We start from the raw sequence: 57,671 nt of genomic DNA on the forward strand, positions 1-57,671 counted from the left end.
CTTATTTCCTTTATGGGCTGGATAGTTCCAATTTCATTATTGGCATGCATTATACTTATGAGAATGGTATCTTCTCTTATGGAATCCTCAAGCAACTGCATATTCAGTATGCCTTCATTATCCACTGGCACATATGTAACTTCGAAACCCTCTCTTTCAAGCTGCTCGCAGGTGCGTAATACTGCCGGATGTTCTATAATGGAAGTGATGATATGCCTGCCCCGGGAAGAACACATGTATGCAGCACCTTTTATTGCCATGTTATCAGATTCAGTGCCACCTGATGTAAAAATAATCTCCTGCGGCTCAGCACCCAGTGCTGCAGCTATCTGTTCCCGGGATGAGGAAAGTGCTTCTGCAGCTTCCAGGCCAAAAGAGTGCAAACTGGAAGCATTACCGAACTTTTCACTAAAATAAGGGAGCATGACATCGAGAACCCTGGCATCCACATGCGTGGTTGCACTGTGATCCAGATATATACGTTTCATACTGCACCTTATGAATAATTGATGGATCTACTCATTCCCACTAAATATAAGATTTACAGTTGATTGAGAGTGTTTAATCTTTTATCTGCTCTGGAGAAAAACCCCTTTCAATAAGAACGTCTTTCATGCGAGACAGGTGGTTGCCCTGCAACTCAACAGCATTATCCCTTACAGTTCCACCACAAGCAAACTTGGATTTAAGATAGGTAGATAGTTCATGAAGATCTATCTCGTGTGCATCAAAGCCTTCTACAACAGTTACTTCTTTACCATATCTTCTTCTGTTGACCTTCACGGTAATTCTTTGCTGCTCTTTTGCTACTTCTTCGCAGATGCACAATTCCATTGGCAATCCACACACAGGGCACATCTCTGAACTCATCTAGTGACATTTCCTCCAAGATCATTAAACATGTTGACCATAAACTATACTTAAACAGTCGTATAAACTAAACAGCAATGATATTAAAACCTAGTGGTAAATTAATCGCATCTGACATTGAATTTGCAGAAGGTTTAATAAGCCAGTCAAAGGGGCTCATGTTCCGAAAAGGCATTGCAGAAAGATATGCACTTGTTTTCATACTGTCCGCACCACGATCTGTTTCTGTACACATGCTTTTTGTTTTTTTTCCAATTGACATAATATTTCTGGACTCTGATAAGAAAATACTTGCATTAAAGACATTGAAACCTTGGATAGGACTGACAAGATCTCCCCAAAGAACAAAATATATTATCGAAATGCATTCTGGTTCTATAGAACGCCATAAGCTTTGTCCCGGAGACAGCATCAAGATCGATCGTTCCTGAACAGACAAATGGGACGTATTTATGTCAATTTTTGAAGGAATCTTTTTTAAACTTGAGTGCTTTTAAGCCTACAGAAATACAGAAATGAATAGGATTCTGAGGCACATAATGTTACCAGAGAACGATTTCAAGCTTATAACCGAAGAAATGGGAAGAGAACCCAATATTGTGGAACAGGGATGTTTCCTCAATTTGTGGAGCGAGCATTGTTCATATCGCTCCAGCGGACCTTTACTTAAGACTTTTACCACAACCGGAGAGAAAGTGATCATCGGACCGGGGGATGATGCAGCCATTGTGGACTTTGAAGACGGCTGGGTGCTTGCAATTGGCATGGAAAGTCATAACCACCCATCATATGTGGACCCGCATAACGGCGCTGCAACCGGAGTGGGAGGCATTGTAAGGGACATTATATCCATGGGTGCGAGACCCATAGCCCTTATGGACCCCCTATATTTCGGACCTCTGAACACTCCCAAAAACCTATACCTTTTTGAACATATTATAGAAGGTATCGCAAGCTATGGCAACTGCATAGGTGTGCCCGTAGTAAGAGGAGAAGCATTTTTTGATGAAACCTACAGTGGCAACCCCCTTGTCAACGTTGCATGCATTGGGCTTGCAAGGAAAGACAGCATAGTGACGGCAAAGGCCCAACAGGCTGGAAATAAGATGATCCTCATGGGATCCACCACTGGAAGGGACGGGCTGGGAGGTGCATCCTTCGCCTCCAGGGACCTATCCGAGAGTTCCGAAGCAGAGGACAGGCCCAGTATCCAGATAGGTGATCCATTCACAGAGAAACTGCTCATAGAAGCTACACTGGAAGTAGTCGGAGCAGGTTATGCTAAAGCTTGCAGAGACCTGGGAGCAGCAGGCCTTGCAGGAGCCAGTTCCGAGATGGCATCGAAAGGGGATCTGGGAATGCATATAATCGCTGATAATGTAATACTCAGAGAAAAAGGCATGATCCCTTACGAGATCCTCATTGCAGAATCCCAGGAGCGTATGCTCTTTGAGGTAGAACCGCAGAACGTGGAAGCTGTATTGGCCATAGCTAAGAAATATGACCTCAATGCCAGCATGATAGGAGAGCTTACTGAGAGACCATATTACACAGTGGATTTCAAGGGAGAGACTGTTGTCGACATTCCGATCAAACTGCTTGCTGAAGGTGCACCTACCTGTGAAATGCCTGCCAGTTCACCAGCCGAGAAAATATCATGGGAAAAACCAGAGATGCCAGCTGATCTGAAACGGTCCCTTGTGGAAGTGCTTTCCTCCCACAACGTTGCATCAAAGGAATGGATATACAGGCAATATGATCATGAAGTGCAGATAAGGACCACAGTAAAACCCGGTGATGATGCTTCCGTATTACGCATAGAAGGAGACAGAGGAATAATACTCTCCTGCGGCTGCAATCCCAGACATACCATGATAGATCCATATCAGGGAGGGAAAGGTACTGTTTATGAAAATGCCATGAACATTGCAGTCAAGGGTGGAAAAGGATTGGCTCTCGTGGACTGTCTGAATTTCGGGAACCCGGAAAGGCCCGAAATCTACTGGTACTTCAAACAAGCCATCCTCGGATTGGGTGATGGTTCAAGGGAACTTGGAATACCCGTTGTGGGGGGGAATGTATCCCTGTACAACGAAAGTGATGAGTTTGATACCGCGATCCTCCCCACTCCATCCATAGGGGTCGTGGGAACAACAAATAATGTTGCAGGTACCCCTCTATCCTTATTCGCCAATGAGGGCGATACAATAATACTTGTGGGAGAAACACAGGATGAGTTGGGTGGCTCTGAATATTACAGCCTGATGGGTAAGAAGATGGATGGCATTGCTCCAAAAGTGCCTGAGAATGGTACGAAGATAGTGGATTCCGTGATCAAAGCAGTGAGTACAGGAAAGGTAACATCCTCCCATGATGTTTCACTAGGCGGATTAGGAATTGCACTCTGTGAGATGTGCACATGCATGGGAGCAAATGTGGACCTTAGTAAGGTCTGCGAGGGACTAAGGGCAGATGATGCTCTGTTCTCAGAGTCTTATGTTAGGGCCATCCTGGCGACCTCTGAACCAAAAGCAATAGAAGAGGCACTGAGGGGAGTAACCTATACAATTATAGGTACTGTGGGCGGCGATAGTTTGAAGATTGGACTTGACGAGATCTCCATTGAACTCTCAGTTTCCGAGATAAATATTGCAAGAAGCAGTCTCACAAGACAGATGATGGAATAAAAAAGATATAAAATAATAAATGGTCAGGTCTTTGAAAGACTGACCATATTTATTTCTTGGTTGCATAATAGATTATATACAATGCGGACAGACCTACAAGGATGTAAACGATCCTTGCTATGATGCTGTAGCCGAATATAAGTGCCACCAGATTTAGATCCTGGGATATCCCGAAGAGCCCCCAATTCAGGCCTCCGATTACAACCAAGACTAATGCTATCCAGTCTAACGTACTTTTCTCTGCCAAAAACTCACCCCCATGGTTTTGGTTAATAGAAGTATGTATAGCGCCCAATATAAAAGATTTGACCACATCTGCCAGAGAGATTTTTGGCTGAGAGATAAATTAGTAAGATGCTTACAAATTACAGGTTCTACAGAAATACTCATGAATATACCAGCATCAACAATAACCACAGAGAACACGGAGTTCACAGAAAAACTACAGCAATTTTCCCCTATACTATCGAAAATTAAAAAAATATTTCTTGCTTTCAAGCAAGACCCCTTTTTCTGGGAATTATATGCGTATCTACGTTTTTGCCATAAGGACAAGCAAGATTACATATTGTACACTCCATAAATCCACGTTCTGTTATTCTGCGGATATGCTTCTCCCATTTATGATCTATATCCTTTTCAAGTTCATGTGCTACCACACATTTATCATATATCACTTTTTCACCTGGTGGAACTCCCTGGGACGGACCGGGAATAATTGCACCATAGGGACATGCTTTTACGCATAATGATTCCTTCTGACACAGTGGTTGTTCTGCACATAGGTTCCGAGAGAAGGGCTGGTTGGGAATTAGTTCAGCGGTAGTGAGCAAAGCTATCCAGCGTACCCTTGGACCATATTCTGGGGTTATCACCTGGGTATTATGGCCTATGAAACCAAGGCCTGCAAGATAAGCTGCCACTTTCACATGAACTGAATGGGTGGGAGCTGCCTTTATACTTTTATCATCCCATAGCCATTGAGCCAGTCTCCATGCACGTGTTTCCACTGTCTCGTAATATAGATTATAATACTCTGCTTCGCCCCCGCTAAAATCACCGGTCCCTGGAGTGCTTATTGCAGCATTCATGCCTTCGTCCCAGATCACCATACCCAGAACGATAAGTGATTTGGCATCCGGCATAAATTCAGAAGGCTTTACAAGCCCACGTCCGGGTGGAAACTCGACATCCTCCATTCTGTTTATGTCTGAAACACCGAAAAGCTGGAATCCCTTTTCCATAGCTTTACTTCGTATTTCCTCTTTCAGATCCAATGTTTGTCTCCTGCAGAAAATTGCGCCTGCATAGTAAACAGCAATATGGGAGTATATAAAAAAAAGCAAGTGTAATTTTCAATACCCATGATAATCTTCAAGAGGCATGATAATATTAAGATAATATATCTGGGCTATGGATCGCTTTCCTTTACAACTTCTACATACAGTTCTTTCAGGTTGGTAGAGATAGGGTTTGATCTCAACAATTGTGCGAAGTAGGTTAGATTGTATACCATATACCTGACCGTTCTGATAGTATACAGATGCCTATCACCACCTGCTGCAATGTAGCTCGGCCCCGGTCATGCCGGCCCCACCCAGTAGCTGTCCACATTTGGGGTACCGTGCAGCCCAGATGTGTAAGGTTGAGCAGAGTATTGGCAGCTACATCATGTGCTCCATCCTAATTGCCGGTAATAAGCACACCTGCAACCTTTCCGTAGAGAGGAAACTGACCAGTCTGCGGATCTGACTCCTAATAGGTCCCTTCCAGCCTCTCGATCACCATCTGTACCACAGAGGACCTGACACCGAACCAAATGGGAGAACACATCACAAGGATATCGCATGCCTTTATCTTTGCAAGTATCAGCGGCCATTAATCGCCTTGACCTTCATCTGAAGAAACACCAAATAGATTTTTATAGTCCACGATCCGTGTCACTCACTTTCCACCCCCATATCTGAAAAAAGCCCGACAGCCTTGTCTATCAATGTTTGTGTGTTAGAGATCTATGGTTATCTCTTCAAAGTACAGTTCAGAAATAAAACCTTTAACCCCATAACAATATAAGTAATAGAATCTGTTAAAAAGATTTACCCCTTACCTATCATATATTAGCAAGTGACCACAACATGCATTTTTATGCATTAGATAAAAATAAATACCTATAATCGGACTATATATGAGATTCAATTATAGGATGACATCATGGACGAAGTACAGATCAAGGTTGAAAAAGCACACCCGAACGATTTCGGACGCGGCATCATTCGTCTGGACCCAAGCACTCTTCTGAGCCTGCAGCTCTCCCCGGGAGACATAGTAGAAATAACCGGTAAGAGAAAAACATGCGCTAAAGTTTGGAGAGCAGACCGGCAGGATTGGGGACAGGGTATTATCAGGATAGATGGATTCATCCGTCAAAACGCAGGAGTTAGTATAGGAGAAAGAGTTACCGTCAAAAAAGCGGAATTTGAGACTGCCGCACACCTAATACTTGCTCCCCCGGAAGGCGTGGTGATGGAGTATGGAGACCATATTAGAGAGATCATAAAAAGAAACATACTTAAGAGGCCTTTTGTTGTGGGTGACGTGATACCCATCATAAGTTCCATGACGCAGCCAATGGCAAGCCAGCCCACTGGAGGACAGGCAATACCCCTTATAGCTGTTGAGGCCGAACCGCATGATTCAGTGCTTATCGTCACTGAGATCACAGATATAGAACTGCGCCAGAAGCCTGTCAGAGGCTATGAAAGCGCAGCCAGAGGCATCACCTACGATGATATAGGGGGACTCGGAGATGAGATACAGAGAGTAAGGGAAATGATAGAACTGCCCCTTAAACATCCTGAACTCTTCCAGCGTTTGAACATCGAGCCTCCGAAGGGAATCATATTATACGGCCCTCCCGGAACGGGAAAGACCCTTATAGCCAAGGCAGTGGCAAATGAATCCAAAGCAAATTTCCTCTACATCGCAGGTCCTGAGATCATGGGAAAGTACTATGGTGAAAGCGAAGAGCGTATCCGTAAAATCTTTGAAGAGGCTGAAGAAGATGCACCATCCATAGTATTCATTGATGAGATAGACTCCATTGCTCCAAAAAGGCAGAACGTCACCGGAGAAGTAGAACGCCGTGTGGTGGCCCAGTTACTTACGATGATGGATGGACTGGAAGAGCGTGGACAAGTAGTGGTGATCGGAGCCACGAACCGGCTGGATGCTATTGATCCTGCACTGCGCAGGCCGGGAAGGTTCGACAGAGAGATAGAGATCGGCGTCCCAGATGCCGAAGGACGGCTTGAAATCCTCCAGATCCATACAAGGGGCGTACCCTTGGGAAGCGATGCTGATGAGAAGTACCTTGAGGATATAGCAAAGAACACGCAGGCATTCGTAGGTGCCGATCTGCTGGCCCTTGTACAGGAAGCTGCTATGCGGGCATTAAGGAGAGTATTGCCTGACCTCAACCTTGAAGATGACCTGATCCCCCAGGAAAAACTGGAACAGATAATGCTGACCCGATCAGACTTTGAGAATGCTCTAAGAGAGATCGGACCTTCTGCAATGCGTGAAGTGTTGGTGGAGATACCATCTGTGAAATGGGCTGATGTGGGAGGACTGGACATTGTCAAACAAGAGATCATAGAAGCTGTGGAATGGCCCATCACAAAGCCCGAGAAGTTCGTAGAGATGGGTATAAAGCCTCCGAAAGGGATACTGCTGTTCGGACCACCAGGCACAGGTAAAACCCTTGTAGCCCAGGCCGTGGCCAATGAATCCAATGCCAATTTTATCAGTATCAAAGGACCTGAGATGCTGTCAAAATGGGTGGGAGAGTCTGAACGTGCTATCAGAGAGATCTTCAAGAAGGCAAGGCAGGTAGCTCCATGCGTGGTATTCTTCGATGAGATAGATTCCATTGCATCTGCAAGAAGTTCCATGTCCGAGGATGGAAAGGTCTCTGAAAGGGTCGTGAACCAGTTACTTACTGAACTTGACGGCCTCGAAGCTTTGAAGGAGATAGTGGTCATTGCTGCAACCAACAGGCCAGACATGATAGATCCTGCCTTGTTGCGCGCAGGAAGGTTTGACAGGCTTGTGCTTGTGGGGCAGTCCACAAGAGAAGGAAGGAGAAGCATCTTCCAGATACACACAAGAAACATACCTCTTGCAAGCAACGTATCTATTGATGAACTAGCGAACATCACGGAAGGATACGTGGGCGCAGATATTGAAGCTGTATGCAGGGAGGCTGTTATGCTGGCCCTGAGAGAGGACTTCGATATAGAGAACATAGACATGAAGTATTTCATGGAAGCACTGAATAAGGTAAGACCCACTCTTTCTGAGAACCTCATGGGCTACTACAAGAAGATACATGAGTTTTTCAAGGGCGGGATGCCGAAAGAAGAAACAAGTTCTTATATAGGATACAGATAAAGATATGAAAAGTTTAGAGTTATCGGGTGAACTACATGACGAAGGTATTTGCTAAGAACCTCTCCAGCAAACAAGTAATGGCTACGGATGGCACTGAACTGGGTGTGCTCTTCAATATAGTCATGGATGGAAAAACAGGAGACCTCATTGACCTTATAGTCAAGCCAGATATGAGCCTTGACACATCAAAATACAGGACAGATGATCAATATCTTCTCCTTCCATTTACTTCTGTAAGAGCAATTAAAGACTACATAGTAGTAGATAAAAATGCTGTATTAGGCAAATCTGTTGAATGAACAGCTTTTGCCTTTATGTTTTTTAGATGAGGCTGCGCCCGCGAAGATAGGCAATACCTTCGGCGGCTCCGGCCCCATAAGGCAATGTAGCAGTGTAATCGGCAACTGACCGTAATTCCGGATCCCTGTTGCCTACAGCTATGCCGAAACCTGCCACTTCAAGCATTTCCACATCATTCACAGAATCACCTATGGCGACAAAATCCTTCGGCTTAAGACCCATCAGCTCTGCAACTTTAATGAGGCCAGTACCTTTGTTCACTTCCCTGCTCTTGATATGAATGGCAAAATGTGTGTCAATGATCTCTACGTTAAAGCCATGATCATACAATATCTGCCTGGCAAGTTCCAGATCGAAGTTTCTCCTGAGCACTATCTCTGTCTTGCGATGTTCAGGGTCCAGTTTAGTTAGCTCAAACTTACCAGAGAGCAGATCAAAAGCCTGTTGACATTCTATCATATATTCGGATACTATTGGTACCGTATCAAAACCAGGAGAAACTATCCCTCCATTTTCGGCTATAACTATTCCACCCACCCCTATGAGCCTTGCAGCCGCATGTGCATAACAAAGAATATTGCCTGTGGAAAGCACCACAGGTACATCATGGGAGCGTAAACTATCAATTGCCACCAAATCAAGGCTTCTGTCCCTGAAAGTGATGGTACCGTCAATATCAACTGCAATGGCCTTGAATTTCATGACAGATTAATTAGAAAAAAAGTTTAAAAACCTGCTGTTCAGGGATCACGCAGGCCAGCGGTGGTAACCGAAATAACTGCTTCAGCATCCGGAAGGTTCGGAGCATCGACAAGCTTGACTATCCTTTTGTCGCCCTTGGATTTGCGCATATAGAGCCTGAATGTGGAAGTATGGCCGAGTATGTGCCCCCCTATGGGTTTTGTAGGATCGCCAAAGAAAGCATCCGGTTTTGACATGACCTGATTTGTCACCAGTACTACAGCATTGTTGAGATCACCGAATCGCTGGATGTCGTGGAGATGTTTATTGAGCTTTTGCTGCCTGTCGGCAAGGGTTCCCCTGCCGATATACTCTGCTCTGAAATGTGCGGTCAAGGAGTCAACTATGAGCAGTCTTACCGGTTTGTCAGAATCCTTGAGCTGGTTTGCAAGCTCAGATGCTGCATCCACGAGCAGGATCTGATGGTTCGAGTTGTACGCCCTTGCCACATGTATATGTTTGAGGAACTCCTCATAATCATAGTCCTCACCGTATAGCTCTGAAAGGCCATCTACCATCTGCTTGATCCTTTCTGGTCTGAAGGTGTTCTCAGTATCGATCATTATCACAGAGCCATTCAATCCGCCTTTTTCCTGCGGCAACTGCACATTGACGGCTAACTGATGACCAAGCTGGGTCTTGCCTGAACCGAACTCACCATAGACTTCAGTTATGGCCTGAGAATCTATCCCGCCTCCCATGATATCATTGAACTCCTTGCAGCCCGTAGAGAGCTTACCTACCAGTTTCCTGCGTTCCATTACCACATCACCTGTTTCAAAACCACCAATGTCAGCAGCTTTACGGGCTGCCAGGATGATCTTGGCTGCTGTAGACTCACCTATATCAGCTGCTGTTGCGAGTTCTGCAGGAGAAGATACAGCAATGGCTTCTACTGTTGAAAAACCTGCGTCTATGAGTTTTTGGGCTGTTGCGGGACCTACATGGTCCAGATCCTCAAGTAGTGTTTCTGACATTTTAATGACTCCTTTATGGTGCACATGTTAACTTCCGGTGCACAATTCGATGACTTATTGGTCTTTGGAATATATATACATGAAGAGAGCGGAGTGAAAGTAATAATGTCAATAATATATTGATCAATGTTACACTTGGAACAAACTGACATTTTCGGGCAAACATTTATTTTATAAAATATCCTTTGTACCACCAATGCCCAGGGTAGTAGTTGGTGGAACTTTCGAATGTCTTCATGATGGACATAGGGAGCTTCTAAAGAAAGCCTTTGAACTTGCAGGCAATGAAGAAGTCCATATCGGACTCACATCCAATGAAATGGCGAACATGCGCCCACGCAAGATACCTGATTACAGTATACGGAAAGAAAAGATCATCCGGTACATACACCAAATTACGGTGTGTCAGAAATACACGATCATAGAGCTGAATGATCCTTACGGAAAAACCCTTGAAGAAGATTATGACTACATTGTGGTCTCCCCGGAAACATATCCTGTTGCCCTTAAGATCAATAAGCTCAGGGCTGAGAAGAACCTGAAGGATATCAATATCGTGAAAATTGATTACGTTCTCGCCGATGACCAGATACGCATCTCCTCCACAAGGATAGTGCTCGGAGAAATAGACATCCACGGGCGTCTGAAATCTTGAGCTGGCACATAATTTTATAAACTACTTTTTACAACTAAAACCCATGAGCAGAGTATTCAGCGACATGGACAAACAGATATTTGACAAACTTGCACCTGAACTTGGCGGAAATACGACATCAGCAGGAGGACACAACTATCCTTTCATTTTAAGGCCTCTGTCCCATAAGATAGCACAATCTGCAGAGGATTTCAGGGAGAGAATAGAGCGCTTGAGCGTGGAAGAGCTGGATTATCTGGTGAAACTTGCACTGGAAAACAAAGAAGACATACGTTCCCTTGAATCTGAAGATATTGACACCATCATAGAACTGGTAGAGCAGAAGATCTCTCTGGAGCGCATGAAAGAACTCAAACAGCATCTGGGCATAGTCTGATGAAACATAAGGAATTGCTTTTTGGAACAGCCGGTGCCCCTTATTCTTCAGCTAAAGGCACCACTGTGAAAGGTATCCGTAGAGTAAAGGAACTGGGTCTTGGCTGCATGGAAATAGAGTTCGTGCGGGGAGTGAAGATGGGGGCGAATTCTGCAATGGATGTGCAGAGAACAGCCACATCTCAGAATGTAGCCCTTAGCGTGCATGCACCTTATTATATCAATCTGAATTCATCAGAACCCGAAAAGATAGATGCAAGTATCAAGAGGATATATGACTCTGCGTTCATTGGCTCCATTTGCGGAGCTCGCTCCATAGTATTTCATCCTGCCTACTACCAGAAAGATAAGCCTGAAGACGTTTTTTCAAGAGTTTTGGGAAAACTGCAGGAACTCACAACCAGAATAGCTGAAGAGAGTATTGATACGGTACTCAGGCCCGAGACCACAGGCAAGCCCACACAGTTCGGCAGCCTTGATGAAACCCTCAGCATGTGCAGCCAGCTGGAAAAAGTGCTTCCATGCATCGATTTTGCGCATCTGCACGCAAGAAGTAACGGGAAAGAGAATTCATACGAAGAATTCACTAATGTACTTGAAAAGGTCGAAAACATGCTTGGAAGGGAAGCTCTCGAAAACATGCATGTACATATTTCAGGCATTGAATATGGACCAAAGGGAGAAAAGAACCATCTGAAACTGGATGAATCAGATCTCAGGTACATGGAACTGCTGCAGGCTTTCAAGGACTTCCGGGCAAAGGGTCTTGTAATATCCGAAAGCCCGGATAATGAAGGAGATGCTCTACTCCTCAAAAGAACTTATGAGGGTATTTAGTGACCCTTCATACCCGGTGTTCTTCCGTAGATCGAGAGCATGATACCTGCCCGGTGCAGGCCGTTGCAAGAGAGGAGATATCCCCATTCTCATTTATGATATCAACATGTATGTTGATACCACTTTCTTCAATATAATGACTGATACGCTCAAAAGCATGGTAGATCATTCCGCCATGCGTGATTATAAGACACCTCTGTCCGCACAGGGCATTGAGTATAGAGCGGTCTATAACTCCGGAGGTAATGTCGAGGCGTATGTTGTCCCTCTCGGCTATGAGTTTGCTCCTTTTGCCCATGGCTCCGACTGTATCCACATCACCGTTGGCAATGAACAACTGCAGGAAATCAGTATCGTGATGATCGGTATCATAGATCATGATGGAGCCTGCGCGCACATAACGTCTGCTGAGTTCCACTATTGCCATGCAGTCCTCGTGTATATGCAGCACTTTCCCGTTGACTGCCTCCATAGGATAGTTCAATGCGAACTCACCGTGAAGCAGACCCAGATTAATATAATCTCCTGCTTTGACATCTGGAGACACTTTAACCCACATGAGTTCAGGCTCTTTCAGTATCCTTACCAGGCCGGGTATATCCTTGGGACAGCCATTAGTCTTGACGAGACTGCGCCTGCGCAGCTCCTCATACACCTCAAGTATCTGGGGCTTTCTCAGATATGCCCTCTGGAGCAGCTCCTCATTTCTGAAAATGTCCTCAGGTATCCCTTCACCGATCATCTGCTGATTGGTCATGATGAACACATAATCCGCCCACCTGTAAGCCAGGTCCACATCATGAGTAGAGATGATTATTGTTTTGCCGAAGTAGTTAAGTTCATTCAGTAGGTCCATTACCTCATCCGCACCCACCGGATCAAGATTTGACAGCGGCTCATCAAGGATGATAACCTCCGGTTCCATGGCAACGATACCTGCAATGGCAACTCTCTTCTTCTGGCCGCCGCTTAAGTGATGCGGAGGTTTTTTCTTGAGCGGGTTAAGTCCCACATAATCAAGAGTGCTCTGCACCACAGAGGTTACTTTTTCCTTTGAATAACCCAGGTTCGTTGGACCAAAGGCCACGTCCTGGTAAATGCTGGGTGCAAAAAGCTGATCATCCGAATTCTGGAATACAATGCCTACGTTCTTGCGCAGTTCGCGCAGGGACTTTGCATCATACTTCACAGGTTCACCATGGAAGAGCACATCCCCTGTCTTCGGGACCAGGGTGCCGTTAAGGGTCAGGAACAGCGTGGATTTCCCGGAACCATTGCGGCCTACAAAAGCTATTTTTTTACCCATATCTATCCTGACGCTTACATTATCAAGGGCAATTGTGCCGTCCGGATAACTGTATACAAGATCTCTGGTTTCCAGGATTGTCATGATCTACCTCAGATAAGAAGGATGTTCCTCGTGGAATAGAAAACTACGAGGACTAAGATAAAATATGCGGAGGTAAGTGCAACTTCGGACCTCTTTATCGGACGGTGCTCCTCCAGCAGCATGAACTTGCCATCATAACACCTTGAGTTCATGGAAACATAAAGCTTTTCTCCCTGTTCCCATGCCCTTATGAAAAGAGATGTAGCCAGCATTCCTATAGACCTGAGAGAAGTCCTGAAATCCTTGTAGCCCAACCTGACAGTTTGGGCATACTTTATGCCCATGGCCACCTCCATGAAGACAAAGATATAGCGATACATCATCATGGCTATCTCTATGAAGGAATCCGGGAAACGGGTTGCCTTCAGCACAGAGAAGAGCTCTATCATAGGAGTTGAAAGCGAAAGGAAAAAAAGACAGGACATACCGCTGATAGTACGTGCAAGCACCACTAAAGCCATGTTCAGACCCCCGGTACTGACCCCAAGCCTATGACCCCACAGATCAAAACCAAAGACCTCACTACCATTACCTGAAAAGAAAGCAATGATGACTACGCTGATCAGCACGAATCCTGCGGGCGCAGCCAGGATCTTTAAGTAGAAACTTGTAGGCACCTTACTGAAACGGATGGTTGCAATACCCATACATAGAGCTATTACAAAAGGTGTGACAGGAGAATTGGAAGAAACACCCATAACTATGCCGAAAGCCGTTATGGCTATCTTGAGCCAGTTGTTTTTTTCACGCAGGGGGCTGTTAAGGGCGTAATCGTCCAAGATAGATGTCATAATGTGTCCTGTATACCTTATTAAATCAACAAAATTTGTTTTTGTAAAAAAGCTCCTTTTCAAGCTGGATTGAAATTTATATTAGATAAGTTTTCCGTTTTGTAATAGCCACTTTGGGAAGTATAACAGAAAAGATAAAAAGGATTTTTTTGAAAAACATAACGGGTTGTAAAACCCATTATTGACCTGACTGGTTCTTTCCTCTGTAGTACCCAAAGAAGTAACCAATAACTAAGGAACCGATAGCTGCCTGGAGGGCAAAGAGCAGACTTTCAGTTTCCCCACCTGGTGGCTCGAACTTCGGGAAACCCGGGTCCCAGGCTTCATAATCAGGGTCAATATCTGAGATGAGATCCTCTGCTGCACCATCTGCGCCCCCGAATTCCGACCCAGGATTAGCTGCAAGTGCATATAAGAATTGGGCCACGAAGAGTATTACTATAGCTCCCACGATGTACTCTAATTTCATCCCACAGCCCCCTTAAGCTTATTCACGGCCTCTGATGTGAGAACCTTTAGGTTCACAAGCACATCACCCTTTACCTGCACCACATATTTCATTATAAGGGCCGTGAGCGCACCCTCCATAATGGCAAGTGGCACCTGAGTTGTGGCGAACACCGCTGCAAATGCGGTGAACGAAGACAGAAAACCCGAAACCGTAAGAACACCACCTGCGGGGAAAGCCAGTGCAAGTTGAGTGGATGTCACCACATAAGTTACCCAGTCGGCTATTGCAGTAGCCAGGAATATGTTGAGATAAAAGTTCACATTGACCTTTGCAGCTGCCTTGTAGAATGCATAAGCCACAAACGGACCCAATATACCCATGGATGCAACATTTGCTCCCAGTGTGCTTATTCCTCCATGACTGAGGAACAGGGCCTGATATATAAGGACAATTAGACCAAGAACAGATGTTATTGCCGGACCGAAAAGCACGGCTGCCATGCCAGTACCTGTAGGATGTGATGAACTGCCTGTGACCGAGGGAAGCTTAAGGGATGAAAGTACAAAGATGAAAGCTCCGGCCACTGCAAGCAGAGGCACTATCTCCCTGCGTTCACTCACGAGCCTGTTCAACCGATACATACCGAACAAGATTATGGGTATGGAGAATACAAACCATAACTGCCACCAGGGTGATGGCATGAACCCTTCGAATATATGCATAATCGTCACCTTCCTATCGTTTTCCAACTGGATAATCAAGTTAATTTGCTTTAAGTAAATGTGACTTACATGTTATTATACATAAAGGTAACGATTCTTGTTTCAAACGATTAAAGGTTTAGCAATAAAGGAGACAGATATACCTAATAACTTAATTAATATTGTATAAAGGATATGTGCATATAAAAAATGTAACACAGTAGTCAAATTGAACTTAGCGCTGCACCACTAGGAGACAGTACATGTCAGACTCCGCAAGAGGCGGATTTTGTACTGAACCAACCACTGCCCTTTCTTCAGGATAGCCGATGTTCTCATAAAGGCAGATCTTTGCCTCAACACCCATTTCCCGCAACAGATCAGCCACTTCCTTAGAACCGAAGTTCTCTGCGGGTAACAGGAATATGTTCTTTCCCAAACCGACCTCTCTTATGAGAGCTTCCCTGGCAGGCGATGGATCACGTCCGTGTGCAGTGATAATGGCAAGATGAGACATCTCTACATGAAAACGGGCGCATGAAGCCTGGATTGAGGAAACTCCTGTGATCACTTTGTCATTTTCATCGGCGAACTTTCCAAGTCCTGAGAACATGGGATCGCCCGTGGAAAGCACTACAGCATCAGCAGGCAACAGATGGAGTTCCCTGTAGTTCTTGATGATGTGAGCTTCACAGTTGATGAAGTCCTTCACAAGCTCGATGGACCTGCCTGAACCATATATCACAGGAGCACTACGGATAGCTGCAATGGCTTCCTGGGTCAGCATATTGGGACCAACGCCTACACCTACGATGATCATGCCTTTTCCCCGCTGTCCATGAGCACAGTGCCATCCCTGTCGACGACCACGACTCTTGCACCATGAGCTTTTTCCACTGCCATATCAAAAGCTTTTTTAAGCCTTTCGTTATCAGGGTCCAGTTCCAGCATCTCCACCACCGTGGCATACCCGCTGTCTGCGAGCATATTCGGGTCCCCCCACTTGAGCACAAGACCGGGTAGTCCGCAAATAATAACATCACCCTTTGCAGCCGCTACAGCATCGGATATGCGGCTGCCTGCAAGCACCACCGTATATCCAGGGAACAGCATGGTAGAATAGCGTATGCCTATTCTGCCGGTCGTGAGCACTACCTTGTCAGCGCTGCGTATAAGATCCTCTTTCATCTCGCCCAGATGATCATTCCAGGGTTCCACGAAACCCGTAGTGCCCAGGATGGATATTCCCCCTTCCACACCAATGCGGCTGTTCAGGGTCTGCTTGGCAACCTCAGCACCGCGAGGGAGAGATAAAGTTACCTCAGCACCCTGCAGGCCAAGCTCTTCAACGGCTTCAGCAATAGCTGCCTTTATCTGTTCCATGGGCCTGGGATTGATGGCAGGATACCCTTTCTTTGACTCCAGGCCGTTCCTTGTTACGATACCTATACCCTCGCCTGCCCGAATAACGATACCTTCAACCTCTCTGGCATCCGCCACGAATTCAAGCCCACGGGTGATATCGGATTCATGATCGTTATATACCTTTACAGCAACTGCATGACCATTTACAGCCTGCACATCCATCTCAGCCCTCAATCCCACCGGGGTGGGCACAGATAAATGAGAGACAGGTTTACGTAAAGAGAGCACTGCAGCTTTAGCTGCGAATGTTGCTGTTGTCCCGGTGGTATAACCCCTCCTGAGTACAGAGCCATCGCTTAAGAGAACAAGTCTTCCACTTTCAATGCCTTTTATGAGCTCGTCCCTGGGCACATTGGAACGCGCAACCCACTCTTCTGGGATCTTGGATTTATTCACCGGATCTATCATCGAAAACTCAATTGTGGTACAAAGTTATAAAAGTAGCGAATTCATCCTGTTCTTTTGAACATGCGGTCAAGTTCCTCCCTTGTAAAAGATAACATGGTCGGACGGCCATGAGGGCATGTGTATGGATTCTTGCATTTCTTAAGCTGGCGGATGAGATCAGCCATCTGCTCCTTATTGCACACAGCACCCGCCTTTATGGCAGCTCTGCACGCCATAGTACTAAAAACATGGTCATATATCTCGGTATCGTCCTTTATCCTGCCAACAGATAGCAGGTCAGATACTATGTCATGTACCACATCAGGGCTTTCCATCCTGCCAAATATCGTAGGCACAGTAGTAACTACATAGGTATCAGGACCAAACTCGGAGATGCTGAAACCCACCTCTTCCAGATACGGAATGAACTCCTCCAGAATGACACGCTCCTTCGGATTAAGTTCCAGTGTCACGGGGTTCAGAAGCTCCTGCCATCCCATATCCCTGGAATCCATCACACGTTCATACATGACACGCTCATGAGCAGCATGCTGGTCTATCAGCAGCAGTTTTTTCTCCACCTCTGCAATTACATACAGATCTCCAAACTGACCCATTACCTTCACGTCATCTGCAACGAAAGCACTTTCTTCTTCCCGGGAAGAGGATTCCAGCCTGGACTGGAGGCGTGCACTTGCTTTGAGCCTCCTTTCAGTGTCCTTTGGAGGAGGATGATAAGGAGTTGGCTCTTCAAGAACACGAGATCCCAAATACACCTTATCCTGAGCCTTATTTTGCAATTTAGTTTCTTCTTCACTTTTATGTTCGTACAAGACTTTCTGGACAGGAGAAGGCTTATACTTAACTTTGATCTCAGGAACAAGATGATTAGAACTTAGAGCGTTCTCCACAGCAGCAGTAACAGCTTCCATGATCTCTTTTTCATGGCTGAGCCTCACTTCGGTTTTACGCGGATGCACGTTCACATCCACTATTCGGGGGTCTATCTCAAGCTTCAGAAAAGCTGCCGGGTACCTGCCCTTGGGAAGAAGGGTGTAGTAACCAAGCCTTATGGCGTTACTTATAGCCTTTGAGGTGATGCTGCGCCCGTTGATATAGAAGGATTGCAGGTCCGAACCACTGCGACTGAGTTCAGGTTTGGAGATGTAGCCTGAGATCTTCACAAGGTCATTTTCCCACACAACAGACACCAGCAATCTGGCAACCTCTGCTCCGTGGATATGTACGATGTTGTCGAACATATTATTGGTAGCAGGAGAACGTAAAACAACCTTACCTTCGTTCAGGAGAGTGAAAGAGATATCAGGATGGGCTATAGCATAGTTAGTAACGAACTCAGTGATATGGGCAAGTTCAGTGCGACTGCTTTTGAGATACTTCCTCCGGGCAGGTGTGCTATGGAACAGATCGGCCACCTCCACAGTGGTACCTGTGGGAGCACCTACTTCGGATACGGACTCCACACCATTGCTGTCTACCATAACCTTTGTACCAGCTACATCCCAGCCCCTGCGGGTGATAAGGATAACTTTTGCAACTGCAGCCATTGAAGAAAGAGCCTCACCTCTGAACCCAAGTGTACGGACAAGTTCCAGATCATCGATGCTGGTAAGCTTACTGGTAGCATGTTTCTTGAAAGCCATGGATGCGTCCATGTGGCTCATACCGTGACCATTGTCCCTGACAGCGATCCTTTTGACACCAGAGCCTTCGATCTCAACTTTAATCTCGGTGGCTCCCGCATCAATGGAATTGTCAAGCAACTCTTTAACTGCCGAAGCAGGTCTTTCTATTACCTCACCCGCAGCGATCTTACTGATCGTATCATCGTCAAGCAGATGTATCCTGTTGCTGTCCACATCACATGCATCATCGACCATATCATTCCCCACTTTCGTCCAGTAATTTCTTAAGACTATTGATCATGTTCAAGGCATCCACAGGAGTCAGGATATTGACATCCAGGGACTTTAGCTCCTCCAGCACTGGATGCTTTACATCCGCCTTCGGCGAACTCCCGCCATCGAACAGCATGAGCTGGGTATATCTGGCAGTGCTCTTGCCCTTACCTTTCTTTGGCCTGCCCTCACGGTTGATGGCACTCTCACTTTCTATCTCCCTGAGTACTTCTTTTGCGCGGGAAGTAACAGCATGCGGCACACCTGCAAGCCTTGCCACATGAATACCGTAACTTCTGTCAGTGGCTCCAGGCACTATCTTACGCAGGAACACCAGATCGTCTCCTTCCTCTTTCACCGCAATATGCAGGTTCTTAACCCGCTTGAGAGTGCCTTCCAGCTCAGTAAGCTGATGATAGTGAGTGGCAAACATGGACCTCACGCCCACCTTACTTTTATTGTGTATGTATTCCACAACAGCCTTTGCGATACTGTACCCGTCGTAAGTGCTCGTACCCCGTCCGATCTCATCCAGCAGCAGCAGGCTCTTTGGAGTGGAATTGTTAAGGATGTTGGCAAGCTCCACCATCTCCACCATGAAAGTGCTTTGTCCGCTGGCAAGATCGTCAAAAGCTCCGACCCTTGTGAAGACCCTGTCCACTATGCCTATGGAGGCATGAGAAGCAGGTACGAAAGAGCCTACCTGCGCCATGATGACAATGAGCGCAGTCTGGCGCATGTATGTGGATTTTCCTGCCATGTTGGGACCTGTGATGAGCAGGAACTGGTTGTCCTCACAATCGATCTCAGTATCATTAGGCACGAAACCTCCCGGCACGGTACTTTCCACTACAGGGTGCCGCCCATCTCTGATGAGTATCCTGCAATCGCTGGTAACCGCCGGCCTGATAAAGTTATTATGTACAGCAACCTCAGCAAGGTTCACCAACACATCGAACTGCCCTATGAGAAAAGCAGCTCTCTGTAACTGCCTGGAATATGAAGCCACAGTAGCATTGACCTCGTTTAGCAGTTCATGTTCCAGAGCATGTGCCTTCTCATCTGCAGTAAGAATGGAAGTCTCCATCTCCTTAAGTTCAGGAGTGTAAAAACGTTCTGCATTGACCATAGTCTGCTTGCGGATGTAATCATCCGGCACCTGCGAGCTGTTGGAACTGGTGACCTCCAGGTAGTAGCCGAATACTCTATTGTATCCGACTTTCAGGGATTTGATGCCTGTCCGTTCACGCTCTTTCTGCTGGAAATCTGCCACCCACTTCTTGCCGTTGTGGGACAAGTCTTTGAGCTTGTCAAGTTCTGTATTGTAGCCGGGTCTGATCATGCCCCCTTCCCGTACACTTAATGGTGGCTCCTCAGCAATTGCCTTGCCTATGAGTTCCACGAGGGAGTTAAGTTCTTCAAAACCTTGTAATTCTTCAATAATGTCCCTGATAAGCCTGGAAGAAACATCATCTCCCACACACTGTATGAGCAAAGGTACTGCTTCCATAGACAATTTCAATGCAACCAGATCCCTTGCATTGGAATTGCCATACATTACCCTGCCTACAAGCCTCTCGATATCCTTCACGTAGGCAAGATGAGAGCGTACATCAAAACGGACCAAAGTCTTACCTGAGAGTTCTTCCACAGCATCCAGGCGTTCATTTATCTCACTCACAGAGATCAGAGGCTTTAGCAGCCATTTCTTCAACATCCTGCCACCCATGGGCGTGCTGGTCTGGTCCAGTATCTTAAGGAGAGATGTATCATTACCTTCTCCCCGGACATTGTGAACTATTTCAAGATTGCGCAGAGTGATGGAATCCAGGATCATGAACTCTGATTCGGAATATGTGGACAGGGATTGCACATGCCCCAGCTCCCTCATCTGAGTGGTGATGGCATAGTTAAGGGCAGCTCCTGCAGCAGCTATGGCCTGAGGGAGGGTATCGCAACCCATGCCTTCAAGGGTGGAAACACCGAAATGCTGTTTAAGATGCTCCCTTGCATTAGTTGTATCGAAGGCCATTTCATCGAATTCATGCACTATGACCTTTAGTTCCTCAAGACGCTGCATAAGGTGTTCGTTCCCGTAGAGATGCAGCGGAACTATACATTCCGCAGGCAGCATGCGGGCTACTTCGCTGGCTATCCTGTCGAAGGGCGATTCATCTGAAAACTGAGTCGCCATGAACTCGCCTGTGGACACATCCAGGAAGGACACACCGAAATCCCCATTCTTTCCTGAGAGGGCCATGAGATAATTGTTAGTGGCATCACTGAACATGGATGGGTCTATGGCTGTGCCGGGTGTGACCACGCGTACAACACCCCGTTTCACAACGCCTTTGGCTAACTTGGGATCTTCTAGCTGCTCACATATGGCAACCTTGTAGCCTTTCCTGATGAGGCGGGGCAGATATGTATCAATGGCATGGTACGGTATGCCCGCAAGAGGCATGTTCTTGCCATCCTCCCCTTTGCCCCGGGTAGTGAGAGTGATCTCCAGCTCCCGGGCAATGGTCTTCGCGTCCTCTCCGAAAGACTCGTAAAAATCCCCCATCCTGAAAAAGATCAGGGCATCGCTATACTCTTTCTTTGCCGTATAGTACTGGTGCATGGCGGGGGTCATCTTGCTCATGGTGCTGTGGTTTATCTGTGTGGTACTATTTTAGTGCTTTCATGGAGAGGAGAAAAGGCAATATGACCATTTGATTTATAGAGGATTCAGATTAACCCACTGTTTTTTACGTCACCATAAATTTCAAGTGACATTTATTCTCTCTACCTCTGTTTTTACTTCTTTCCTTTCATTTTTTCCTTGATTTTAAGATAGCTTCTGCTATCCTAAATAATTCCTTTATGTTTGAGTGTCTTCAACTGGCGTAAGTTAAAGCAAAAAGCCGTCATAAGCATTTTTACATTTACTCTTTCCACAGTTGTAACAAGAACTTTTCCTGCATTGAATACTTCTTTGACCACCGAATATACTCGGTCTCCTGGAACTCTTTGGATACTTATGCCTCGGTTCCTTAGGATAGCACTTATTTCTAATGGATGTCCCCTTACGGCTCTCTGCATTGTCGTCAAGTTCAGCACAATAAAGACTATTTTATTGCTGTAGAAGTTAAAACATCACAATAACATCAGCTTCAGGCCTACCGCCTGAAGCTGTTCTATTGTTATACATCGATTTGAGAATAGGAAGAAATGGTTTCCAGTCTATTAATGGTTCTATTTCAGCAAGTTTGTCACCAACAGATTGAAGACGTTTATATTTTTCATTAAGTGCAACACCAATTAAATATGGCATATTTATGAATTTACTTAGCTATTAGTTATATTTCTGTAGGATGTTATGATGGGGAGAGAGGCTTATCGAAATTCTTTAGAGTTAAATATTCTCTATGATTTCACCGGTTCTTTCATAGGTAAATATCCCATATGGGAGTGCTGTGGCAAAATTATGGGACCTCAGTGCTACAAGCAGTTTTCTTACCTGGGGTATATTCATTATTTCTTTATTGATAAGAAAATCAAAATCCTCTACAATAACAGGTATGAACTTGAGTCCCACTGTCTGTGCAAAGGGTCTGATACCGAATCCGACTTCTGCTTTTTTATTTAGTATTGTATCACAAACTGCTCTGTGCGTCCTTGAGCCTGAACTGTAACCAGGCATCATCTTTACAAGTTCTGTTTTTGTGGTGCCTTTTTTAACAGCAAGTTCTTCCAGCAGCTTATCGAGCAATGCTCTGGTCCCAGAACCCCTGTTACGGTTCACTATTTTTTTTCCAGGCAGGTCTTCCAAGCTTTTTATATTACTTTCCGGGCGCACTATAAGTCCCTGTTCCCGTCGATAGCCCTTTACAAGAACAGCATTACTTATGCCTGTGCTTCGGATAGCTTCAAGTTTGTCATCTCCTGATCCAGCCAGGTTGATGCCTGCAATATCAGCTATACCTGCAACCATAGCACTTAATCCACGGCTGGACCCCATATTTATCACTCTGAATTTCATTCCAGTCAGATCTTCCAGCAGGTCGATGCCGGGACATTGTCCTCCTACGATCATAAGGTCTACAGGAGCTATATTTCCAAAAAGTGTAACGTCTATAGTTTTTCCGGCTTCCAGATATTCTGTCTCCTCGCTGATCTCTATAATGCCATCAGCTTCAGCAAGGGTGGTAATGGCTCCTGATGTTTTGTCTGCAGGATATACTTTGCCCCTGATCAATCCCACAGGATAAAGTTCCCTTCTTCCTTCGGACCGTATGGACGTTCCCATTACTGCTTGTACCTTTGTTCTGAACGGCGGAATAGTTTCAAGTGAATCGTATATCATAGGAGCTATGAATTCGTTAAATATAGAGAGTGCAGAAGTGGGGTTACCCGGAAGTCCTATAAGGGGCACATCATCAACAATGCCTATAATTACTGGTTTTCCAGGCTTTATTGATATTCCGTGCAATAGTGTCTTTCCCTTTTCATCTATGATCTTATACATTACATCTCCCACGCCTGCAGAAGTACTGCCGGAAGTGAGCACCATGTTACATTCCTGTAATGCACTATCGATGGCATCTGACATCGCACGTTCGTCATCCTTCACAATTCCATATACTATGGGTTTTGCACCGCATTCTTCTACACTGGCGGCTATGGCATAAGAATTAGCATCATAAATCTTACCGGCATATAGTTCAGATCCGGGCTGCACAAGTTCATCACCAGTGGAAATTATTCCAACGTTCAGTTCTTTTACTGTTACTTGGCTGATACCTATGGAAGCAAGTACTCCGATCTCACGTGGGCCGATGCGTACGTTCCTGCGCAGCACACGTTCTCCTTTCATGATGTCAGCACCAGTACGCATGATATTCTCATTGATATGTACTGCCCGGCGTGCTAATATATTGCCATTTTCTGATATAGTGTGCTCCACCATCATTACAGCATCTGCACCTTCGGGTATTGGTGCCCCTGTGGCTATTTCGATGGCTTCGCCGGAATCAAGGGCTAGATCCGAAACGCAGCCCGCAGCGATAGATCCAATATTCTCTAGTGTCACAGGCTCTATTTCTGTTGCCGTGTATGTATCCTGTGCCTTCACAGCAAAGCCATCTTTTACCGATCTGTCAAAGGCAGGTACATCTATGTCTGAAAAGACATCTTCGGCCAGAATGCGGTTATTTGCGTGTCCCAAGGGCACTTTTTTTAGTGCTGGCTTTATTTTGATAGCATTTATTATGTTACGTGCTTCTTTTGAGGATGTGAGTTCTCTGAATTCTTTTTGCTCCCTTTCCAACAGCTTTCACTCCTTCAGGTGCTCTAAGATCATTTTGTTGAGCCTGAACACCCTTGAGGCTACGTACCACAGGCCAAATATATACACTGCCCAGGTTGCAATGGAAAGCCATTTAAGTGATTCTGTAGGATCAAGAGCCTCAAAAACTATGACCAGTGTCACAGGCATCAAAAGCAATATAGCAATGACAGAGTCGTTCAGGTACTTTAAGTTTTCTAAAATCATTTTTTCTTTGTCAGGCACAAATTCCATAGTAACACCTCACATAGTTATTACAAATTTATATTAACCGAGATATATTATAAACCTGGCAGTCAATAAATGCTTTGAAAAAAGAAATCTCTAAATATTAAAAATAAAGAGTTCTCACTCTTTATATATAGGTGTACCAGTGTTCTGGGTGATAACTTCGAAAGCCTTTATCATCTTCTTAGTGACGGGACCAGGTTTTCCGTTCCCGATCGCTCGTCCGTCGACCTTGACCAGAGGAGCAGCTTCTGCTGCCGTACCTGTAACAAAGATCTCATCAGCTGTGTAGAGGTCAAACATACCCAGATTTTCCACAGAGATCGGTATATTCATCTCTTCCAGCAGTTCAATGGCTGTAGCCCTGGTGATACCTTTGAGGTTGTTGATGGTGGGTGGGGTGTAAACCTTACCGTTCTTTATAATGAAAATGTTATCTCCTGAACCTTCGGAGAGATAGCCATTGCTGTCAAAAAATATGGCTTCATCGCCTCCCTTTGCATTTGCCTCTATTTTCGCAAGGATATTGTTCAGGTAGTTGAGGGATTTGATGTTAGGCGATAGTGCATCGGCTGCATTGCGGCGAACTGAAACTGTGACTCCTGTAAGGCCAGTCTCATATAGGTCCCCATACATGGCGCCCCAGTACTGTGCGATGATGAACACACCGGGTTTCGGACATTTACGGGGGTCAAGGCCAAGGTCGCCGACCCCTCTGGTAACCAGCGGTCTTATATATGCATCCCTAAGGTCGTTCTTGCGCAGGGTTTCTAAAACGGCTTCAGACATTTCTTCTTTTGACATCGGAATATCCAGGGCGATAGCTTTTGCAGAATCATAAAGCCTGTCCAGGTGTTCCTTTAACTTGAAAACACGTCCATTGTAGGCTCTGATACCTTCAAAGACCCCATCCCCATACAGGAAACCGTGGTCAAATACAGAAACACTAGCCTTAGATTTGTGAACGTACTCACCGTTGCAATAGATTAACAGCTCGCTCATTTTATTACCTCATTAAACAGATGTAGTGATTGATGTCAATATACCCTATATTTGCATTTCGATTCTCTGAATGGAATGGAGGAAACCATCAACTTATCGGCTTGAATTTTATTCAACCCCATAAAAATAGTGATAAATGTTTTTTAATCTATTTGCACCATTTTATTATCAACGCAAAAGTGCTGAGGTGCCAGGAACTGAATAACAATCTTTACGTCCTCGCGCTTTTGTGCCGGTGCGTTAAAAGTAAATTACATTAAGAAAGAGATAAATAAATAGATAAATAGATAAATAAGACAATTTTTAAATAAAAACTTTTTTTGCAATCCTCTTATCTATGTCCGCTAGAACCATGCATTTGAGTTTTAGATAAACTTTGATAATTGGATCGTGAATCTCCTATCTCTTTTTCTCCAGTTTCCTTCTTTTTTTGCATGTGTGCTCAAGTATTTCTCGCATTGTTTAAGATTTTAAAAAATTTGTATTAAAAATACATATCTATTTATTGATACAGTCTCATAATTTCTACATACCTATTAATTATAGGGGGTAGTGAATCAATGACACAAAGAATGACACCGTCTGAACGTATGATGGCCGTTATGAGCGGACAAAAGCCTGATCGTGTGCCTGTGGTCCCTTTCGTATTAGGTTATTCTTCAAAGATAACTGGCATATCACTTGGTGACTTCTATGCCGATGGAGATAAGTGTTTCGAAGCTCAGTTCGCTTCAATGCGCCTGCATGGTTACGAGCAGACCCCGATGTATGGATATGCATCACTAGGCGCATTAGAATTTGGTGGGGAGATAGAGTATCCCTATGGTAAAGGCCAAGGTGCACCCTTTGTAAAAAAACATCCTGTGAAAAACATAGAAGACATAGAGAAACTAGAAGTACCTGATTTTAAAAGAGAATTACCTGGCGCATATAAGGAAGCAGATAAATTGGCTGCAAGATGCCATGCAATGGGAATGCCCATTAGTGTGCAGACAGGCAGTACCTTTACTGCAGCGTCTGTAGTTGCGGATACATCTGAGTTTCTGAGCTGGCTTATCATGGAGCCAAAGGCTGCACACTCACTACTCGATAAAGTATGTGATATGTTCATCAATGCTATAGATTATTTTGCAGAGAAATATGGTGCTGAAAACATGCTCCCATTTGACGGAGGGCCTTCTGAATCCAATACCATGATCTCGCCGGACACGTTTGCTGAATTCGCATATCCATACATGAAAAGGATTCATGTTCACTTGAAAGAACTGGGAGTACATGCTGTACTTATGCATCCATGTTCTAATCAGAACAAGAATATAGAACATTATGTCAAATTAAGGAATGAGCTGAATTGGTCTGGAAAATATGTCTGGCTGTTCGGCCCGGAAACTCCTGTCAAGGATCAGATAAAAGCTTTTGGTGATCACGATGTCATCTGTGGCAATATCAATCCCCCGCTTTTCCTTACCAAGTCATATGAAGAATTAATGGATATCTGTAAGCAGACAATACTCGAAGGTATGAACTCACCATCAGGTTTTATTCTTGCTCCCGGGTGTGAATTTCCTGTTAATGCAGCCCCCCTCAAGTTAATGGCCATGCTGGACGCTGCAGAAACGTATGGCAGATATGAATGAATCAAGCATTAATTGCTTGATCTTTTATTTTATATGCCAAAACCTAATTTGATGATCTTTTTATCTCATCGTACAAAAGGCTTTTATGTTAAAACATCTATCACATACCCCTACAGGTCCCGTGGCTTAGCCAGGATATAGCATCGGGCTTCTAACCCGAGGGTCGGGGGTTCGAATCCCTCCGGGATCGTTTTTTATTTTTCAGTGTTGACCTATATACACGTGTGATGCCTTTTTTCTGTAAAACAAGCCATTCTCCCAGCACATGCACACCATTCCACATCATAGCAAGGGATGGAATAGCTGGTAATGTCATACAGTGGAAAATGCAGAAAAGTCTGTTAAAAGCACCAGTAACAGTACTATCTATTTTAATTCATCAGACTTGTGCATCTTAGTCCTTCTGTTTTTAAGTACCTTCTGAAAGGTATAATGCAGGAAAAAGACCTTCGCAAAGTTCTTCCTCAATCATTTCCAATTGTACTCAGATACTTATCTTCCGGAAAAGGTACGCACCGAAGACCACCATGAATATTGTAAATCCGCTAAGCACAAAAAAACTCAATACCGGGTCGATCTGGGAGGTTCCAAGCAGTCCGTATCTTATCCCTTCTACCCCGTATGTCAGCGGATCCAGCATGGTCAGGGCCCTTATCCAGGGGGGCAGGCTGTCAATGGGAAATAACGCTCCTGAAAGTCCGAAGATGGGGAATACAACAAAGTTCATTATGAGCTGGAATCCATGCATATCCTCCATTCTGGATGCACAGGCAATGCCAAATGCAGTGAAGGAAAGCCCGATCAAGATCATGAATATGATCGCCAGAGCGAATCCCGGAATACTGGTGATCTTCAGGCCCATGAATAACGAGATCACAAGAATTATGATTCCCTGTATAAGAGCAGTAGTAGCTCCTCCCACGGTTTGTCCCAGCATGATCTCAATTCTGGATACCGGTGCAACCAGGGTTTCTTTTAAGAACCCGAATTGCTTGTCCCAGATGATCTGTATGCCTGAGAATATGGACGTGAACAAAACGCTCATGGAAATAATGCCCGGAATGATAAATCCTATGTATCCGTGGCTCATTCCCGGAAGACTGACCACGGAATTAAGGCCGAAGCCGAGTACAAGTAATAAGAACATAGGCATGCCTAAGCTGCCCAAGATCCTGCTTTTGGAGCGAAGATAACGTTTTACATTTCTCAACCAGATAGTATATACAATATCCATTTTCATCTCCTCTGCGACCTTTGCATCCGCATGCGATCTTTACTGCTGGCCTCTTCTTCTCTCATGGTCCTGCCTGTGTAATGCAAAAAGACATCTTCAAGAGTGGGTTTATGGATAGAAATAGATTCTATGTCTATCCCAGCTTCAGATGCAAGATTTACGATCTCAACAATACGTTTTTCTGCTTTGTGGAGTTTTATCGTGACAGAGTCATCGCGAATGCCTGCATGTTTGACCCATGAACACTTTATGATCGTTGAATGGAGCCTCTCCTTGTCCGAAGATACAATCTCGATCATATCTCCTCCTATGCTCTCTTTGAGCCTCTCCGAGGTATCCAATGCGATGATCTTCCCTTTATCAATTATTGCCACTCTGTCACAAAGCTTGTCTGCTTCTTCCATATAATGCGTAGTGAGGACTATTGTGATCCCTTTTTCTTTATTCAGCCTGTCAATATAGTTCCAGAGATGGTTCCTTGTTTGAGGGTCAAGGCCAAGGGTAGGTTCATCCAGGAACAGCACTCTGGGTTCGTGCAGGAGACCTCTCGCAATCTCCAGACGTCTTCTCATTCCCCCAGAATATGTTTTTACAAGATTGTCCTTTTTCTCTTCCAGCTCCACAAGCTTCAGGAGTTCTCTTATCTTTTTCTCTCTAATGTCCTTTGGAATGCGATACAATCTGGCATGAAAGTCCATATTCTCATAGGCCGTGAGTTCTTCATCAAGGCTCTGGTCCTGAAACACAATGCCAATGGATTTTCTTACATTGTCTTGTTCTTTCAATATATCAAAATTGTTCACGGAAGCCCTGCCGGAAGTTGGTTTCAACATGGTTGAAAGCATGGACATTGTGGTCGTCTTACCTGCCCCATTGGGGCCAAGCAAGCCAAAAGCTTCTCCTTTTTTTATACTGAAAGAAATATGGTCTACAGCAACAAATCTATTAAATTCCTTAGTCAGGTTCTCAACCTCTATAGCCGCCATTACGATCTATCTCCTATGCCTTCGAACAACAGGTCGATCTTTACAGATATGTTTCTTGAAAAAGAGAGTTCGTTCTCTGACTTCAGCCACACCATTAAAGTGTGAAAATACATAGCGTTCAGGATTTCAGCTGCCATTATCGTATCGATACTTTCTTTTACTTCTCTTTTTTTGATACCCTCTTGCAGCAAGTCCAGAAGCACTTTGATAAGACGATAATGTGGATTTCTCTCCTTATCAGGAGTATTTCTTGAATCCTCTATGTATCTTCTATATTCAAAGAACAGCAATTTTGTGAGCTCCTTGTCATTCTCGTAACTTTCAGCCAATGCTACAAGGAACTTCTTTATCCTTTCTTTTGTATGAAGATGCTTTATAGTTTCGTTCTCTGTCAAGCCGTAGACCAGCTCAGCCTTTTGTTCAGCGAAGTAAAAAACAAGTGACTCTTTTGTCGGGAAATAATTAAAAAAAGTACCTTTTGCAATTCCGGCTTCCTTTGTTATTTCGTCGATCGTGGTACTTTCAAAGCCTTTTTCTTTGAACAGCTTCCCGGATACTTCAAAGATCCTGTTCTTTGTTTCTATCTTCCTTTTTTGGCGAAGTGACATGTTATCCATTTCATTCTATATGGGCTTAATAAATATGACTGGGGTCATTAATGACTCGGGTCATATTTATACCTTTGTCCCATGTGTTTGCATAAAAACTTTTTGTGGCATCTATTCCACAAAAAGCGTGAATTTGAGAAACCCTTATGTGCTTTTACCTCATTCTTTTCCTATAGGTGGATGTTTCAAATGGGAGAAATACAAGTCTTCATAAATAAACTGGATAGCAGAAGCTTCAGGTCTTCAGACGTTGAGTTGCTTGTCAAGCAACTTGTTCAGGATGCCAGGCTGGGCAAGGCAAAAGTAGAAAAGGACGATATTCAGTGGTTGCACACATATCAGTTCGCACTACAGCAGCTTGAACTTCATCTCAGGCAGGCTCCCCCCTCAGTTCACCAGGGGGAATGGAGGGATGTTGCCGAAGATCTTTCCAAAGTTAAGCAGATGGTGGATGATATGGAACAAAAAAGTATCGTCTCTGATGTGGCATGGAATGCAGGAGGCTTAGCCATATTCAGTATCCCTGACCCCGTCTGCTATAAGGAACATGTTTACTGTGCTATCACAAACTACATCAAAAAATTATATGTTTAGGCAAGCCTCCCATCTTAAATGGGATTATTATTTTTTGCTGTTAATGTGAGCTCAGAGCTTTTATTGAGCATCGTTGGTTATCTTTATATAGAACTGCCTGCATTTAGATTCAATCATCGAGTGCTAAATATCTTTGATAAAAGCACTTCAAGGTTCAAATTGATTGTTCAATTATCCAACACTATATGAGGAGGTTAATGATTTGGCAGCACGAATGGCTGGACAACCAGCATACTATTCAGGTAACAGAAATCAGAGGACCAGGGGTCACGATGCTCAGAGCATCAATATCCTTGCAGGAAAGGCTGTGGCAAATGCAGTAAGAAGCACACTGGGTCCCAAAGGTATGGACAAGATGCTTGTGGACTCATTGGGTGATATAGTCATCACCAATGATGGAGCCACTATTCTGAAGGAAATGGATATTGAGCACCCGGCTGCAAAGATGGTAGTGGAAGTGTCCAAGACCCAGGATGATGAAGTGGGAGACGGAACTACCACAGCAGCAGTACTTACAGGGGAATTGCTCACCAAGGCAGAGGAATTGATTAACAAAGGTGTCCACCCAACTATAATCACAAGTGGATACAGGCAAGCAGCTGCGAAATGTGAAGAAGTCCTGGGGACTATTACCATTGATATTTCACCTGAAGACAGAACAGCTCTCAAGAAGGTAGCTTCAACTGCACTTACAGGCAAGGGCGAAGGAGAGTTACAAATGGACCTTCTTTCTGAGATAGCTATCGATGCAGTCCTTTCTGTGGCAGAGAAGACCGATTCAGGTTACAAGGTCGATATAGAGGACATCACTATTGAGAAGCATGAAGGCGGTAGTATCAAGGACACGGAACTGGTCAAGGGGCTTGTAATAGATAAGGATCGTGTCAGACCCAATATGCCTCAGAGGGTCGACAATGCTAAAATTATGCTAACAAGCTTTGCTATCGAGTTCAACAAGATCGAGAAGGATGCCGAGATAAAGATCACATCCCCTGAACAGATGCAGCTGTTCGTGGACCAGGAAGAGCGCATGATCAAGGCAAAGGTCGACAACATTATCCAGACAGGTGCAAATGTTGTGTTCTGTCAGAAGGGTATTGATGATCTTGCCCAGTACTATCTGGAGAAGGCCGGCATATATGCTTGTAGAAGGGTCAAGAAGAGCGATATGGAAAAGCTCGCCAGGTCTACTGGAGCTACGATTGTGCAGGATGACACAGAGATTCTTATCGAAGACCTTGGTTATGCAGAATCTGTGGAAGAAAGAGATCTCAAAGGCACCAAGATGACCTTTGTGATGGGCTGTAAGGACGCAAAGGCCGTATCTCTGATCCTTCATGGGGGAACTACTCATATAGTGGATAGCCTGAAACGTGCACTCAATGATGCACTACGGGTTGTAGGTGTTTGCCTGGAGGATGGCAAGGTAGTGGTAGGCGGAGGTGCAACTGAAGTAGAACTCGCAATGAGGCTCAGACAGTACGCTTCAACTCTCAAAGGCAGAGAACAGCTTGCAGTAAACGGATTTGCAGATGCTTTGGAGGTCATTCCGCAAACCCTTGCAGAGAATGGTGGAATTGACCCGATAGACATACTTGTTGAGATGCGTTCCCAGCATGAGAAAGGTAATAAAAGAGCAGGTGTGAACGTATACACGGGCAAGGTAGTTGACATGTGGGACGAGAATGTCATTGAACCACTAAGGGTAAAGACACAGGCCATTAATTCAGCTACGGAAGCTGCCGTTATGATCCTGCGGATCGACGATGTGGTTGCATCTTCCGGCAAGTCAAGTGCTGGAGGCATGCCAGGCTCTGATGTAGAACTGGGTGAATGATCCAGTTCTTTTTTATGAACCATCAACTATTGCCGAACTTATTTCGGCTTTCTTTTTTTATTTCTCTTTTATGTTTAGATAATAATCTTTAAATTTAATGTAAACCAGTTATGTATTTATGGTTTACAATAATCAGTCTTACAAAGACAAATCTCATACTGACCTGAAGAGGATGGTCTTTGCAGCCCTCTTCGCATCCCTCACAGCTGTAGGCGCATATGTGAAAATCCCTTTGCCCTTTACACCTGTTCCGGTTACGATGCAGGTATTCTTTGTATTGCTTGCAGGTTCCATGTTAGGTAGCCGATGGGGGACAATTAGCATGGTCGTGTACTTGTTGTTGGGTTTAGCAGGCTTTCCTGTATTTGCAGGGGGGTCTTCTGGCATGGGAGTGCTTTTTGGTCCTACTGGGGGCTATCTTGCAGGATTTATTTTTGCAGCATTTGGGATAGGTAAACTCTCTGAAATCCTTTCCCAGCATGGCCTATTGAAAAATATTCTATGCATGACCCTAGGACTATGTATCATTTATTTATTAGGGGCCTTCAGATTGATGTCTGTAGCAGATCTGACATTCCAGCAAACAATAGTTGCAGGAGTACTGCCGTTCATTATAGGAGATTTAGCCTCATTGCTGCTTGCTGCGCTCATAGCTACACGATACGAGGTATGAATACTTGATCTCTATTAAGGCTCTTTCATACACCTACCCCGATGGAACACATGCACTTGATTCCATCGACCTTGAACTACGAAGAGGCGAGTTCGTTGTCTTAGTGGGTCCTAATGGCAGTGGTAAGTCAACTCTGTCAAGGCATCTGAATGGCCTGTTAAAGCCCACTAAGGGTTCCTTGAAAGTAATGGGTATGGATACCAAAGATCCGTCCAACCTCCGCAAAATAAGGCAGCTTGTTGGCATGGTCTTTCAGGACCCTAATGTGCAGTTCTTTGGGAGTACACTGGAAGAGGATATTGCCTTTGGTTTGGAGAATCTGGCTCTGCCAGCTTCGCAGATAAGAGATCTGGTCTCCGAAGCATTAGCAGTTACTGGTATGGAAAATTACAGATATGCCTCTCCAGGTTCCTTGAGCGGAGGGCAGAAGCAGAAAGCAGCTATAGCAGGGTCACTTGCAATGGGTTCCGGATTTCTGGTGCTTGACGAAGTGACTTCTATGCTGGACCCAAAGTCATCTACGGAAGTACTCAATATGCTGCTTTCTCTCAAAAAACAAGGTATTGGACTGCTTTACATCACTCACAGGCCGGAAGAAATACTAGCAGCAGATCGTATTCTGGTGATGGATAGTGGCAAGATCATAGCAGATGGCTTGCCACTTGCCGTTATCCAGGAACTGGGGCCGGACAATGGTCTTTTTGAGCTTCCTCCTTTACTGCACCTGGCACTAAAACTTGAAGATGCTGGAGTTCTTCAACCGAAGGATCATTCATTATCTGCAAAAGCTCTGGCGGAGGAAATATGCCGATCATTGTAGAGGATGTCAGTTTTTGCTATGCAATTAACACTCAGTCAGAGTCAATGGTGCTTGACAGGGTGAGTTTGCAAATAGAAGACGGAGAATTTCTGGTCATCATGGGTGAAATCGGTTCAGGAAAATCCACTCTTATAAAACACTTTAACGGTCTTTTACAGCCTTTTTCCGGAAAAGTGAGAGTAGATGGGCACAATGCCGCTTCGGTCCAGTCCAGGAAACTTATTGGTATGCTTTTCCAATTCCCACAGCAGCAGCTTTTCGGAAGGACCGTGTTTGAAGATATTGCTTTTGGCCCCTCTAACTTTGGGACATCCGGCCAAGAACTGAGCTTACAGGTAAGCAGGTCCTTGAAACTGGTAGGTCTGGACGAGAATATGGCTTCAAGGTCCCCTTTCAGTTTAAGTAACGGGCACATGCGATTAGTGGCCATTGCCGGTATCCTTGCTGCCAGTCCTAAATACATCGTTCTCGATGAACCCTTTACAGGGCTAGATCCAAAAAGCAGAAATGAAATGTTAAAGGTACTTGAGCAGGCACATGCCACTGGGGTCACTGTAGTGATAGTGACCCATAATTTAGATCATGTGCTACCCATAGCCACGAATTTGATCTTTATGGAAAAGGGTAAAGTGATCTTTGAAGGTACCCCTGAAGCATATTTCTCATCATCGCCTTCGAAACTCCCGGATATTCCACAGTTGATGAAGGAGTTGCGCAAATGTGGGATAGGAGTAGGTGAAGGCATATTCAGTGTAGAAGCAGCTTTTGAGGAAATAATGCGTATCAAAAGGATTGAGACAGCATATGAATAAAATGTTCTTTTCCTACATCCCGGGAGAATCGTTTCTTCACAGGCTCGATCCCCGCACAAAAATTATATCAGTTATGCTGCTTAGCATTGTTATACTACGGGCATCCGATTTTCAGGACATCTTTGTGCTATCAGTTGTCTTTCTGGTGTTCTCTTTGCCTGCAAAGCTGGGTATCAGGCATCACCTTCAATCTCTTCGCCCTATGTTGTTCTTTTTCCTTTTCCTTTTCATAGTGCAGTCAATCTTCTCAGGAGGTGAGAGCATATTCTCCATGGGAATGCTAGGTATAAGTTATGAGGGACTCTGGAAAGCTGTGCTTGTTACTTCCCGATTTATCCTTCTTGTCCTCTTTGCATCATTACTTATTTCTACCACAAGCCCTGCACTTCTCACTCTGGGTATTGAAAAGATGCTGCGCCCACTACCTCTCTCCCTGGTAGGCGTATCATCACATGATCTTGCAATTATGATGTCCATTTCCATGCGTTTTGTACCTCTACTTCATATGAATCTGGAGCAAATATTACAGGCACAGGCCTCCAGGGGTATGGATCTGCGCCGCAATCTTCCCAAGGGCGTGTCTTCCCTGGCTGTACCCATGGTCTATAGCACATTGCGTATGGCCGAGGACATGTCACTGGCCATGGAAAGCCGATGTTACCAGGGATTATATAGGACGTCCATGTTCGAGCTGAAGATGCATAAAGAGGACATATCATCTCTTTTCATGGTAGTGGCTATTGTAATTTCGTTCTTCTTTCTTCATATGTAAGGTTAATTATATGAAATATTGATCATATGTTCATGTAAATACCACGCACAAATATTGATGAAACAGCCATCAAAGGCATGATGGAAAAGATATATTCTGAACAGGTGATCAAACGCATCTGTCAGATATTTGGCGCACTGCAATGCACGACTCGCCTGCAAATTCTGTTACTCTTACAGCAGTGTCAGTATACGTAACGGATACCGGGAATGTCCTGGGATCCAGGCAGCTGCAATTGTGGGAACCGGGCGGACATTGTACTGTCTTATGTACAGCTTACATTTGGACCTGTGTTGCTTCCTCTTATGGTCTTCGGCCTACTTAGAAAAAAGTGTAACTGAACTTATATAGAGAAAAAGACGATATGAGTCCTAATTTATCACTCTCTGGTCACTGCTTTTTTGCCAATGAGCACTTCTGTGGATTTGATGACTGCAAAGACCTCATCTCCTTCCTTTAGGTCTAATTTCTCCACTGCCTCGCTGGTAATAAGTGAACTGAGCACTGCAGCTTCTATGGATACTTTTATCCGGGAGGCTACATCTCCTTTTTCTACTTCTATGACCTTTGCTGGTATCCTGTTACGTGCGGATAAGTGTAAGCCAAGGTCTTCCCTTAAAGTCTCATCATGCATGGTTTCATTGAGCAGCTGTTTGCTCATATCGTATTCCTTTATTAGTCTGCGGCCGGCATCAGTGAGAAAGGTGCCCTGTGCTTTTCCTCCTCTAACTGTCACTACTACATCTTTTCCCAGGCGTTCGCTCATTTTATTGAGCACAAGCCATGCATGCTTATAGGAAACACCTACTTTGCTGCAGGCTTTGCGCAGAGATCCTTCTTCATCTATAGCTTTGAGGAGCGCAACTTTGCCTTCCCCCATTACGGGTTTTCCGTCTTCTGTGATCCATACTTTTGTTCTTGTTTCCATATCTCTCATTTCAAAGGTCAGTATCATCGAATATAAAAAGCTCGTCTATAGAGGGGTTCAGATATTTTGCTATCCTGTATGTAAGTTTCAGGGACGGGGTGTATTTACCTTTTTCCAGAAAACCTATTGTTTCTCTGCCCACACCTACTTTTTTTTCCAGATCTTCCTGGGTAAGATCATATCGTGCTCTGAACTCTTTGATCTTTGTCTGCATGCAACACCTCCGCATAAAAGTGGCGAAAGTCAGACGAAGATCAGTATGTCTTTGGATGCAAATGAAAATATGCAGCTGCATCCCTGGCAAAGGTTAAGTTCTTCATACACTTTGTTAGATACTTCAGAGATCAGTATCCTTCTTTCGTTTTTAGGTCCCACTGCTATGAGCTTGCTAGCACCTTTATTGACGATGCTTATAACTTTCCCGCTGAAGCGGTTTTCATAGATGTCTGTATTGTCCTTCTCAGGATTCGCAAGGGCGATATTTTCGGGACGAATGCCCCATGATACTCTTTCATCAAGTTCAAGATCCACGTGTCTGGTAATTAAATCCAGTTCCCCTGCCTTGAACAAGGCTCTATCATGGTCTATATGGTCTGTAAATACAGCATCATCGAATATATTGGTCACACCGGCAAGCTCTGCCACATGCCTGTTGTTCGGATAGTAAAATACCTCTTCCGGAGTTCCTGTCTGCTGCACTGTCCCTTCATGGTACACTACAACCATGTCAGCAAGGGTGAAAGCCTCTATAGGGTTATGGGTGATGAAAAGCACGGGTATGTTCAGTTCTTTCTGGATCAGTTTTATCTTTTCCCGCAATTTCATACGCACTATCATATCCAGTGCAGAAAAAGGCTCGTCCAATAGCAATAGATCCGGTCCGGGAGCCAGAGCACGGGCTAAAGCTACACGTTGTTTCTGTCCGCCTGAAAGCTGTGAAGGATAGTGATCCTCCAGTCCTTCTATATGTAAAAGCTGGAGCATTTCCCTCATTCTCCTTTCCTTTTCCTGGTCTGTCCTGCCCTTGAGTCCGTATGTGATATTTTTCTTTACATCCATGTGAGGGAAAAGAGCGTAGTTCTGGAACACATAACCAAGGCTACGTTGTTGTGGAGGCAGGTCTATTCTCTTATGGCAGTCGAAGTACACTTTTCCGTTCACAGTGATCTTTCCCCCAGTGGGTTTTTCCAGACCTGCGATACATCGTAAGGTTGTGGTCTTTCCAGAACCTGACTGGCCAAAAAGGACTACCAGTTCGTTACCTGCTTCAAAGTTGATATCTACAGTGAAAGAAGGTTCCTTTCCTTTCTTCCTGTTATTATCCTTGCAAAATCGTTTTCTGAAGTCAACTTTGATCCCCATGTATGCACACCTCAGATCTTCCAGCTATTTACCAGTTTTGTAGTGATGGCTATGGATATCAGGGACATCAGCACGAGTATTATCACCAGCGTGTTCGCAAGTTCACTGTTCCCGCCCTGGAAGGCACTGTAAATGGAGATGGCCATGGTGTTGGTCCTGCCAGGGATATTTCCCGCAACCATAAGTGTTGCACCGAATTCCCCAACTGCTCTTGCAAAGCTCAGCACGATACCGGCAAGTATGCCTTTCTTGGCGAGAGGTAGTGTAATAAAAAATGCAGTTTCAAGCTCGCTCCTTCCCAGTGTATATGCCACATATTCCAGCTCCCTGTCCACAGCCTCTATGGCTGCAGTAGTGGTCTTGACCATAAGGGGCAGGGATACTACAAAAGCAGCGATGACTGCTGCCTGCCAGGTGAAGAGCAATGTGATACCTGTCAGATCGAACAAGGTATTTCCAAGGATCCCGTTCTTTCCCAGAAGCACGACCAACATGTAACCTGTTACCGTGGGTGGAAGTACCATGGGAAGTGTGACTAAAACATCTACAAGCCATTTACCCATGAATTCCCTTCTGGCAAGGATATAAGATATCACGGCCCCCAGTATTGCCACTATGAGCGAGGATACGAGTGATATCTTAAGGGTTATAGATAAGGGGAACCATATCTGGTCAAGCATTTCAGTTCATCCAGTCTGAGGAATTAGGAAGCCATATTGTCCCAGTATGGATTTACCTTTTTCTCCAGTGACGAAATCAATGAACAGCTGTGATTCTTTCGGGTGCTGGGTGGCTGAAACTACAGCTATGGGGTAAATAATGGGTGTACTTACAGGGACTGAAGAGGCCACTTCAATTGTGCCCGGCTGTGCTGATGATACATCGGTCATGAATACAAATCCAGCATCAGCTTCTCCTCTCTCCACATAGAAGAGTGAATTCTTTACCGTGTCGCCTGTCAACAGCTTATCCTGCACACTGTTCCATAGTCCTTCTTCTATAAGTGATTGTTTTGCATATCTGCCTACAGTTGAAGCCTCTGTATCACTAAGTGCTATCTTCTTCACTTCAGGCCTAGCCAGGTCTTTCATGTCTGTAATATTAAGTACGTTTCCTTTTGGGACTATTATCACAAGGGAACTACCTGCAAATTCTTTTCGTGAGTCGTTGTAAACTAATCCCTTTGATGCCAACATGTCCATTTGATTCACATCTCCTGGAGCGAACACATCTATAGGTGCACCTCCTTCTATCTGCATCCTTAGAGAACCTGCATTACCGAAGTTCATTATCAGGTCTATTCCCGAATTGTCAGCCTCAAACTCTTTTTCCATATCTGTGAAAGCTTCTGTAAGTACTGCAGAGCCAGATACGGTAATCGCTGTCTTTTGTGCCGTTTGTCGCTGGTCTTGTTGCTTTTCACCATTCGAGCCCATGAACATAGCCGCAAGGACTGTGATAATAACGATAGCTATGGCAACTGTAAGTAACGTCTGGTTCTTTTTATCCATGCAGAACACCACCTTATCTTCAGATCAGAACGATCTTGGGATTGAGCTGCCGGCAGGTTTTGGTCAGGCAGTCTTATTTTCTTAAGTGCTGCCAGCAGCGTTATGTCGGAGTAGACATATCGAATATTCAACCCTTATTATGCTATAAATAGGTTTCTGTATGGAACTTAAGTCTGCATTAAAATTGGTATTATGTCCACATTATAACTGCTTAGTGACAGCTTGCTGGAAGTGGCAGATCAGCTTGCAAAAAAATTGTGTCCTATTCTTATCGTACAAGACGTTGGGCAGAGAAGGAATAGCAAGATAATGAAGCATTTTTTCTGTGTATGCACTTCCGCCTATAATCTTCATCCAGGCAAATACATCTTTATATATATACATTAAAAATTACACTTGTGTTTAAGTATCACTTCATCTCATATTTTGTCTTAAGGGGACTAAAGCTATTCAGAGTTCCCTAAAGTTCGTAGAGTGGTGATATGAATGCAAATCAAATCAGGAGTATTGATCGGAGAGATCTTGTTCTTTCTGATAATGACCATAGGAATAGTCTCAGCTGCTCTGGTAGGCATTTATGATACTGATTCTATTGCAAATGATGTTGCTGTGGTAGGCAGTTATGCATACATAGCTGACGGTGATGGTCTTGTGATCCTGGATATCACTGATCCTTCATCGCCGACATTTGTGAGCAGTTATGATACCAGCAGTGATGCTTTTGGCATCGTTGTCTCAGGTGATTATGCCTACATAGCCGCTAATACAAGTCTTGTTATCGTGGACATCAGCAACCCTTCATCGCCAGTATTTGCCGGTAGTTATGATGTTGATACTGGGATGGCGATAGATGTTGCTGTCGAAGAAGACTATGCCTGCCTGGCAGCCGGTGAACTTGTAATCGTGGATATCAGCGATCCTTCATCGCCAACTTTTGTGAGCAGTTATGATACTGGTCATTCTGCAGTTGGTGTTGCTGTAGCAGACCATTATGCGTATGTGGCGGATGGATATGGTCTTGCAATCATAGATATTATCGTTCCCACATCACCTGTTATGGAGGGCACTTATGATACCGCTGGTTATGCATTTGATGTTGCTGTAGCCAACTATTATGCCTACGTGACCAGTAATCTTGAAGATGAGGGGGTCGGTTATCTTGAAATTGTAGATGTATTTGATCCTGCCTTGCCACTCTTTGCAGACAGTTATGAGATCAATGGTTCTTCACGGTTTGTTGCTGCACAAGGTAATTATCTCGGTGTTACCGATAATGAAGGCTTTGCTATCATTGATATCAGTGACCCGCTATCATCAGTGATCCTAGCAGAGTATTATATGAGTAACCCACAGAAAGTTGCTGTTTCAGGTAACCTTTTGTACGTAGCTAATGCTGCAAACGGTCTTTTCATTTTCGATCTGGATGCTGATAAGATTGGCGTTTACGACAATGCAGGTACCTGGGCACTCTGGAACCCAGATAACAATTCTGCTGAAATTGTGGGATTCGGCTGGGCAGGTACAGAGCCGGTAGCAGGTGACTGGGATGGCGATGGTGTTACTGAGGTAGGAATCTATAATAGAGGGGGTAATAACTTCCTTATCCAGAATGGTTCGGGTTTTGATGTGATCGGCCTTGGCTGGCCTGGAGTGACACCAGTAGTTATTGACTGGAACGGAGACGGTGCTGATGAGGTAGGCGTATATGACAATGCAGGTACCTGGGCTCTGTGGAACACTGACACTAACTCTGCAGATATCGTGGGATTCGGCTGGGCAGGTACAGAGCCGGTAGCAGGTGACTGGAATGGCGATGGTGTTACTGAAGTGGGCATATACAATAGAGGAGGTAATAATTTCCTTATCCAGAATGGTTCAGAGTTCGATTTGATCGGTCTTGGCTGGCCGGGCGTTACCCCAGTAGTTGGTGACTGGGACGGAGACGGTGCTGATGATGTTGGTGTATACAACAATGAAGGTACCTGGGCTCTGTGGAACTCCTATACCAACTCTGCCGACATCGTGGGATTTGGCTGGGCCAGTACCGAGCCGGTAGTAGGTGACTGGGATGGAGATCTGACTACAGAAGTAGGTATTTACAATACTGGGGGTAATAATTTTCTGATACAGACAGATCCTGGCTTTGATATTATAGGCCTTGGATGGGAAGGTGTGACTCCGGTTGTGGGCAACTGGGGTTAATCTTCTCTTTTTTTTATTTATTATGTGATAGGAATACGCACTGGATCTGATCGTTAATGCACATGCTTGAAACAACTTAGATTATGTAATCCAATGTAAGATTCCGTCAGTAGACTATCAGCTGTAACTTCTTGGCTCAATGATCTTCTCCAGCAGTTCCAGTCTTCCAATTTTTTCAAGTTGCCTGTAAATGAGTTCCCATGCACAGTCCTTTTCCGGAGCAGCCTCGCATTTTCCAGACATTGAACCTCCGCATGGACCGTTGAGCAAGCCTTTCGGGCAGTTGGCTTTGGGACAGATACCGCCGAATTTTTGGATATTGCATGCACCGCACATCTCGCATAGCTGGGGAAGGACCTGGTCTGCAGATCGTCCTCCCAGAGAATCAGTATTATTGGATGGGTAGACCGGTACATCTACGAGCCTGGACACCATTGAAGTACCGCTGCCACATGCCATGACAAGAATAGCATCAGCTTTCTGTATATCCGGACCTTTCTCCACGAGTGCTTCATAGGACCGGATGCTACAGGCTGCAGTGGGCAGAACCCAGCCGACAACATCTTTCCCGGCTGTTTTCAGTTTCTCACACATATCAAGCACTTCAGGCTCCCCTCCCACGTGCAGCTTTGCAGCACATACATTGCAGCCGATCACAAAAATTTTGTCAATGTTCTCCAGCTCAGAAAGTATCTCATTAAACGGCTTAGAAGAAGAGATGATCATAGCTCCCTCAAATAACGGTACTCCACATTATCATCAAGTTGCAGCGTATCCTGGATTATCCTGGAAATAACTGGCAGGTCACGGGCCTGGCATTCCAGTTTTTTCGCAAGCTTCTCAAGCTGCAATATCGTTCCCATGATCAGGATGTCAGTACCCTCTGTCTCATGGGACACTGCATCACGTTCAAGGGCTGCATCGCCTCCCCTTGCCAATATCTCCTGCTTAATAATAAGGGCTTCTGTGGTGGTTATATTTGATATCTTCAGCACCCGGGAAATGGACTTTTTCTTCATGATCTGGGCTCCCGTTCCGGTGACACCCATCTCCTTCATGCTGCGAACAGCATCTTCAGGATTTTTAATATCCAGCACAGAGACCTCAAAACCATTCTCTTTTACCACAGGCTGCCTGCTGCGCATGGCTGCTGCAACTTGTACCACATCCATTGTCTGGGGTACATCATGCGTCCTTATGATATGTGCTCCCTTGTGTACCACGATAGCAGTGGCAGCCAGGGTCCCATATAATCTTTCATCTGCCGGCCTGTGCAGCACCGCATCGATACAGGATTTGCGCGATATCGCTGCAAGGAGTGGTTTTTGAAACACTTTCAGCCTTTCAAACTGGTCCATGGTCTCAAAATCATATATAGGGCCTTTTTCCGGCATCCATCTACCGATGGCAGGGTCCAGTACGAGCTTGCTGGTGTCCATACCTTTTTCATGTGCCTGCCTGATGATACCAGACAGGGAGTCCATTATAGCGTTCATACCTATTGGGTCTCCGGGGATCCTCTCAGTGGCCATGACTACTGCAGGACAGCCGCTTTCCACCAGGACATCCAGCATTCTCTCATCGGCTTTGAAACCGGAAACATCATTGATCATGTCGGCTCCCAGTTCAAGGGCCTTTTCAGCGATGTCAGCAAACATCGTATCTACAGAAATAAGTGCATCAACGTTATCTTTCAGAATAGCAAGCGCAGGGACGAGCCTTTGCAGTTCTTCTTCCCTGCTTATTACAGGCTTTGCAAGCAGCCACGTGGACCGTGCTCCTATGTCCAGGATAGTGGCACCGCTGTCTACCATTGCTTGTGCCTTCTCCAGTATGGAGTCTATGTTCACCACAGATGATCTGTAAAAAGACTCCTGGCTGAGGTTTAGAACTCCCATTATCCTTACAGGATGTTCATCACCAACTTTCAAGCCGCAGATATCTGCATCAACGAACATTTTTTACCTTTTAGGCTTTACATGTGCCTTTAGCTGCCATTAGCACATGCTGCATGAGTATGGAGATCGTCATAGGCCCCACACCTCCGGGTACGGGGGTTATAAGGGCGGCTTTCTTGATAACGTTCTCAAAGTCCACATCACCGTACACTTTTCCATCTTCCTCAGTGATCCCTACATCAAAAACAACAACTCCCTCTTTGACCATCTCGGCCTTGATGAGGTGTTTGACACCAGTACCAACTACGAGTATGTCAGCATCAAGTGTGTACTGTTTCAGATCCTGGGTGAACACGTGACATACTGAAACTGTGGCATTGCGATTGATCAGCATTGCAGCCATCGGTTTTCCTACAACATTGCTATGCCCGACAACAACGGCATGCTTGCCCTGTATCTGGATACCATGCTCTTCCATTGCCCGGATAACTCCTTTGGGAGTGCAGGGCACAAAGCCCTCATTACCTATCAGGAGATTTCCCATGTTGTACGGATGAAAACCATCTGCATCCTTTCCCGGGTCTATGGCCAGCATGGCTTCCTTGTCGTTAAGATGTCGTGGAAGAGGTAGTTGCAGTAGTATCCCGTGAATATCTTTCCTCAGGTTGAGCTGCTGAATGTGGGCTATAAGCTCCTCCTGGGAGATAGAAGCCGGAAGGTTATGGTCTTCTGCATGTATCCCTGTCCTTTCACATGCTTTGTGCTTAAGGCGTACATACATCTTTGAAGCAGGATCTTCTCCTACCAGAATGGTGGCAAGGCCAGGAGTTATACCCCTTTCCGCTTTAAGTGCCTCCACACCTTTCTTTACTTCTTCCTCAACCTTCTTTGCAAGGCTACGCCCATCGATCACCCTTGAACTATATTCCTCTTCCACCACTCCTTTCACCTCTTTACTTATATATAGGGAACCTGCTGCAGAGCTGTTCCACATCAGAGCTGATCTCCATTAGTGCCTTATCGTTGCCAATATTGAGGATCACGTTCTCTATGAATCCTGCAATGTCCACCATTTCCATTTCTTTCATGCCTCTGGTGGTTGCAGCGGGGGTACCTATCCTTATTCCACTGGTAATGAAAGGACTTCTAGTCTCAAAAGGTATAGTGTTCTTGTTGAGGATGATGCCTGCCTTGCTCATGGCTGCTTCCGCATCTTTTCCAGTTATATTGAACTTATTGAGGTTCAGGAGCATTACGTGGTTATCCGTTCCTCCCGAAACGATATTGAAATCCCTCTCAATAAGGCTCTCAGCAAGCATCTTCGCGTTCCTGACTGTCTGTTCCTGGTCCTGCTTGAACTCTTTGCTCTGTGCTTCCTTGAAGGCTACAGCCTTTGCAGCTATCACATGCATAAGGGGGCCACCCTGTATTCCCGGAAATATGGCCTTATCAACGGCTTTTGCATATTCTTCCCTGCACATGACCATTCCACCTCTTGGCCCACGCAGGGTCTTATGAGTGGTGGTTGTCACGAAATCAGCATAAGGGACAGGACTTGGATGAGCGCCGGCTGCCACAAGTCCGGCAATGTGGGCGATATCGGCCAGCAGATATGCGCCAGCTTCATCAGCTATCTCTCTGAAGCTCTTGAAGTCAAGGGTGCGGGAATAAGCAGAAGCTCCGCACACGATCATTTTTGGTTTTGTCTGCTTTGCCATCGCCAGAAGTTCATCGTAATCTAATGCCTCTGTTTCCCTGGATACTCCATAGGGTACTATGTTGTAAAGCTGGCCGGCGAAATTGACAGGGCTTCCGTGTGACAGATGGCCTCCGTGTGAAAGGTCCATGGACATTATGGTATCCCCGGGTTTAAGTACGGAGAAGTATACGCCCATATTGGCACCTGAACCGGAGTGAGGTTGCACGTTCACGTGTTCTGCACCGAATATGGCCTTTGCTCTCTCCCTTGCGAGGTCCTCGGCAATGTCTACAAATTCACAACCACCATAGTATCTCTTACCCGGATAACCTTCAGCATATTTGTTAGTCATTATCGAGCCCTGTGCTTCCATAACCGCACGGCTCGTATAGTTCTCAGATGCTATCAGGTTGAGTTTGTAGTCCTGGCGGTTCGCTTCAAGCTTTAGCGCTTCGGCGATCTCGGGGTCTATCTCTGAAATATAGGACATGCTATCATCCACTTATAAGCTTTTTTAAGGTTAGTTCTCTCTGCGTAGTACAATCCTGCCATCCACTTTAAGTTTACCCTCAGTGAACAGTTTTATTGCTTCAGGGAATATCCTGTGTTCCTGCTCCAGTATCCGGGAGGCAAGCGTGCTTTCTGTGTCATTGTCTTTTACAGATACACAGCTCTGAAGGATTATAGGTCCGCTATCCACTCCTTCGTCTACGAAATGTACAGTGCAGCCAGCGACCTTGACACCATATTCAAGTGCCTGTCTGGGACCATGCAGACCTTTAAAGGAAGGGAGCAGTGCAGGATGTATGTTCATGATCCTATCTCTGTATGCCCGGATAACTTCACTCCCTAAGATCCTCATGTATCCTGCCAGAAGCACCAGATCCACATTATAATCCTTCAATGTTGCAATTATCTTTTCTTCGAATCCCATCTTACTTTCATAAGCGTGCGGATCTATAAAAACAGCATTTATACCATACATCTTTGCACGCTCGAGAGCGAAAGCGTCTTTCACATCACTGATGACCACGCTGAGCTTTATGTCTTTTAAATAGCCGCTTTCCACATGGTCAATAATAGACTGAAGGTTAGAACCTCTGCCTGATACTAAAACTCCTATATTGGTGGTCATTATAGGCTCTTAAAGTATCTCTATATTATTAGATTTTTGGATTTGGTTCACAACTGAAATAAAAAACATCAATGTTTTTTATATTTTGTTTTCTCGTCAATGAGGCTTACAAACTCCTCTGGTCCGGCCATTCTATCCAGTTCTTTTTCTTCGATGAGAACTGTGTTCTCTACAGTTTCTGACTTGGTCGGACCTTTTATTATAAACACGGACCTTGTCTGCGTTACACAGGAGATGCTGCTCATCAGATCAGCTCGTTTTATCATCGCACTGCTGTACGTGCTGACCCCTGTAAGCATTGTATCGTGATTATCTTTGGATATTGCTTTGAAAGGCGCCTGAGATGTCGAAACTACCTGGTATCCCAGGGAATGCAGCATATCAAGAACATTATCCTCTTGAGGGTATTTCTTTTCCTCAATTGGCATTGGCGGTTCCTTGAGTTTCTTCTCAAAAGCCTGCAATATATCTATGGATTTTGCAAGTGCAACATCCAGCAACTCCTCAAGATGTAACACTACATCTATGGACGCATCCATCCCACCTTCTTCATATTTGCTGATGGTCCTTCTGGAAACTCCCAGCTCAGTAGCAAGGGTTCCGAGGGACATTGCCTGCTTTGTACGTGCTTCTTTCAGTACGTCCCCATCTATTGACACATACAACCCTCCGGGTGCTGCAGCCACAAGTGGAGGTACGTTTTCCACAAAGTAATCATAAAGGGTCTGCACATTAACAGCAGGTATGTCATATCGCATGTACACTACACTATCTTCAAGCATCTGGTCCCGGGTTTTGGCACCCACAAGAATGGCTGAACCGCCCAGATATCGCGCAAGTGCTTTCATCTCATGGGCTGTTTCTTCGTTCAGCCCATCTATATTGTACAATACTTTGCAGAAAAGCAGGATGTTATCTTTCCTTGCAGCAAGATCAAAACTCCTCGGCCTGATGTTACAGCGTTTTGAAACGATGAAGTTCGCCTGTTTCAGTACATCTACTATCTGATGTATGAGGATGTCTTTTGTCATGACTAATTGAAGGTTGTTTGCGCATCTATATGTATTTATCCTATTCTGTTGTCCTTAACTCATTTATCCTGCAGAAAACTTAATTGCATGCAACTCATCAATAACCAAAATTATCAAGGTCAACACCATGATCATAGGCATAGATGATACGGATTCAAGGGAAGGTATGTGTACAACATATCTGGGAGCCCTGCTCATGGAAGAACTGCAACATTACGGCAGCATGCAGGAGCTTCCTATTCTTGTCCGCCTCAACCCCACTATCCCTTACAAGACCAGAGGCAACGCATGTGTAGGCATTAATATAGCAACCTCTTGTCCGGATAAAGTTATGGAACACGTTATTTCCAGGGTCTCTGAAATGTCAGCGATGGAATGCGAAATGACAAATCCGGGGGTTGTCTTTGTACAGGATGATGAAGCTAACAGGGTCAAGGATACACTGGGTACTTTTTTCCTGCGCGCTGTAAGAACAGTCCTTTCCATCGAAGAGGCAAAATCCATAATTGCTGAAACCGGCCTGCAGGCCCGAGGGTTCAAGAATGGTCGAGGTCTCATTGGCGCGCTGGCTGCCTGTGGTGCCATGCTGAACCCCGGATGGGACCACACATTTGAGTATCTTGCCTATAGGCAAAGGGGCAAATGGGGTACCCCCAGAAACGTGGATAAAGACAGCTTCTTTGTTGCTGATGATGCAACTTATCCAGCTACATGGGACACCGTGGATGTGTCAAATGGACTTGTAGTGTGCGTACCTCATTCTCCGGACCCGGTGCTATATGGTATTAGGGGAAGGGATCCGGATGTGGTGAAAAGGACAGCGGGAATGATCATCTCAGAACCCCTGGAAAGATCGTGCATATACTGCACTAACCAGGGAACTGATATGCATTTGATACCCATTGACAGTATATCCGGAATCAAAGAGATGCAATCATATATTGTTTCAGGGTCTGTTTCATGTGACCCATTTACGATACCCGGAGGGCATACCATCTTCTCTATATCTGATAATAGCGGATCTTCTGTAGAATGTGCGGCTTTTGAACCAACCAAGGATTTCAGATCACTGGTGCGCAAACTCATCCAGGGAGATGCTATAAAGGTTTATGGCAGCTTTATGAATAAATCTCTTAACATCGAAAAGATAGAGATTGTTTCCCTTGCACCGTTGGTGTTTACTCATAATCCCGAATGTGCTTCCTGCGGAAAAAGGATGGAATCAGCAGGCAGAGGACAGGGGTACAGATGCAGAAAATGTGGCACAAGATCATCTTCTTTGGTGCAGATACAACAAAAAAGAGACATTGAGCCCGGTATGTATGAGGTGCCTCCTTGTGCCCGCAGGCATCTGGCAAAACCACTTGTCAGGATGCAAACCCCACAATCAAAAATATTTCCCTTCAGATGATCTCTCATCTCAAATGTTCAAGATCTGCTATAGGGGGCGTTCTCAGCTTGTGGGCATTCATTTTGATCCTGCGCATCACTGAATCGGCCTGCTCCCCTGTAATGCCCACAGTGTTCCGTACGACCTCAGTTGCCGTTCCTTCAAGCAGCAGTGAAAGGAAACGATCCACTTCTTTATATGTGATACCCAGTTCTTTTTCATCGGTCTGGCCACTCCAGAGACCAGCAGAAGGTGCCTTATTGATGATGGATTCAGGAACTCCCATCAAGGCCGCAAGCTCCCACACGTCAGTCTTATACAGGTCCCCAAGAGGCAGCATGTCTGCTCCTCCATCGCCATACTTTGTGAAATAACCCAGCAACAGTTCTGTTTTATTACCTGTGCCTATGACTATCCTGTTGAGCATGTTGGCATGGTAATACAGCACTGACATCCGGATGCGGGCCTTAAGGTTCCCTTTTGCATGGGTAGTGGCCTTATCTCCTTCCGGAATGTTCTCAAGGTAAGCTGTGAGCATATCTGAGATACCTATGGCACTGAACTCTATGCCTAATCTATGTGCCACCTCGGTCGCATCAAGGACATCCTCCGCAGGTGTGAAGTTGAGTTCCGGAAGGTGTATACCCAGTACTTTATCCTTGCCCAGAGCTTCAGCAGCTAAATATGCTGCCAGTGCAGAATCGATACCCCCACTTATACCAAGGACAACTCCCTCTGCATTTGCTTCATGTACCTTTTCTCTGATGAACTCTACGATTACTTCCCTTGCTTTCTCTGTGTCCATGTTCCCGTCCTCTATATTTTCCACAAATATGATCCTCTATTGTGTTTCTTTTCTTATTGCTGCATCTTAATTAAAATAAAGTTTCCCGCTCAAAGGTTTAATCTATCTGGAAGTTCTAATGCAGCTGCATGCCTATTTATATAGCCGACTCTGCTGTCTTCATAATGGGAAAACCAGTTGATGCCATCTATACCATTACTGTTCCTTCAGTAGTGGATGAGCTCAAAAGCAGTGAGTCAAGGCTGCGCTTTGACCTTGCCAGGGAACAGGGTCTGGGAGTAGAAATACCCTCCAAGGAAGCGCTTGAAAGGGTTGCAGAGGTTTCTGGTGTATCTAAGGATCATGAGGAGTTATCCCTCACTGACATTGAAGTGCTTGCCAAGGCTTATGATCTCAAGGAAGAAGCGGTGCTCCTCACCGACGATTACGCAGTGCAGAATGTTGCCAGTATGCTGGGCATAAAAGTCGAGCCTGTTGTTCAGAAGAAGATAAAGGACGTGCTCATATGGCAGAAGGTCTGTATTGGATGTAAGAGGAAGTTCGATTCAGGAGATATATGTCCCGTATGTGGCTCTCCTATGAGAAAAGGACGCAAAAGAAAATTATAACAATACTTGTATATGTATTAATGACATCTTTATAGACTACATTTCAGAATACCTTTAAAAATATCACAGGCAGGGATCATATGAAGAATATAGATAATCTGATTCAGAAAGCAGTGGAGTTACAGTCCAACGGGCTTACCTCAAGGCAAATAGCAGATGAGCTTAACGTTTCCAGGGACACTGTGACCTGGCTTCTCACCCGTGCAAAGAAAGATCTTAGCACACCTGCACCCAAGGACATTTCTGTGAACTGGGCAAACATAGGCAAGAACGCTTACAGGCTGCGTAACATTTCAAAAGTGCTCTGTGATTTGGTATTGGAGACCCTGGACCAGACAGAAGATGATGTTGACCTTATTGTAGGTATCGGGCTTAGCGGTGTGCCGTTAGCGAGCCTTATGGCAGAAGAGCTAGGTACAGACCTTGCAATATTCCATGCACATTATGATCCGGCTGATGACAGGAGCCTGAAAGGCGATTTCAGCGGGAATTTCAGTACTGTAGGGGGTAAGAAATGTGTTATTGTGGATGATGTGATCACTAGTGGATCCACCATGACAGGGGTGGTCAAACGCATCCATGAAGAAGGCGGCAAACCCGTTGCAATAGCCGTCCTGGTGGATAAGAAAGGCGCTGAGGTCATTTCAGACGTGCCTGTAAGGCCATTGGTACGCATAGTCCGTGTAGACTGATGGATAAGTAAATATAATTAGAAATGAGTGCAGTTGGAAGTGATATTTATTCTACTTCCACTGCTCCTATCTTTTCTGCAAGTTTTGCCAATACCTGGGTACGCATCCCTTCTACGAACTTTATGCTGCCCACCACCAGGTGCCCTCCTCCGTTGACACCACCGCCTTCTATCTCGTCATGCAGTTCTCTGACCATTTTTGGTATGTTCATCTTGACATACTTGGATCTGATCACAGCAAAGTCAGGACCATATCCCAGAGTGACTACTGGCTGACCTTCGTATTTTTTACAAAGTCTGTCATGCACCTCACCGGATGTTTTTCCGGGTGGCGGGAATGTGAATTTGTGGGCATGGTTCTCTACATCCAGCACGTTCAGTATGGCACCATTGGGAAGCTTCTGGGCCTTAACATGTGCCATGCATGCTTCAAGCTGCTCGTTGATCATGCCGTTGGCCTGCTCGCAGAACAGGCTGACAAGTTTCCTATGTGTGTTATGATCTTTCAAATCCAGTATATCGTCAACTATGCCTCTGCCACTGCTGAATTTGAGCCAGTAGGCTGCATAGTCAAGTGCAAGTGCCATATCCTTCAGGTCCTGCAATGAATACCTGTCGGATACCAGCTTAATATAATCTCTTGCCTCCTCTGAATCTGCACGGTCACCCACACCGGCAACAGCAGGCAGGTGCAGTATCTCTTTTTCAATATCCGGATTTATCATACGGGCAACTTCAGTACAAAGCATGCCTGCAGTTATACTGTAATCTCCCCCCACATGTGCAGGATTGACATGAGCTTTAAGGAACTGATCAACTTCCTTGTCAGGATGGTGATGGTCAACGACAACCATCTCAATATCGTATACCTGAGCTATTCTGAAAGAAGGCAGATCTTCAAGGGTAGAACCATTGTCCACACTTACGACCAGGGGCATTTTCTGCCCGTGCCTGACGGTATCTTCCAAAGCAAAAGAAACATCACGGGTAACGTCTGTCAGTTCATAGAAAGGAGCCTTTGAGGGAGCTCTTTTGTAGAAATAATATTCACCATCAGTACCGTTAACTTCTTTTATAAGTGGGAGTATGGCTTTTTCGATGGCAACCGCCGCGGTCATACCGTCGGCATCGGCATGATGTCTCAGGAGAATGGGCTTTGACTTGATGACAGCTTTGCGTATTTCTTTTGCTACCTCTTTCATAGCCGGCCTGAGCTTCTCCAGCACATCGCTCTTAACCAGGAACTCGATATAATGAGGCTCAGCCCTTCTGTCTATTGCATCTTCTATACGTGTCCTTATTATTTTTTCCTTGTCGCCCGTCAACCTTCTCATGCTGCGGACCTCAAGCTGGACATTCTCTCCTCTCAGCTGGACTTCTCCTGTAACAGATACTATCATATCAGCATCTATGTGCGGATATGCTCTCTCTCCAGCACTTTCAAACGCCGCAGCAGATATTTGACCTGTCTCATCATCGATGGTAAATATGGTCGGGCCCGCCGTTTGCTTTACCTGGATCACCTCTCCATGGACTCTGACCGTCTTGCCCACGTTTTCGGAGAGCTTGGAGGAGTTAAACTCAGGAAGCTCTTTCTCAAGATCCACTGTCTGGTAGGTGCTGATGTTTCTGGGAATGAGGTCCAATTTGTTATTGTTCCTTATCTCCTTCACACTCACCACAAGGCTGTCCCCGATCCGGGGTATTTCTTTAATGTTGCTCGAATGGATAAGCCCTCTCATTTTTGAGTTGATATCAACGAAGGTCCCAAAGGCAACATTGCTATTCACTACGCAATGGTACAATTTTCCCATCTCTATCTCGTCAATTGTACAGGAGTCATCGAGGTTGTATACTATCTGCTTCTTACTGCAGCCTTCACATACTTCTTCTCCGTCCACAAGTTTATCTATGGCTGTGCCGCATGTGATACAAGAGTACATAACGCCTTTTCCTTTGCATTTACTGCAAGCATCTTTTTCTTCTATTTCTCCGGTCCCTCCGCATTTTGGGCATCCTGGACCACTGCTGAGGAAATTTGTAACATCTTTCTCGGAGAGTTTCATAAAATCTATTGATTTTGACTTCCCGCTGCCTTTGCACTCCGGGCATTTCTTCGAGGAGGTAACAATGTATCCCTTTCCCTCGCACTCTTGACATCTTTCGCTCATTTTATCATGCTTTAAATGTAATATGTGGGATTTATTTCTTTGGTCTCCAAGTTGTAAATTATATGTAAAAATCTATAGCAAGCCATACCTGGCATTATTTGTGCGAGTTTGCAATTTCACACAACAAAATCAATCAGATTAATAAATCATGAAACCATCTTATTATTTGTTGGGTCTGAAATCCAGAAAAATGTTTGCTTTCATACTTTCGTGTACATCCCCCTCAAACAAGTGCTTCGGACCCAAGCTCCTTTTTGTACTATCTTAATTATTATAATATAATCTTTTTATCATGAGCGATCACCATTAACTTTTTAACATGTACTAACCCTTTACTTATAAACGAACATTATCAAGCAAGCAACTATTCTAGCGCTTGAATGGGAGATATTATGGTTCTATCTGACATTATTTTACCAATATTGATTCTAGTGATTTTCATCTTGTCAAAAGCTATCAAGATCGTAAATGAATATGAACGTGTTGTTATCTTTCGTTTAGGGAGGCTGAGCGGGATCAAAGGTCCTGGTCTGTTCCTCATAATACCTATCATAGATACGGTGGTCAAGATCGACCTGCGTGTGGTCACCATCGATGTGCCCAAGCAGAACGTGATAACCAAGGATAATGTGACAGTGGATGTGGATGCAGTGGTCTATTATAAGGTCGTGGAACCTTCTTCTGCTGTCAATGAGGTGGAAAATTACAAGTATGCTACTTCCACTTTGTCTCAGACTACATTACGTGATGCTATAGGTCAGATCGAACTCGATGAACTCCTTTCCAAAAGGGAGGAGATCAATAGAAACATCCAGGAAATGCTCGATGTATCCACCGATCCCTGGGGTATAAAGGTCACAGGCGTTACTCTAAGGGATGTGAAAATAGATGATACTATGCTGCGTGCTATTGCAAAGCAGGCTGAGGCAGAGCGTGAGAAACGTGCACGTATCATCCTTGCAGAAGGTGAGTACATAGCTGCTGAGAAGATGCAACAAGCTGCAAAGTTATACCAGGATATGCCCGCTGGACTTAAACTTCGTGAATTGCAAACTATAGCCGAGGTTGCAAGAGAGAAGAACCTTATTGTGATTTCCAATTCAATGGAAATTGGCGGAATGGCGGCTATGTCGAAAGCATTTAGTGAAAAGAACAAGGGTTAATGGAAAGGTAAGGATGAGATCAAGGCTGGGAATCTTTTTTTTACTTTTTTTATTTTTGTTGTGCTCTACATCACAAGCAAGTGCTGCAGAAAAGGTGCTGGTGATGGATATAGGAGCTACCATAACTCCGTCATCAGATGATATTCTGGCAGATGCCATAGCTTTCGCCGAAGATGGTGATTATCAGGCTCTGGTCATTACACTTAACACACCCGGAGGAGTTGTGGATGCAACCCTTAATATGATGGAACAAATATCTGCGACGGATGTGCCTGTGATAGGCTACGTCTATCCGGAAGGTACCAAGGCCTGGTCTGCAGGCACTCTTCTGCTTATTAGTATGGATGTAGCGGCTATGTCGCCTTACACTGTTATAGGTTCAGCCCAGCCGGTGACGGTAACAGCCTCAGGTTCAGAGCCTGTGAACGACTCCAAGATAGTGAACGCTCTGGTCGCCACTGCACAGGAAAATGCCCGCAAGCACGGGCGCAATGATACTACTGCAGCCCAATTCATTACTGAGAACCTTAATTTAAACCCTGAGAAGGCCTTAGAATACGGAGTAATAGAATACATAGCTTCAGATCTCAATGACCTGCTGGAGCAGGTGGACGGACTTGAGGTCAAAGGTCAGGAACTTAAGACCAGCGGGGCAGATCTGGTGTTCTATGAACCACCTCTCAGGCTTTCTTTCCTGAACATAATCTCAGATCCTATCATATCCTCCTTATTGTTACTGCTGGGTGTATATGCTATCATATTGGGCTTGTCTAACCCGGGTTTCGGAGCCGAGCTCTTTGGTATAGTGGCGATAGCTCTGGGACTTATAGGCACTGGTTTCGATGTGAACATAGCATCTATATTCCTTATACTGGTAGGTGTGGCGTTAGTAATCGTAGAGTTCCAGTCGCCGGGTTTTGGAGTTTTCGGGATCTCAGGACTTGTATGTATCGTTGCGGGAAGTATATTGCTTGCACCCACGGATTTCCCCCGGAACTACACTCCAGCCGAATTCCAGCAGACGATCATACTTTCAGTGGTATCCCCAACTATAGTTATTGGTATCTTCCTGCTCTTTGTCCTTTACAAGATTGCGGTGGTGCGCCATTCTACACCGAAGTTCGGCGAGCTCGTGGGAGATTTTGCTGTTGCGGATGATCCCTTTGGTCCAGGAGAATTCGGATATGTGAGGCATAAAAGCGAGATATGGAAGGCACGCTCTGAGGAAACTATCGAAAAAGGGGATAGGGTGGAAATATTGGAAAAGGACGGGATAGTCCTTATTGTAAAGAAGATAGATGCAAGCTCCAGCCTTTCAGAAAAATGATCTGCTGAAATTATTCAAGCAGATCCCTTCTTTATCGTTTCCACTATTCTGCGCTTTTTCTCAATGGCATTCGCTGCTGCCAGATCGATCGCATGTTTCATTTCAAAGAAATCCCGGGGCTCTTCTTCTCCTATCATTTTCTTGATAGGCGTGTATGCAGATTCCCTGAACCGGGGTGTGAAGTCCCTTATTTCACCGTTAATTATTACTTCTGCACCGGACCCTTTCTCCACTCGGCCTATGATGTCTATGGCAACACCCGCTTCTTTTATCACGCGCATGATCTCTCCGGCATACTCCTGCGGGGCTATGATGAGCAGGGCATCAAGAGATACTCCCAGGTAATCGATCTTGAGAGTTTCGAGCATATCAAGCACTACAGGATTGACCAGTGCTCTCATATTCTCTTCCATGAAGACCAATTTCACGCCTGCGGTCTTTGATATTTCTTTCGCATCTCCACGGATGCCGCCGTTCGTGACATCGGTCATGGCATGGATATATGGCAGCAGGCCGGAAATAATGAGGGCTTCACATGCTTCCAGGAACTTTATGTTCATAGTCTCCTGCACTACATGGTGCATGTTGTAGTACAGGGCTGTAGTGGAAACAGTGCCTCCGCCAGCACCTTCAGTCATGAGGATCACATCCCCTACTCGCGTCTGGTTGCGGGCTGTCAGGTCGGATGTCGTTCCCACTGCACCCACACCGCCTGTCATGCGTTCTCCGATGACCATATCTCCTCCTATGCGCAGTGTACTGCCTGTGATAAGGGGGATGCCCGTAAGTTCGGATACTGCGGTGATGCCTGCTATGTGATCGAATATCTTTGCTATATCACCATCATCCGCTACATGGATATCTGAGAGCAGAGCTATGGGTCTGGCACCCATTACATACACGTCCCTGAGAGAGGCCCTTGCCACATGGAAACCGGCAAGGAAAGGAAAATCACTGAGCCTTGAGTGTATGCCGTCTATGGTGACTATGATATATTTATCGGTGCCATTACCCAGTACCGCACCAGAATCATCAAGCTGCGCACTATCAACTACGGCATCTGTCTTGCCTATGACCTCTGCTATCTTCTCATGTGTATAAAAGTCGCCAGTACCTCTGGAACCTACACCGAACTCACCCATGGTAACTCCAGATATGGTAGGTTCAAGGATATCACCTTTCACATTTAATGTATTCCTGGCCTCCACGATGGTTGCCTGGGCAAGCCTGCGGGCGTACTGGGGCGTAGTCTTCTTTATTTCCAGGATCCTGGCTGTGAGCTTATCCTCAAGTTCAGGGTCATTGGCACGTAGGCCACGTTTTGCATATCCTTCTATATCCATATTCTTACCTCAACACATCCTTACAAAGTTGTGCAGCATCTTCAGGCCGACATTTCCGCTTTTTTCAGGGTGGAACTGTGTACCTATGACGTTCCCGGTATCATTGATCACTGCGGCTGCAAACGTTCTTCCGTATCCGCATGCTGCAAGTATGTTCTTCTGTGTGGTATCCACAAAGTAAGAATGTACGAAATAAACGTAGGACCCGTCGGGAATACCTTCGAACAGAGGATGTTCCTGTGTGATCTGTATGGAGTTCCATCCCATATGGGGTACCTTGAGCTCGGAGTGAGGGAACCTGACAACATTGCCCTTTATAAGTCCCAGGCCGTCAGTCAGTTTTCCCTCTTCGGACCGGTCCATAAGTATCTGCTCACCCAGACAAATGCCCAGCATAGGCTTGCCGGAGCCCACATATTCCTTAATGGCTCCCTTGAGACCTTCGATGTTCTTCATGGCATCCATGAAGGCTCCCACGCCGGGCAGGATGACCCCATCTGCTGCAAGCATTGTTCCAGGGTCACTGGAGATGGAAACAGAGGCACCTGCGTGTTCAAGTCCTTTGTACACACTGCGCAGGTTACCCAGTCCATAATCTATGATCACTATATTTTTCATCGGAAATTAGAGCATGTTCTTTATACATCAATTTTGCGAATCTATATTGTTTTGGGAATTCAACTTTTTAATAATATAGTATAACTTATATACTTTGTATTCTTTTTTAATGTGGATGCAGTCCGGTGACAAGTATGAAAAACATAAAGAATAACACAAAGGACACTATAATTTTGTTCCGCAACGATGATGCTATGGAACTGCCTATAAACATTGTTGTAATGCTGGTCGTGGGCATGGTGGCACTTGCAGCTCTTGTTGCCATTATTCCCCCACCTACCAAGAATATGTCCGTATATATT

General features: G+C 45.1%; 57 protein-coding genes, 1 tRNA gene and 2 pseudogenes (2 of these 60 running past the window's edge). 23 read left to right on the top strand and 37 right to left on the bottom strand.

Annotated elements, in window-relative coordinates:
• Both nifS and yciH read right to left on the bottom strand, forming a co-directional pair.
• A protein-coding gene (gene nifS / locus METHO_RS10910; protein WP_015325600.1) for a cysteine desulfurase NifS crosses the window boundary here: on the bottom strand, positions 1–488 show its beginning. The gene continues 676 nt to the left of window position 1, outside the view; only the first 488 of its 1,164 coding nucleotides appear in the window; its start codon is at positions 486–488; the stop codon falls past the left edge of the window.
• Between the two features lie 73 nt (positions 489–561).
• A complete protein-coding gene (gene yciH, locus METHO_RS10915; protein WP_015325601.1) occupies positions 562–870 on the bottom strand; it encodes a stress response translation initiation inhibitor YciH in 309 nt (102 codons plus the stop codon).
• Between the two features lie 77 nt (positions 871–947).
• Here yciH and METHO_RS10920 point away from each other — a divergent pair, with 77 nt between their 5' ends.
• On the top strand, positions 948–1,301 hold the full coding sequence (locus METHO_RS10920) for a DUF192 domain-containing protein (RefSeq protein WP_015325602.1): 354 nt from the start codon (positions 948–950) through the stop codon (positions 1,299–1,301).
• A gap of 108 nt (positions 1,302–1,409) precedes the next feature.
• On the top strand, positions 1,410–3,557 hold the full coding sequence (gene purL, locus METHO_RS10925) for a phosphoribosylformylglycinamidine synthase subunit PurL (RefSeq protein WP_015325603.1): 2,148 nt from the start codon (positions 1,410–1,412) through the stop codon (positions 3,555–3,557).
• 49 nt (positions 3,558–3,606) lie between these two features.
• Here the strand turns inward: purL and METHO_RS10930 are convergent, their stop codons facing one another.
• Together METHO_RS10930 and METHO_RS10935 are read right to left on the bottom strand one after the other, a co-directional pair.
• A complete protein-coding gene (locus METHO_RS10930) occupies positions 3,607–3,804 on the bottom strand; it encodes a DUF378 domain-containing protein (protein WP_015325604.1) in 198 nt (65 codons plus the stop codon).
• 247 nt (positions 3,805–4,051) lie between these two features.
• A complete protein-coding gene (locus METHO_RS10935) occupies positions 4,052–4,834 on the bottom strand; it encodes an epoxyqueuosine reductase (protein ID WP_015325605.1) in 783 nt (260 codons plus the stop codon).
• A gap of 934 nt (positions 4,835–5,768) precedes the next feature.
• Here METHO_RS10935 and METHO_RS10940 point away from each other — a divergent pair.
• Both METHO_RS10940 and METHO_RS10945 read left to right on the top strand, forming a co-directional pair.
• Positions 5,769–8,006, top strand: a complete 2,238-nt coding sequence (locus METHO_RS10940; protein WP_015325606.1) for a CDC48 family AAA ATPase — start codon at positions 5,769–5,771, stop codon at positions 8,004–8,006.
• 35 nt (positions 8,007–8,041) lie between these two features.
• On the top strand, positions 8,042–8,305 hold the full coding sequence (locus METHO_RS10945; RefSeq protein WP_015325607.1) for a PRC-barrel domain-containing protein: 264 nt from the start codon (positions 8,042–8,044) through the stop codon (positions 8,303–8,305).
• A gap of 22 nt (positions 8,306–8,327) precedes the next feature.
• Here METHO_RS10945 and METHO_RS10950 read toward each other — a convergent pair whose 3' ends face one another.
• Together METHO_RS10950 and radA are read right to left on the bottom strand one after the other, a co-directional pair.
• Complete coding sequence (locus tag METHO_RS10950; RefSeq protein ID WP_015325608.1) at positions 8,328–9,008, bottom strand: phosphoglycolate phosphatase; 681 nt, start codon at positions 9,006–9,008, stop codon at positions 8,328–8,330.
• 38 nt (positions 9,009–9,046) lie between these two features.
• The gene (gene radA, locus METHO_RS10955) at positions 9,047–10,024 is read right to left on the bottom strand and encodes a DNA repair and recombination protein RadA (protein ID WP_015325609.1); all 978 of its coding nucleotides are present in this window, start codon (positions 10,022–10,024) and stop codon (positions 9,047–9,049) included.
• Positions 10,025–10,220: 196 nt separating this feature from the next.
• On the opposite strand from radA, the gene METHO_RS10960 reads away from it, so the two are divergent.
• The 3 genes from METHO_RS10960 to METHO_RS10970 are packed head-to-tail and all read left to right on the top strand — an operon-like array spanning position 10,221 to position 11,891.
• A complete protein-coding gene (locus tag METHO_RS10960) occupies positions 10,221–10,679 on the top strand; it encodes a phosphopantetheine adenylyltransferase (protein ID WP_015325610.1) in 459 nt (152 codons plus the stop codon).
• Positions 10,680–10,722: 43 nt separating this feature from the next.
• Positions 10,723–11,055, top strand: a complete 333-nt coding sequence (locus METHO_RS10965) for a hypothetical protein (RefSeq protein WP_015325611.1) — start codon at positions 10,723–10,725, stop codon at positions 11,053–11,055.
• On the top strand, positions 11,055–11,891 hold the full coding sequence (locus METHO_RS10970) for a TIM barrel protein (RefSeq protein ID WP_015325612.1): 837 nt from the start codon (positions 11,055–11,057) through the stop codon (positions 11,889–11,891). Before METHO_RS10965 ends, METHO_RS10970 begins: the two co-directional genes overlap by 1 nt.
• A 7-nt stretch (positions 11,892–11,898) precedes the next feature.
• On the opposite strand, the gene METHO_RS10975 is transcribed toward METHO_RS10970, so the two are convergent.
• The 13 genes and pseudogenes from METHO_RS10975 to ilvE form a co-directional block, all read right to left on the bottom strand.
• A complete protein-coding gene (locus METHO_RS10975; protein ID WP_015325613.1) occupies positions 11,899–13,281 on the bottom strand; it encodes an energy-coupling factor ABC transporter ATP-binding protein in 1,383 nt (460 codons plus the stop codon).
• An 8-nt stretch (positions 13,282–13,289) separates the two neighbouring features.
• Complete coding sequence (cbiQ, locus tag METHO_RS10980) at positions 13,290–14,072, bottom strand: cobalt ECF transporter T component CbiQ (protein ID WP_015325614.1); 783 nt, start codon at positions 14,070–14,072, stop codon at positions 13,290–13,292.
• A gap of 178 nt (positions 14,073–14,250) precedes the next feature.
• Positions 14,251–14,541 (bottom strand): energy-coupling factor ABC transporter substrate-binding protein, encoded by a 291-nt coding sequence (locus tag METHO_RS10985; protein WP_015325615.1) that lies wholly within the window; start codon positions 14,539–14,541, stop codon positions 14,251–14,253.
• Complete coding sequence (locus tag METHO_RS10990; RefSeq protein WP_015325616.1) at positions 14,538–15,245, bottom strand: energy-coupling factor ABC transporter permease; 708 nt, start codon at positions 15,243–15,245, stop codon at positions 14,538–14,540. The genes METHO_RS10985 and METHO_RS10990 overlap by 4 nt, the downstream gene beginning before the upstream one ends.
• Before the next feature lie 214 nt (positions 15,246–15,459).
• On the bottom strand, positions 15,460–16,044 hold the full coding sequence (locus METHO_RS10995) for a cobalt-precorrin-7 (C(5))-methyltransferase (RefSeq protein ID WP_015325617.1): 585 nt from the start codon (positions 16,042–16,044) through the stop codon (positions 15,460–15,462).
• Entirely contained in the window at positions 16,041–17,057 is a 1,017-nt protein-coding gene (locus METHO_RS11000) for a cobalt-precorrin-5B (C(1))-methyltransferase (RefSeq protein WP_015325618.1), read from the bottom strand. Before METHO_RS11000 ends, METHO_RS10995 begins: the two co-directional genes overlap by 4 nt.
• Before the next feature lie 41 nt (positions 17,058–17,098).
• The gene (gene mutL, locus METHO_RS11005) at positions 17,099–18,937 is read right to left on the bottom strand and encodes a DNA mismatch repair endonuclease MutL (RefSeq protein ID WP_015325619.1); all 1,839 of its coding nucleotides are present in this window, start codon (positions 18,935–18,937) and stop codon (positions 17,099–17,101) included.
• Position 18,938: 1 nt separating this feature from the next.
• A complete protein-coding gene (gene mutS, locus METHO_RS11010) occupies positions 18,939–21,599 on the bottom strand; it encodes a DNA mismatch repair protein MutS (RefSeq protein ID WP_015325620.1) in 2,661 nt (886 codons plus the stop codon).
• A 206-nt stretch (positions 21,600–21,805) separates the two neighbouring features.
• A pseudogene (locus tag METHO_RS14420) lies at positions 21,806–22,042 on the bottom strand (IS5/IS1182 family transposase); the annotation flags it as partial.
• A 61-nt stretch (positions 22,043–22,103) separates the two neighbouring features.
• A pseudogene (locus METHO_RS14425) lies at positions 22,104–22,271 on the bottom strand (IS5/IS1182 family transposase); the annotation flags it as partial.
• Positions 22,272–22,352: 81 nt separating this feature from the next.
• On the bottom strand, positions 22,353–24,266 hold the full coding sequence (locus METHO_RS11025; RefSeq protein ID WP_015325621.1) for a molybdopterin biosynthesis protein: 1,914 nt from the start codon (positions 24,264–24,266) through the stop codon (positions 22,353–22,355).
• Positions 24,267–24,272: 6 nt separating this feature from the next.
• Positions 24,273–24,518, bottom strand: a complete 246-nt coding sequence (locus METHO_RS11030; RefSeq protein ID WP_015325622.1) for a hypothetical protein — start codon at positions 24,516–24,518, stop codon at positions 24,273–24,275.
• 114 nt (positions 24,519–24,632) lie between these two features.
• Positions 24,633–25,514: a branched-chain-amino-acid transaminase gene (ilvE, locus tag METHO_RS11035; RefSeq protein WP_015325623.1), complete on the bottom strand. Its 882-nt coding sequence runs from the start codon at positions 25,512–25,514 to the stop codon at positions 24,633–24,635.
• Positions 25,515–26,074: 560 nt separating this feature from the next.
• On the opposite strand from ilvE, the gene METHO_RS11040 reads away from it, so the two are divergent.
• Both METHO_RS11040 and METHO_RS11045 read left to right on the top strand, forming a co-directional pair.
• Positions 26,075–27,151, top strand: coding sequence for a uroporphyrinogen decarboxylase family protein (locus METHO_RS11040; RefSeq protein WP_015325624.1), 1,077 nt, complete (start codon positions 26,075–26,077; stop codon positions 27,149–27,151).
• 115 nt (positions 27,152–27,266) lie between these two features.
• Positions 27,267–27,341, top strand: a tRNA-Arg gene (locus METHO_RS11045).
• 294 nt (positions 27,342–27,635) lie between these two features.
• Here the strand turns inward: METHO_RS11045 and METHO_RS11050 are convergent.
• Genes METHO_RS11050 through METHO_RS11060 form a run of 3 tightly spaced genes read right to left on the bottom strand, consistent with a single transcriptional unit; the run spans position 27,636 to position 29,988 of the window.
• On the bottom strand, positions 27,636–28,385 hold the full coding sequence (locus METHO_RS11050) for an ABC transporter permease (protein WP_015325625.1): 750 nt from the start codon (positions 28,383–28,385) through the stop codon (positions 27,636–27,638).
• Between the two features lie 2 nt (positions 28,386–28,387).
• Entirely contained in the window at positions 28,388–29,371 is a 984-nt protein-coding gene (locus METHO_RS11055) for an ATP-binding cassette domain-containing protein (protein ID WP_015325626.1), read from the bottom strand.
• Complete coding sequence (locus tag METHO_RS11060) at positions 29,371–29,988, bottom strand: TetR/AcrR family transcriptional regulator (RefSeq protein WP_015325627.1); 618 nt, start codon at positions 29,986–29,988, stop codon at positions 29,371–29,373. The genes METHO_RS11055 and METHO_RS11060 overlap by 1 nt, the downstream gene beginning before the upstream one ends.
• A gap of 180 nt (positions 29,989–30,168) precedes the next feature.
• On the opposite strand from METHO_RS11060, the gene METHO_RS11065 reads away from it, so the two are divergent.
• The 7 genes from METHO_RS11065 to METHO_RS13775 all read left to right on the top strand — a co-directional run bounded on the left by METHO_RS11065 (position 30,169) and on the right by METHO_RS13775 (position 35,812).
• Positions 30,169–30,573, top strand: coding sequence for a hypothetical protein (locus tag METHO_RS11065; protein WP_015325628.1), 405 nt, complete (start codon positions 30,169–30,171; stop codon positions 30,571–30,573).
• Between the two features lie 214 nt (positions 30,574–30,787).
• Positions 30,788–32,410, top strand: coding sequence for a thermosome subunit alpha (thsA, locus tag METHO_RS11070; RefSeq protein WP_048831162.1), 1,623 nt, complete (start codon positions 30,788–30,790; stop codon positions 32,408–32,410).
• A 118-nt stretch (positions 32,411–32,528) separates the two neighbouring features.
• On the top strand, positions 32,529–33,083 hold the full coding sequence (locus METHO_RS11075) for a biotin transporter BioY (protein ID WP_015325630.1): 555 nt from the start codon (positions 32,529–32,531) through the stop codon (positions 33,081–33,083).
• 4 nt (positions 33,084–33,087) lie between these two features.
• A complete protein-coding gene (locus METHO_RS11080) occupies positions 33,088–33,903 on the top strand; it encodes an ATP-binding cassette domain-containing protein (protein ID WP_015325631.1) in 816 nt (271 codons plus the stop codon).
• Positions 33,888–34,715: an ATP-binding cassette domain-containing protein gene (locus tag METHO_RS11085; protein ID WP_015325632.1), complete on the top strand. Its 828-nt coding sequence runs from the start codon at positions 33,888–33,890 to the stop codon at positions 34,713–34,715. The genes METHO_RS11080 and METHO_RS11085 overlap by 16 nt, the downstream gene beginning before the upstream one ends.
• Positions 34,708–35,487: an energy-coupling factor transporter transmembrane component T family protein gene (locus METHO_RS11090; protein WP_015325633.1), complete on the top strand. Its 780-nt coding sequence runs from the start codon at positions 34,708–34,710 to the stop codon at positions 35,485–35,487. The genes METHO_RS11085 and METHO_RS11090 overlap by 8 nt, the downstream gene beginning before the upstream one ends.
• 142 nt (positions 35,488–35,629) lie before the next feature.
• The gene (locus METHO_RS13775) at positions 35,630–35,812 is read left to right on the top strand and encodes a hypothetical protein (protein WP_156811126.1); all 183 of its coding nucleotides are present in this window, start codon (positions 35,630–35,632) and stop codon (positions 35,810–35,812) included.
• Between the two features lie 54 nt (positions 35,813–35,866).
• Here METHO_RS13775 and METHO_RS11095 read toward each other — a convergent pair whose 3' ends face one another.
• From METHO_RS11095 to modA, 5 genes are read right to left on the bottom strand one after another with little or no spacing between them, the layout of a single operon-like run.
• Positions 35,867–36,424, bottom strand: coding sequence for a TOBE domain-containing protein (locus tag METHO_RS11095; RefSeq protein ID WP_156811128.1), 558 nt, complete (start codon positions 36,422–36,424; stop codon positions 35,867–35,869).
• A gap of 1 nt (position 36,425) precedes the next feature.
• The gene (locus METHO_RS11100) at positions 36,426–36,629 is read right to left on the bottom strand and encodes a helix-turn-helix transcriptional regulator (RefSeq protein WP_015325635.1); all 204 of its coding nucleotides are present in this window, start codon (positions 36,627–36,629) and stop codon (positions 36,426–36,428) included.
• A 29-nt stretch (positions 36,630–36,658) separates the two neighbouring features.
• Complete coding sequence (locus METHO_RS11105; RefSeq protein WP_015325636.1) at positions 36,659–37,777, bottom strand: ABC transporter ATP-binding protein; 1,119 nt, start codon at positions 37,775–37,777, stop codon at positions 36,659–36,661.
• 11 nt (positions 37,778–37,788) lie between these two features.
• Positions 37,789–38,457: a molybdate ABC transporter permease subunit gene (modB, locus tag METHO_RS11110; RefSeq protein ID WP_015325637.1), complete on the bottom strand. Its 669-nt coding sequence runs from the start codon at positions 38,455–38,457 to the stop codon at positions 37,789–37,791.
• Positions 38,458–38,463: 6 nt separating this feature from the next.
• A complete protein-coding gene (gene modA, locus METHO_RS11115) occupies positions 38,464–39,288 on the bottom strand; it encodes a molybdate ABC transporter substrate-binding protein (RefSeq protein ID WP_015325638.1) in 825 nt (274 codons plus the stop codon).
• Positions 39,289–39,774: 486 nt separating this feature from the next.
• On the opposite strand from modA, the gene METHO_RS11125 reads away from it, so the two are divergent.
• Positions 39,775–41,490, top strand: coding sequence for a hypothetical protein (locus METHO_RS11125; RefSeq protein WP_015325639.1), 1,716 nt, complete (start codon positions 39,775–39,777; stop codon positions 41,488–41,490).
• 117 nt (positions 41,491–41,607) lie between these two features.
• Here the strand turns inward: METHO_RS11125 and METHO_RS11130 are convergent, their stop codons facing one another.
• The 6 genes from METHO_RS11130 to METHO_RS11155 form a co-directional block, all read right to left on the bottom strand.
• Positions 41,608–42,216, bottom strand: coding sequence for a methylenetetrahydrofolate reductase C-terminal domain-containing protein (locus tag METHO_RS11130; RefSeq protein ID WP_015325640.1), 609 nt, complete (start codon positions 42,214–42,216; stop codon positions 41,608–41,610).
• Positions 42,213–43,448, bottom strand: a complete 1,236-nt coding sequence (folP, locus tag METHO_RS11135; RefSeq protein WP_015325641.1) for a dihydropteroate synthase — start codon at positions 43,446–43,448, stop codon at positions 42,213–42,215. The genes METHO_RS11130 and folP overlap by 4 nt, the downstream gene beginning before the upstream one ends.
• Positions 43,449–43,458: 10 nt before the next feature.
• Positions 43,459–44,382: a bifunctional methylenetetrahydrofolate dehydrogenase/methenyltetrahydrofolate cyclohydrolase gene (locus METHO_RS11140; RefSeq protein WP_015325642.1), complete on the bottom strand. Its 924-nt coding sequence runs from the start codon at positions 44,380–44,382 to the stop codon at positions 43,459–43,461.
• Complete coding sequence (glyA, locus tag METHO_RS11145) at positions 44,342–45,577, bottom strand: serine hydroxymethyltransferase (RefSeq protein WP_015325643.1); 1,236 nt, start codon at positions 45,575–45,577, stop codon at positions 44,342–44,344. The genes METHO_RS11140 and glyA overlap by 41 nt, the downstream gene beginning before the upstream one ends.
• Positions 45,578–45,607: 30 nt before the next feature.
• Positions 45,608–46,222 carry a phosphoribosylglycinamide formyltransferase gene (gene purN, locus METHO_RS11150; RefSeq protein WP_015325644.1) on the bottom strand — a complete coding sequence of 205 codons (615 nt, stop codon included), beginning with the start codon at positions 46,220–46,222 and terminating at the stop codon, positions 45,608–45,610.
• A gap of 68 nt (positions 46,223–46,290) precedes the next feature.
• Positions 46,291–47,253: a transcriptional regulator gene (locus tag METHO_RS11155; protein ID WP_015325645.1), complete on the bottom strand. Its 963-nt coding sequence runs from the start codon at positions 47,251–47,253 to the stop codon at positions 46,291–46,293.
• Between the two features lie 127 nt (positions 47,254–47,380).
• Here METHO_RS11155 and METHO_RS11160 point away from each other — a divergent pair, with 127 nt between their 5' ends.
• Positions 47,381–48,664 (top strand): tRNA(Ile)(2)-agmatinylcytidine synthase, encoded by a 1,284-nt coding sequence (locus METHO_RS11160; protein ID WP_015325646.1) that lies wholly within the window; start codon positions 47,381–47,383, stop codon positions 48,662–48,664.
• Between the two features lie 4 nt (positions 48,665–48,668).
• On the opposite strand, the gene METHO_RS11165 is transcribed toward METHO_RS11160, so the two are convergent.
• A complete protein-coding gene (locus METHO_RS11165) occupies positions 48,669–49,448 on the bottom strand; it encodes an NAD+ synthase (protein WP_048831334.1) in 780 nt (259 codons plus the stop codon).
• A 128-nt stretch (positions 49,449–49,576) separates the two neighbouring features.
• On the opposite strand from METHO_RS11165, the gene METHO_RS11170 reads away from it, so the two are divergent.
• Both METHO_RS11170 and METHO_RS11175 read left to right on the top strand, forming a co-directional pair.
• Positions 49,577–50,056 carry an NOB1 family endonuclease gene (locus METHO_RS11170; RefSeq protein ID WP_015325648.1) on the top strand — a complete coding sequence of 160 codons (480 nt, stop codon included), beginning with the start codon at positions 49,577–49,579 and terminating at the stop codon, positions 50,054–50,056.
• Between the two features lie 80 nt (positions 50,057–50,136).
• Positions 50,137–50,748: an orotate phosphoribosyltransferase-like protein gene (locus METHO_RS11175; protein WP_015325649.1), complete on the top strand. Its 612-nt coding sequence runs from the start codon at positions 50,137–50,139 to the stop codon at positions 50,746–50,748.
• Positions 50,749–50,794: 46 nt separating this feature from the next.
• Here METHO_RS11175 and METHO_RS11180 read toward each other — a convergent pair whose 3' ends face one another.
• A complete protein-coding gene (locus METHO_RS11180) occupies positions 50,795–52,918 on the bottom strand; it encodes a DHH family phosphoesterase (protein ID WP_015325650.1) in 2,124 nt (707 codons plus the stop codon).
• 392 nt (positions 52,919–53,310) lie between these two features.
• Between METHO_RS11180 and METHO_RS11185 the strand changes: the two genes are divergently transcribed.
• Positions 53,311–54,081, top strand: a complete 771-nt coding sequence (locus METHO_RS11185; RefSeq protein ID WP_015325651.1) for a slipin family protein — start codon at positions 53,311–53,313, stop codon at positions 54,079–54,081.
• A 13-nt stretch (positions 54,082–54,094) separates the two neighbouring features.
• A complete protein-coding gene (locus METHO_RS11190; protein ID WP_015325652.1) occupies positions 54,095–55,408 on the top strand; it encodes an NfeD family protein in 1,314 nt (437 codons plus the stop codon).
• A 14-nt stretch (positions 55,409–55,422) separates the two neighbouring features.
• On the opposite strand, the gene METHO_RS11195 is transcribed toward METHO_RS11190, so the two are convergent.
• Positions 55,423–56,751, bottom strand: a complete 1,329-nt coding sequence (locus tag METHO_RS11195; protein ID WP_015325653.1) for an AIR synthase-related protein — start codon at positions 56,749–56,751, stop codon at positions 55,423–55,425.
• A 9-nt stretch (positions 56,752–56,760) separates the two neighbouring features.
• On the bottom strand, positions 56,761–57,369 hold the full coding sequence (gene hisH / locus METHO_RS11200) for an imidazole glycerol phosphate synthase subunit HisH (RefSeq protein ID WP_015325654.1): 609 nt from the start codon (positions 57,367–57,369) through the stop codon (positions 56,761–56,763).
• A gap of 134 nt (positions 57,370–57,503) precedes the next feature.
• On the opposite strand from hisH, the gene METHO_RS11205 reads away from it, so the two are divergent.
• On the top strand, positions 57,504–57,671 hold the beginning of the coding sequence (locus METHO_RS11205; RefSeq protein ID WP_015325655.1) for a hypothetical protein. Its footprint extends 345 nt past the window's final position; the window shows 168 of its 513 coding nt (coding positions 1–168); the start codon lies at positions 57,504–57,506; its stop codon lies off the right edge, out of view.

The sequence above is a fragment of the Methanomethylovorans hollandica DSM 15978 genome (genome assembly GCF_000328665.1).
Taxonomy (GTDB): domain Archaea; phylum Halobacteriota; class Methanosarcinia; order Methanosarcinales; family Methanosarcinaceae; genus Methanomethylovorans; species Methanomethylovorans hollandica.

What these genes read in the sequence shown, in the direction of transcription:
- yciH (WP_015325601.1), bottom strand. Translation starts at nt 870, where the DNA reads ATGAGTTCAGAGATGTGCCCTGTGTGTGGATTGCCAATGGAATTGTGC.
- METHO_RS10920 (WP_015325602.1), top strand. Translation starts at nt 948, where the DNA reads ATGATATTAAAACCTAGTGGTAAATTAATCGCATCTGACATTGAATTT.
- purL (WP_015325603.1), top strand. Translation starts at nt 1,410, where the DNA reads ATGTTACCAGAGAACGATTTCAAGCTTATAACCGAAGAAATGGGAAGA.
- METHO_RS10940 (WP_015325606.1), top strand. Translation starts at nt 5,769, where the DNA reads ATGGACGAAGTACAGATCAAGGTTGAAAAAGCACACCCGAACGATTTC.
- METHO_RS10945 (WP_015325607.1), top strand. Translation starts at nt 8,042, where the DNA reads ATGACGAAGGTATTTGCTAAGAACCTCTCCAGCAAACAAGTAATGGCT.
- METHO_RS10950 (WP_015325608.1), bottom strand. Translation starts at nt 9,008, where the DNA reads ATGAAATTCAAGGCCATTGCAGTTGATATTGACGGTACCATCACTTTC.
- radA (WP_015325609.1), bottom strand. Translation starts at nt 10,024, where the DNA reads ATGTCAGAAACACTACTTGAGGATCTGGACCATGTAGGTCCCGCAACA.
- METHO_RS10960 (WP_015325610.1), top strand. Translation starts at nt 10,221, where the DNA reads ATGCCCAGGGTAGTAGTTGGTGGAACTTTCGAATGTCTTCATGATGGA.
- METHO_RS10965 (WP_015325611.1), top strand. Translation starts at nt 10,723, where the DNA reads ATGAGCAGAGTATTCAGCGACATGGACAAACAGATATTTGACAAACTT.
- METHO_RS10970 (WP_015325612.1), top strand. Translation starts at nt 11,055, where the DNA reads ATGAAACATAAGGAATTGCTTTTTGGAACAGCCGGTGCCCCTTATTCT.
- METHO_RS10975 (WP_015325613.1), bottom strand. Translation starts at nt 13,281, where the DNA reads ATGACAATCCTGGAAACCAGAGATCTTGTATACAGTTATCCGGACGGC.
- cbiQ (WP_015325614.1), bottom strand. Translation starts at nt 14,072, where the DNA reads ATGACATCTATCTTGGACGATTACGCCCTTAACAGCCCCCTGCGTGAA.
- METHO_RS10985 (WP_015325615.1), bottom strand. Translation starts at nt 14,541, where the DNA reads ATGAAATTAGAGTACATCGTGGGAGCTATAGTAATACTCTTCGTGGCC.
- METHO_RS10990 (WP_015325616.1), bottom strand. Translation starts at nt 15,245, where the DNA reads ATGCATATATTCGAAGGGTTCATGCCATCACCCTGGTGGCAGTTATGG.
- METHO_RS10995 (WP_015325617.1), bottom strand. Translation starts at nt 16,044, where the DNA reads ATGATCATCGTAGGTGTAGGCGTTGGTCCCAATATGCTGACCCAGGAA.
- METHO_RS11000 (WP_015325618.1), bottom strand. Translation starts at nt 17,057, where the DNA reads ATGATAGATCCGGTGAATAAATCCAAGATCCCAGAAGAGTGGGTTGCG.
- mutL (WP_015325619.1), bottom strand. Translation starts at nt 18,937, where the DNA reads ATGGTCGATGATGCATGTGATGTGGACAGCAACAGGATACATCTGCTT.
- mutS (WP_015325620.1), bottom strand. Translation starts at nt 21,599, where the DNA reads ATGAGCAAGATGACCCCCGCCATGCACCAGTACTATACGGCAAAGAAA.
- METHO_RS11030 (WP_015325622.1), bottom strand. Translation starts at nt 24,518, where the DNA reads ATGGAATTTGTGCCTGACAAAGAAAAAATGATTTTAGAAAACTTAAAG.
- ilvE (WP_015325623.1), bottom strand. Translation starts at nt 25,514, where the DNA reads ATGAGCGAGCTGTTAATCTATTGCAACGGTGAGTACGTTCACAAATCT.
- METHO_RS11040 (WP_015325624.1), top strand. Translation starts at nt 26,075, where the DNA reads ATGACACAAAGAATGACACCGTCTGAACGTATGATGGCCGTTATGAGC.
- METHO_RS11050 (WP_015325625.1), bottom strand. Translation starts at nt 28,385, where the DNA reads ATGGATATTGTATATACTATCTGGTTGAGAAATGTAAAACGTTATCTT.
- METHO_RS11055 (WP_015325626.1), bottom strand. Translation starts at nt 29,371, where the DNA reads ATGGCGGCTATAGAGGTTGAGAACCTGACTAAGGAATTTAATAGATTT.
- METHO_RS11060 (WP_015325627.1), bottom strand. Translation starts at nt 29,988, where the DNA reads ATGGATAACATGTCACTTCGCCAAAAAAGGAAGATAGAAACAAAGAAC.
- METHO_RS11065 (WP_015325628.1), top strand. Translation starts at nt 30,169, where the DNA reads ATGGGAGAAATACAAGTCTTCATAAATAAACTGGATAGCAGAAGCTTC.
- thsA (WP_048831162.1), top strand. Translation starts at nt 30,788, where the DNA reads ATGGCTGGACAACCAGCATACTATTCAGGTAACAGAAATCAGAGGACC.
- METHO_RS11075 (WP_015325630.1), top strand. Translation starts at nt 32,529, where the DNA reads ATGGTTTACAATAATCAGTCTTACAAAGACAAATCTCATACTGACCTG.
- METHO_RS11085 (WP_015325632.1), top strand. Translation starts at nt 33,888, where the DNA reads ATGCCGATCATTGTAGAGGATGTCAGTTTTTGCTATGCAATTAACACT.
- METHO_RS11090 (WP_015325633.1), top strand. Translation starts at nt 34,708, where the DNA reads ATGAATAAAATGTTCTTTTCCTACATCCCGGGAGAATCGTTTCTTCAC.
- METHO_RS13775 (WP_156811126.1), top strand. Translation starts at nt 35,630, where the DNA reads ATGCACGACTCGCCTGCAAATTCTGTTACTCTTACAGCAGTGTCAGTA.
- METHO_RS11095 (WP_156811128.1), bottom strand. Translation starts at nt 36,424, where the DNA reads ATGAGAGATATGGAAACAAGAACAAAAGTATGGATCACAGAAGACGGA.
- METHO_RS11100 (WP_015325635.1), bottom strand. Translation starts at nt 36,629, where the DNA reads ATGCAGACAAAGATCAAAGAGTTCAGAGCACGATATGATCTTACCCAG.
- METHO_RS11105 (WP_015325636.1), bottom strand. Translation starts at nt 37,777, where the DNA reads ATGGGGATCAAAGTTGACTTCAGAAAACGATTTTGCAAGGATAATAAC.
- modB (WP_015325637.1), bottom strand. Translation starts at nt 38,457, where the DNA reads ATGCTTGACCAGATATGGTTCCCCTTATCTATAACCCTTAAGATATCA.
- modA (WP_015325638.1), bottom strand. Translation starts at nt 39,288, where the DNA reads ATGGATAAAAAGAACCAGACGTTACTTACAGTTGCCATAGCTATCGTT.
- METHO_RS11125 (WP_015325639.1), top strand. Translation starts at nt 39,775, where the DNA reads ATGCAAATCAAATCAGGAGTATTGATCGGAGAGATCTTGTTCTTTCTG.
- METHO_RS11130 (WP_015325640.1), bottom strand. Translation starts at nt 42,216, where the DNA reads ATGATCATCTCTTCTTCTAAGCCGTTTAATGAGATACTTTCTGAGCTG.
- folP (WP_015325641.1), bottom strand. Translation starts at nt 43,448, where the DNA reads ATGTTCGTTGATGCAGATATCTGCGGCTTGAAAGTTGGTGATGAACAT.
- METHO_RS11140 (WP_015325642.1), bottom strand. Translation starts at nt 44,382, where the DNA reads ATGTGGAACAGCTCTGCAGCAGGTTCCCTATATATAAGTAAAGAGGTG.
- glyA (WP_015325643.1), bottom strand. Translation starts at nt 45,577, where the DNA reads ATGTCCTATATTTCAGAGATAGACCCCGAGATCGCCGAAGCGCTAAAG.
- purN (WP_015325644.1), bottom strand. Translation starts at nt 46,222, where the DNA reads ATGACCACCAATATAGGAGTTTTAGTATCAGGCAGAGGTTCTAACCTT.
- METHO_RS11155 (WP_015325645.1), bottom strand. Translation starts at nt 47,253, where the DNA reads ATGACAAAAGACATCCTCATACATCAGATAGTAGATGTACTGAAACAG.
- METHO_RS11160 (WP_015325646.1), top strand. Translation starts at nt 47,381, where the DNA reads ATGATCATAGGCATAGATGATACGGATTCAAGGGAAGGTATGTGTACA.
- METHO_RS11165 (WP_048831334.1), bottom strand. Translation starts at nt 49,448, where the DNA reads ATGGACACAGAGAAAGCAAGGGAAGTAATCGTAGAGTTCATCAGAGAA.
- METHO_RS11170 (WP_015325648.1), top strand. Translation starts at nt 49,577, where the DNA reads ATGCCTATTTATATAGCCGACTCTGCTGTCTTCATAATGGGAAAACCA.
- METHO_RS11175 (WP_015325649.1), top strand. Translation starts at nt 50,137, where the DNA reads ATGAAGAATATAGATAATCTGATTCAGAAAGCAGTGGAGTTACAGTCC.
- METHO_RS11180 (WP_015325650.1), bottom strand. Translation starts at nt 52,918, where the DNA reads ATGAGCGAAAGATGTCAAGAGTGCGAGGGAAAGGGATACATTGTTACC.
- METHO_RS11185 (WP_015325651.1), top strand. Translation starts at nt 53,311, where the DNA reads ATGGTTCTATCTGACATTATTTTACCAATATTGATTCTAGTGATTTTC.
- METHO_RS11190 (WP_015325652.1), top strand. Translation starts at nt 54,095, where the DNA reads ATGAGATCAAGGCTGGGAATCTTTTTTTTACTTTTTTTATTTTTGTTG.
- METHO_RS11195 (WP_015325653.1), bottom strand. Translation starts at nt 56,751, where the DNA reads ATGGATATAGAAGGATATGCAAAACGTGGCCTACGTGCCAATGACCCT.
- hisH (WP_015325654.1), bottom strand. Translation starts at nt 57,369, where the DNA reads ATGAAAAATATAGTGATCATAGATTATGGACTGGGTAACCTGCGCAGT.